The organism is Streptomyces sp. Edi4 (genome assembly GCF_040253615.1).
Lineage (GTDB): Bacteria > Actinomycetota > Actinomycetes > Streptomycetales > Streptomycetaceae > Streptomyces.
In genome coordinates this window covers 1-57,671 of record NZ_JBEJGY010000004.1, presented here as the reverse complement: position 1 = coordinate 57,671, position 57,671 = coordinate 1, and the positions used below count along the sequence as shown (strand labels likewise).

Here is a 57,671-nt window from a genome sequence, read left to right as displayed (position 1 = left end):
ACGCGGAACTGTCGGCCGCCGCGTTCAGCTGCGACGCCCACCACCCCACCGCGCCCGACCCCGGCGGAGTCCAGGCCGTGCGCGGCATGCGCAGGGCCCTCGCCGAGGCGGGCCTGCGACCCGACCAGGTAGGGGCAGTGGTGCCGCACGGAACGGGGACACCGCTCAACGACGTCGTGGAGAGCGAGGCGCTGCGCGAGGTGTTCGGTGCGCACTGCGACGAACTCCCCCTGTTCAGCCTCAAGGCGATGATCGGACACACGGCGGGAGTCGCGGGCGCGTTCGGTGTGCTGACGGCGGCACTGATGCTGCACCACGGGCAGGTCCCGGCCAACGCGCCCGTCCGCGCGCAGGATCCGCGCTGCGCGGTATGGCTGCCACAGGACGGGCCGGTGCCGCTGAGCGCGGCCTCGGTGCTGGTCAACGCCTACGCCTTCGGCGGCAACAACGTCTCGCTTGTCCTGTCGGCCGCGCCGGGAGCGGACGCCGGGCACCGGGGCCGGCAGGTCGGGGCCCTACGGAAGAGGCCTGCGGAAGGGATGGTCCTGTCATGAGCACCTTGAACGTGCTCGGAGTGGGCGTCTGCCTGCCGGGCACCGACAAACCCACCGAAGCCCTGTCCTCCGTCATCACTGGCGGTCCCGGCCCCGGCTGGCTCGACGTGGCCGCCACGCTGCCGGGCCGCGGTTACAAGCGGCTGCCCCCGGCTTGCCAGTACCTGCTCGCGGCCACCGCCAACGCGCAGGCGGACGCCGACGGGGCGCTGTTCGACGTGCCCGCCGACCGCCGTGGGATCGTCGTGGGCACGAACAACGCGGGCATGGCGCTGCTGGACGGGCAAGACCGGACGATCATTGACGCGGGGGCGGACGCCATCGCCCCGCTGAGCGCGCCGTACTTCGCGATGAGTCTGTTCGCGTCCCGGCTCGCCACGGAGCACCGGGTCAACGGCTTCACGCTCACCGTCAACTCGCCGCGCACCGCGGCCCTGGACGCGCTCGCCGCCGGCGCAAGGGCGCTGGCCGCCGGCCGGGCCGACGCCCTGGTCGTCGGCGCGACCGAGGAGGCGCTGCCGGACTGCGAACCGGGCGCCGACAGCAGCGACACCGGAGCCGTCGCGTTGATCTGCGCCCGCCCGGACGCGCGGTCCCCAGCACCCTCGTACGGGACCGTGCGGGTCCGCACCGCCTTCCTGGCACCCGGCGCCGCCGCGCCCCGCGCCCTGGAGAACGCGTGGCGCGACCTCATCGCGGACACGGACGGACCCCCGAGGGTCGATGCGGTCGTCGACGATTCGCCCGTGGGGGAAGCCGTCCTGGCCTGGCTCGCCAACCGGTGCGCGGACCTCGCGTCCTTCCCGGCGGGCGCCGGAGCGCTCACCCCGATGCGCCACCTCGTTGCGGCGCTCGCCGCCCGCGAGGGGCCACACAGGATCCTCGTGACGGCCGCGGCGGAGGGCAACGTGGCATTCGCCCGGCTGGACACCCCCCTGCCCACAACCCCCCTCCACCCCCAGCAGAAAGGGAACCGGACATGATCACGGATATCCAGGGATCCTGGTCCCTCGTCCTGGGCGTCTCCAGCGGCTTCGGCCGGGCCGTCGCCGCAGCGCTCGCGGAACGCGGCGGCAACGTCATAGGTGTCCACTTCGACACCGTCGACGGTGCGGAGGCCGCCGCCAAATTCGAGGCCGAACTGCGCCAAACCGGAGTGTCCGCGCACTTCTTCAACCTCAACGCGGCGAGCGCGAGTACCCGCAGGGAGGTGGTCGCGCGCGCCGTCGAACTCACCGGCGGCAACGGCATCCGCATCCTGCTGCATTCGCTGGCGTTCGGTTCGCTGCTGCCGTTCGCGACCGCTCCGGACGGTCCGCAGGACCAGGAGACGGTCAACTCGCGGCAGTTGGCGATGACCCTCGACGTCATGGCCAACAGCCTCGTCTACTGGACCCAGGACCTGCTCGCCGCGGACCTGCTCGGCCGCGGCGCGAAGATCTACGGCATGACGAGCGCGGGCAGCACCCGGGTCCTGGACAGCTACGGTCCGGTGTCCGCGGCCAAGGCGGCCCTGGAAGCCCATCTGCGTCAGCTGGCGGTGGAACTGGCGCCACGTGGCATCGCGGCCAACGCCCTGCGTGCGGGCACCACGCTCACGCCGGCCCTGGAGAAGATCCCCGGCAGCGCCGCGTACGCCGAGGTGTGCCGCACCGGCAACCCGCACCAGCGGCTGACGGAGCCCGAGGACGTCGCCGAGGCGATCGTCCTGCTCTCGATGTCCGACTCGTCGTGGCTCACCGGCAATGTCATCGGCATCGACGGCGGAGAGATCCTTACCGCCTGACCACCCGTCACCCATCCCTCAGCGACACCCCCAGCATCCAGTACATCCCTACGTGAGGAAGTCACCACATGTCCGAGAACACCGCTGTCGCCGTCGACACCGAGGAACTGCGTTCGCTCGTCGCCGACGCCCTGGAGCTCCCCGCCGAAGAGGTGACCGACGAGGCTCATTTCGTCGAGGACCTTCAGGTCGACTCGCTGATGGCCCTGGAGATCGTCGTCAACCTGGAGAAGAAGTACGGCATCAAGGTGGACGAGTCCGACTTCAAGCAGGTCTCCAACCTGCTCCAGGTGCGCGCGCTGGTCGACTCCAAGCGCAAGTAGCCGTCGCAGGCCCGTGCTCGTGGGGCCCCGCGCCTGTCCGCGGGGCCCCACGAGCACGGCCCGCACCCTTCGTCTCCGACTGCCCCGTAGAGGCACCCGGGAGACCGATCCGCAAGTCCATCGAAAGGCAGCAGCATCATGACTGACGGCGCACGACCGGTCGCTCTCGTCACCGGAGGCTCCCGCGGCATAGGACGAGCGGTGGCCACCCGGCTCGCCCGCGACGGCTTCGACGTGGCCCTGTGCTATCGCTTTGACACCGACGCGGCCGAGCAGGTCGCCAAGGAGGTCACCGAGCTCGGCGCACGGGTCCTGACAGGGGCACTTGACGTCGCCGACCCGGCCGCGGCCCGCGAGTTCGTCACCCGGGCGGAGGAGGAGATCGGCCCGTTGGACGCGGTGGTCACCAGCGCGGGCATCGTGCGCGACAACCCGCTGGTCCTCATGGAGGACGATCAGTGGCGTGACGTCATCGGCACCAACCTGGACGGCACGTACAGCATCTGCCGTGCCTCGGTCTTCTCCTTCATGAAGCGGCGCACCGGCACCATCGTGACGATGTCCTCCGTGGCGGGGGTGTACGGCAACGCCACCCAGACCAACTACGCGGCGTCCAAGGCCGGCATCATCGGCTTCTCGCGCTCGCTCGCCAAGGAGGTGGGCCGGTACGGGATCCGGGTCAACTCCGTCGCTCCCGGCCTCATTGAGACCGACATGACCGCCGGCATGTCCGACGCCGCCAAGAAGCAGATCCTGGACAGGATTCCGCTGCGTCGCTTCGGGACGGCCGGCGAGGTCGCCGACCTGGTCTCCTTCCTGGTGTCGCCGCGGGCCGCGTACATCAGCGGCCAGGTGTTCGGCATCGACGGAGGGCTGGTGGTGTGAGCGACAGCAGCGTTACCGACCCCCGCGACGCGGCCCACCGCGGGCCCTTGGCGTGCGACCGGGCGCCACGCGCCGGGACATGGAGCCCAAGGACGCCTCGATCGGCGCCGTGGCGCACAGGGACGTGGGCATGAGCGACCGGACGGGCGCGGTGCTCGCCGCCCCCCTCGACGCCCTGCGCGCCGCGTACACCGCGTTCCACCCGCCCCGAACCGAACGCCGCCGTCGTCCCGAACAGTTCGGACTGAGGGCACGGGAGGTGGCCATACCCGCGGGCAGGGGCGGCCGGACCCTCGCGGGCTGGTACTGCCCGGGAGAGCGCACGGACCGGGTGGCGCTGCTCGGCCACGGGCTCGGTCTGGACAAGTCCCGCAGCCTGCCCTACGCACGGGCCCTGCACCAGTCCGGTCATTCGGTGCTGCTGTTCGACTACCGCAACCACGGCGACAGCTTCCGGGACCGCGGATTCACCGGTTTCGACCGGAAGTTCGCCCAGGACACCGTCGCCGCCGCCCGCTGCACCGCTGCCCTGACCGGCGGCGCCCGCCCCCGGCTCATCCTGTACGGCTTCTCGCTGTCCTCGTTCGCCATGCTGCGCGCGCTGCGGACGCTGCACCGGGACGTCGACGCGGTGGTCTGCGACAGCGGCCCCGCCTGCGACCCCCCGGCGATCTCTCCCAACCTGCTGCGCGAGGGCCTGCTGACGCTGCCGGAGCGTTCCCGCGACGGAAGGGCGGCCACCGTCGCCGAACGGTGCTTCGAACTGTTCAACCACCTCACCATCGGCGGCGCCCAGTGGCCGCCCGCGCCCACCGCACCCGGGTACGCCACCACCCCGATGCTGTTCATCGGTGGCGGCGCGGACACCGTGGTACCCGCCGGCGAGATCCTGGCTCTCGCGCGCCGTTACCCGCTCGCCCGGACCCTCGTGCTCCCCGAGGCCCGTCATCTGCGCGGCCTGTGGACCGACAAGGAGCGCTACACCTCGACCGTCCTGGAATTCCTGGACAGCGCACACGCCCGGACCGGGAGCTCCCCCCAGGCGGTCACCGAACCCACCAGGACGGTGCACCGATGAGACTCGGACTGAACCTGCGCTACCTCGGCCCCCTCGGCGCGGGCGCCGACCCCAGGACCTCCGCCCGCTACGTACAGGAGGCGGAGCGACTCGACTACGCGGTGGCCTGGACGGCCGAGGCCTTCAGCTCGGACGCCGTGTCCCTGCTCGGCTACCTCGCCGCGCGGACCAGCCGCATCGGCCTCGGCACGGCCGCCATGCAGATTCCGGCACGCAGCCCCGCCATGACCGCGATGACCGCGACCACCCTCGACATCCTCTCCGAGGGCCGCTTCCGGCTCGGCCTCGGCGTTTCGGGACCCCAGGTCGCCGAGGGCTGGCACGGCGCCCGCTTCGACAGGCCGCTGGCGCGCACCCGCGAGTACCTGGACATCGTCCGCATGGCGCTGCGCAGGGAGGACGTCGTGTACGACGGCGCCCATTACCAGCTCCCGCTGCCCGACGGACCGGGCAAACCGCTGCGCCTGGGCACCCGGCCGCGCCGCAAGGACGTGCCGGTCTACCTGGCGGCCGTCGGCCCGCGCAACGTAGAACTGGCAGGAGAGATCGCCGACGGCTGGCTCTCGGTCTTCTTCCAGCCCGAGACCATCGCCGAGCATCTGCCGCTGCTCCGGTCGGGGGGTGCGCGGGCGGGCCGGGACCTGAGCGGGTTCGACGTCGTCTCCTCGATGCCCGCCGTGGTCGGCGACGACGTCGCCGGCTGCGCCGACCGGGTCCGCATGTACACCGCGCACTATCTGGGCGGTATGGGCTCCCGCAAGGAGAACTTCTACAACCGTCTTGCCGCCCGCATGGGATACCCGGATGCCGCGCGCCGCGTCCAGGAGCTGTACCTGGAGGGCCGTCCGCGCGAGGCTGCCGCGGCAATACCCCAGGAGTTCCTGGAACGTACGTGTCTGCTGGGCCCCGTCGAGCGCATAGCCGATCTCCTGCGGGAGCACGCGGAGGCGGGAGTCACCACGCTCTCCGCGATGATCTTCCCCACCGACCCGGAGGACGGCCTGCGGACCCTGCGCTCACTCGCCGACGCCCTGAGCAAGGCAGGCGTCGGCTGACCCCGTACGGCCGGCGCCCCGTGCCGCCGCGCACCGTACGCCGCGCTTCCACGCGGACTCCCGACTTCCGACCCGGGCCTCCGCCGGGCCCCGGCCCCCGTACCTTTGACCCTCAGGAAAGGCATGGTCGTCCCGTGTACGACGTCATAGTGGTGGGAGCGCGGGCCGCGGGCTCCCCGACCGCGATGCTCTTCGCCCGTGCCGGATACCGCGTGCTGCTGCTGGACCGCATCCGCCATCCCCGCGACACCCTCTCGACCCTCTACATCCATCAGCCCGGCGTCGCCCATCTCAAGCGCTGGGGGCTGCTGGAGCCCGTCGCGGCCACCGGCTGCCCGCCGATCGAACGCATCCGACACCAGGTCAAGGACGTGGCCCTCGAAGGCTGTTCGTGGCCTGCCGACGGTGTCACCGCCGCGTACGCCCCGCGCCGCTACCTCCTGGACCGCATCCTCACCGAAGGGGCGGTCGCCGCGGGAGCGGAGTTCCGTGAGCAGTCGGCGGTCGACGAGCTGGTGTTCGAGAAAGGCCGGGTGGTCGGCGTCCGCTACCGCTCGGGCGGGAGGCAGTTCGAGGAGCGGGCTCATCTGGTGGTGGGCGCGGACGGCATGCGCTCGAAGGTCGCCGGCCTCGCGGGCGCCCGCACCGAGCTGGAGGACCCCATGCTGACCTGCGTGTACTACTCGTTCTGGTCGGGCATCGACACCGGCTTCGAAGTGTACGAGAGCTCCCGCAGATGGGCGGGGTTCGTTCCGACCAACGACGGCCTGACCCTGGTCGCCACCTACTTCCCGATGGCGCAGTACGAGCGGGTGCGCGCCGACGCCCGTACCGCCTACCTGGAGAACATCTCCGCCATCACACCCGCGCTCGCCGACCGGATGGCGGGTGCGACGCAGGAGGACCGGCTCTTCGGCACCGGGGACCAGCGCAACTTCTTCCGCCAGGCCGCCGGCCCCGGCTGGGCGCTGGTGGGTGACGCGGGCCACCACAAGGACTCGCTCACCGGAAAGGGCATCACCGACGCCTTCCGGCAGGCCGTCGCGCTCGTCGAGTCCGTCGACGACGGGCTGCGAGACGATTCGAGGCTGGACAAGTCGATGCGCCAGTACGCTGAGCGACGCGACGGCCTGGTCATGGACGGCTACCGGGACACCCTGGCGGCGGCGGAGCTGCGGCCGGGCCGTCGACTGCCGCTGATGCGCGCCATCGTGGGCGATCCGCAGCTGACCGCGCGGTTCTTCTCCACGATCTCCGGCGTACTGCCCTCCGACGAACTGATGACGCCGGAGCTGCGGGAACGTGTCGGCGCGTGACGCGCGTCGGCCCTCCCCAGCCGACGAGGAGCGGGGGAGGGCCGACGTCGTCCGTCTCCGTACGGTGCGGTCAGAGGCCGGCCACCTCGGGATTGGCCGCCACCGAGCGGAAGTACTCGCGGGGATCGGAGACGAGTTTGCGCGCGTCCAGGTCGAGGATGCCGCCCACGTTGAAGACCTCCGCCACGAGGGTGCCGTCGGCCTTGGTCATGGTCTGCTCCACCCGGAAGCTCTTGCCCTCGCCGAAGACGAAGGCGCAGCTGATGTCCACCTCGTCACCGGCGACCACCTCGCGGTGGTACCGGATGGTCGTCTCCAGGTTGACCGGACTGACCCGCTTCTTCAGCAGATCCCCCTGATTGATCCCAGCCGCGTTCAACAGTTCCCAGCGAGCGTGCTCGGCGTGCTGGAGGTAGACGTTTCCGTTGAGGTGTCCTTGCGCGTCGGTCTCGTAGACGCGGACGGTGACCCGGACGCTGAAGGGCTCGGCCATGGCTGACTCTTCCTTTCGACGGTGCGCGTTTCAAGCGCCGTGCGTGATGTGGCGGGCGACTTCCACCCGGGAACTGATGTCAAGCTTCCGGAAGATCGCTCTGAGGTGGTAATTGACGGTGTGCGGGGACAGACTGACCCGTCGCGCCACCTGGCGGTTGGTCAGCCCGTCGCTGACCAGCAGGGCGATGGACCGCTCGGTCTCCGAAAGCGCCTCCCAGCCCGTGGTGGCGGCCTCGGCCCGGCGAGGAGCGTTCGTGAGGGGAGCCTGTCGTTCCTCGGTGAAGGCGCGGATGCGCGCGATGTCGCCCTGCGAGCCGATCTGCGCGAAGCGCCCCTCCGCGGACCGCAGTGCCGCGGCGCCAAGAGCGCCGGTCTCCTCCTGCGCGCTCAGGAGCATCCCCAGGTCCTCCTCGGCGAGCGCGCCCGCGCAGGGGCTGACGTGCTCGCGGGCGGCTTGGCGCAGTGCTTCGGAGTTCCGTTCCAGCAATCCCCTGGCATGCAGCGCGCCGACCGCCAGGGTGGGGTGCCCGGCGTTGGCCGCCGCGAACCTCTCGGCGGCCGTCACCACGGTCGAGGCGAGCGGGATGTCGTCCGCGGCCAGGGCGAGCCTGACGAGCCAGGCAGCCGCTGCCGCCTCCTCCACGAACAGCTGGGGGGAGGTGAGGAGATGGGCGTACGTCGTCGTCAGGACTTCAGCCGTGCGCTGCGGGCCGAGTTGCACGGTGGCCACCAGGCACTCGCCCCAGTCGAAGTGGATGGAGGGGAAGACCGTGCAGTCGGCGCCCACGGCCGCCCGGCACCGCCATACGTAGTCGGAGGCCGACGCCAGGTCGCCGCGGCGCAGGGCGACCAGGATCAGTACCGCCTGTCCCACCGGCACGACCCAGCCGCCGCCGGTCCGCGCCGCGATCTCGAGCCCGGACTGGGCGCAGGCCTGCGCCTCCTGGAGCCGACTGGACTGGAGCAGCACCCTGGCCCGGGCGATCAACGGAGTGGCCGTGTGTGGGTGCCCAAGTGCCTCGGCCTCCGCCCGCGCCGTGTCGATCAGTTCCTCGGCCTCCTCGAAGCGGCCGGTGTCGGAGAGTTTGGTGGCCAGCGCCATTTTGACGTAGGGGGACCACATGGGCGGGGTGGCCGGACCCAGGCTCTCGACGGCGCGCTGTGCCCACTTGAGCCCTTCGGCCAGGTTTCCCTGCGCCCACTCCAGGTTGGACACGACCACGGTGGCCGTCACCACGTCCGCCTCGTCCGGGCGCCCCTGGTGTCCGGCGAGCACGGCACGCGCACGAGCGGCGGTGCGCTCCGTGCCGTTGGAGAAGAGCGAGACCGTGTTCCGGGTGATCCGGTCGGTGCGCTCCGCGAGCGGGGGGTGGGCCGTGGTGGGTTCCACGAGGGCGTAATGAGCCTCCAGTACGGCGGTCAGGCCGCTGCGCAGCGCCTCGGTGAGCCCCAGCGGCAGAGGCTCCGTGCGGGTGCTGCGGGCCATCAGCAGGGCGGGCAGCAGCCGGTGGACCACTCCGGGCCCGTCGGACGGTGGCGGGGGAGGGGCCGATACCGGCGGCGGGGAGGGCGCGTCCGTGGACGCGGGCAGGTGGGCGGGGGGAGAGGCGGCAACCGGGCCGCCGGTGACCAGGAACTCCGGCGGTATCGGCACTTGGAGGCAGCGCTGGCTGCTCAAGGCGGCGATGTCCTGGCGCAGCGCCTGGCGGACCGCGGCCGGGAGCGCGTCGGCGATGGCGCGCCGTATCAACTCGTGCTGGAAGAGGGTCTGTTCGCCGGGGCAGATCAACAGGCCCGAATCGAGGGCCTCGTTCAGAGCGGGAAGCATCGACGCGGTGGTCTCCCGCAGCATCGATGCGACTTCGACGACCATGAAGGATCCACCGACGGCCGCGGCCACCTGGACGAGTTGGCGGGCCTTGTCCGACAGGGAGCCGAGCCAGTGCTGTGCGAGGTCGCGCACGCGTCGCGGAACGCGCTCGTCCAGCAGTCGGGCTCGGTCGCGGGAGATCTCCACCAAGCCCTCTTCGCGTAATCCGTGGATCAGTTCCACGGTCAGTAGAGGGTTGCCTCCCGCGCCCGAGATCGCGGCGGCGAGCCGCGGGTCGGGCGCCGCGCCCAGGAGGCCGGCGGCAAGTTCCGTGGAGGTGGCGTCGGAGAGTCTGCCGAGTTCTATCCGGTTGTCTCCGGTGAACTCATGGGAAAGGCGGCGCATCGAGGGGTCTTGCAATCCGGTGCGGATTCCGATAATCCGCACCAGCGGGGCTTCGCGGGAATGCTCCGGGAGCCTGTAACGGGCAAGTGACGCTACGGCCTCCGTCAATTCCTTGGGCGCGTCGTGCAGGTGGTCCACGATGACAAGACGCGGTTTGGCGCTCGGAGCCGCGGGCGCGAGCATGGCCCGCAGGGATGCGGTCTCCTCGCGTCCCGCCGTCCTCCCCGCGGCAGGCGTCAGGAAGGAGGAGACGGTGTAGCCGCCCTGCTCGGCCGCCTGTTGGGCTTCCAGGAGCAGCCTCGTCGTGCCGATCCCAGGAGGTCCCTGGACGGTGAGGGTGCCGCTGTACCCGGCTCTCCCGTCGGCAAGTAACTGCTCTATTCGCTCGATTTCTGCCGTCCGGCCTAAAGGCGGAAGTAATCCAGTGCGATCCGTCATGTCGTCTTAGGGGTTGCGGTTCCTGTCAGGGCCCGGGCGTCAGGTCGGACAAACGCCGGATATGCCGGACATGTGGACAGGCCGACGTGTTCTGCCCAAGTCCGTCGTAGGTTCGCCATGGTGTCCTCATTCCCTTCGCGGCGGGTCAAGTGCCGGCCCGCCCCCTCATTCAGACTGTCATAATCGCAATCTGTTCAAGATGTGACCTTCGTCTCGGTTTCGAGATTTTTTGACGCAAAATTGGCACGCCGGACAGGTGGCCCCCGTGACCGTCACGGCAGTTGCTGTTCTTGATCGTTGGATATCTTCACCGGTCAAGTCGTTGCGGCGGCGATCACGTTCTTCCAGAGGCGCTGGGCTTCGGCGGCTTGGTGCCGATGGCGGCGGCGCGGCGGCGCCAGGCGGACCAGCGCCGAAGGTGCTCGATTACGGGCGGCGCGGCTGACATTCAAAAGGGGAGTCGGATGATCCGGATCCGCGACGAGCCGGGGCCCGTTGTTCGCGGACGAGGAATTCGCGAATTTGTTCCCGTCGTGGGGCAAGGCTGCCTAATTGCCGGGCGGCTCGCGATGGTGGTGGTCTCACGGTCCGTCGATGCCTGACCGACCGGCAGGCCACGGGGGCGGAGCGGGCCAGGATCGACTGGTAGTTCGCACTGGGGCTGGAGCTGACCGTTCCGGGCTTCGATTTGTCGGTGCTGTCGGTGCTGTCGGTGCTGTCGGTGCTGTCGGTGCCGTCGGAGATCCGGGACCGCCTGATGGCCAATGACCTCGCCGTGGGTGCCGTGCACCTTCGCCCGGCGCAGAGGCCGCCCCAGGCGTTGAAAGCGGAGTCGACTTCCTCGACGGAAACGAAGGACCGTCCGGCCAGGACGTTGTCGCGAACGATCAGGACCTGCCGCCGGCCCGGCACCACCCGTTGGGGCGGTGGGCGGCCAGGACGGCGCGGGGACCGAGCGGGGCAAGTTCACATGCCGGACCCGCACCGGCCAGGGCTTCAACGACGGCGGTCCGTGGATTGTCATGTATTCCCCCGCGAGTTGGCGCGAAGGGAGTTCGCTGGGTGTGGGATTGGAACGTTACGGGATCCAGGGTATGGGGATTCCTGGTCTTCAGATCCAGGGCGCCGCAACGGCTCGCCACCCAGCCCCGCCGGCGCCATGGCCCCTGGCACCGCGCGGCGGAACGCGCACCCCCTTACCGAGCAGGTGCCCAGGGTCGCGGCAGAGGTTCCGGGCCCTTGAGTGAGCTGCGAAACTTCTCCTTCATGCTCTTGGGCGGCGCTTCCGTCTCCGTTCGCGCGTGTACGAGCCGAGCGGCGGTCACCCGGAAATGGCACTCACGCAGACGCTGCCTCACCAGGACGACCCATGTACCGTCCGGCGCGAGAAACGCCTCGCGGCCCGGCTCGTCCCCCGGCCGGGCGTGCCGGGCCAGTACGGACGGTATGTGATGCAGGGCCGCGTCCTCGGCCGCGGCGACAACCTGCTCACGGTCCTGGCCGATGCGGTGCTTACCCACCAGCATCCACCGGTGCAGCCTCAGCTCCACACCGTCGGCGCGCTCGGTCGTCCGGGTGTCCTCCTCGATGAGGACATACCAATCGTCGGTCACAGCCACTGCCTTCCTTGTTTGTCCTCCCGCACGCCCATACTCGACCACGCCCCCGCGCCGACGTGGCACCCGGGCACCGTACGTCCGTTCCCCCTCGACCCGGCTGAGGGGCGGGACGTCGGCGACAAGTTGTGGGCGGTGATCGAACTTCTACGGCCGGAGATCGTGCGTCGTGTCCGGCATCCGGGACGGAAGCGGCAGCCGGAGCGGTTGGCGTTCCGGGGCATTCTGTTCGTCCTGCACGCCGGGATCGCGTGGGAACATCTGCCGCAAGAGCTGGGCTTCGGCTCAGGCATGACCTGCCGGCGCCGCCTGGCCGAGTGGACAAAGGCCGGCGTGTGGCCTCGGCTGCACCAGGAGCTCCTGGCGAAGTTGCGCGGCGCGAACGTCCTGGACTTCTCCCGGACGGCAGTCGACGGCTCCCACATACGCGCGCCAAAGGGGGGACTCAAGACGGGGCGAAGCCATGTAGACCGGGGCTGGGCGGGCAGCAAGCATCATCTGATCACCGACGTCACCAGCATCCCGCTCGCCCTCACCCTGACCGGCGGCAACCGCAACGACGTCACCCAGCTCATTCCGTTACTCGAAGCCGTTCCACCGGTACGCGGCAAGCGCGACCGGCCCCGGCGCCGCCCGGACATCGTGCTTGGTGACCGCGGCTACGCCGATGATCCAGGACCTCCTGCACGACCGGTGCGACAAGCAGCCGGACATCCAACGCACCCCCGTGTGCCGAGAGGGCCGCGCCGATGAGGTCGCATCCGCGATCCTCTTCCTGGCCTGCGGCGACCAGGACCAGTACCGATCATTGGCACGATGTCGCCCATCGAGCTCCCGCGCCGGGTGGCGTCGTGGCGGGAAGCCGGGCCCACGGGGGGCTCAAGAGCGGCTTTCGCAGAGTGCTGTCTGGACGGCGGATGCCATGTCGTTGTTCTGGGCGTCGGTGCCGCCGAGGTAGAGGTTCACCATGGCCGTGGCCTGGCTGCCGTCGTCCGTGGCGGCGCCCGTGGTCTGGTAGCCGGGGATGCCTCCGTCGTGTCCCCAGGCGAGGCCGCCACAGGGCAGCGGGTGGCTCTCCAGGCCGAGGCCGTAGGCTCCGCCGTCACGGTTGCCCGTCGGACGGGTCTTCATCATCTGTTGGAGCTGGACGGGAGCGAGCAGTTCACCGCCGAGGAGTGCGTCCAGGAAGCGGTTGAAGTCGGCGCCGCTGGAGATCATGGAGCCACTCGCGCCCGCGACCGTGGGGTTGAGCGCGGTGATGTCCTGGAGCTGGGCGTCCTTGCCCGGCCGGGCATATCCGCGCGGATGCGGCCCGTGGATCTGCGAGGCGTCGTCGGGGACGGACGTCTGGCGCAGGGCGAGCGGCTCGATGATGCGCCGGCGGATCTCCTCGCCGTAAGGGTGGCCGGTCACCCGCTCGATGAGCATGCCGGCCAGCAGATAACCCGTGTTGGAGTATTGCCAGCCGGCGCCGGGATCGAAGACCCGGGGCCGGGCGAGCGCTAGCTTCACGAGGTCGCGGGCGTCGTAGTGCGCCAGCGGATTGTCGAGCACGTCCTGCGGCTTGAGGAAGTCCAGATAGTCGGGGATCCCGCTGGTGTGCTGGAGGAGCTGACGCACCGTGATCCTGCGCCCGTCGTTGCCGCCACCGCGGACGACGCCGGGAAGGTAGCGCTCCACTGGCGCATCCAGGAGTACCCGGCGCTCGCCCACCAGTTGGAGCACGACAGTGGCCACGAAGGGTTTGGTCATGCTGCCGATCCGGAACCGGCTGTCCGCGCGCATCGGTGCGTGGCTCTTCACGTCCGCGACGCCGCTGGTCAGCACCGCGCCGCCGGCCCGGCCCCGGAGCGCGACGAGCGCTCCGGGGCCCCCGTCCTTCGTCGTCAGCTGGTGCAGGAGTACGCGTACCCCGGAGTGGTCGGAGGTGCCGGCGTTCGCGCTGGTCTGCCACGCCGAAGGGGCGTCGCCCGGGGCACACGCCGTGCCACCGGCCACAGCGACCAGAGCGAGGAGACCGCCCAAAGCGCGGTGATATCGGATCATGTGTGCATCCTCGGAGATGAGAGCCGTCAGGCCGCTGTGGTCGGGGCCACGCACCCAACCCGGGTGTACGCGTCACCCTGTGCCACTCCACCATGTCCGGGCCTGTCGGACAGCACCATGGGGCAACCGCCCGGCTCGGGGTGGGGACAACCTCAGGGCCGGGCACCCACGTGCGCGGTGTGCAGGGCGGTGTATGTCTTCCCGCCTTCGAAGGCTGGGACGACCCGAAGCCCGCGTCGACGCCGACGGTCCCGTACCCGATCCGGTTCGCGACCTTTGAACACAGCGGACCCCGGGGCGGGCGGGGCCCTCCTGCCGGGGCCGACGGGGGCTTTCACATTGCGATCACGAGCCTGGGGGATGGGCGAGCGATGGCGGCACGACGACGGCGCTGGCGGATGAGGAAGCGGACGCGTCAGCAGTTACAGGGCTGGGGCGCGGTGGTGGCCCTGGTCGCTGGAGTGTGGGCGGCGGGGAACTGGGCGGTGGTGTGGCCCGTCCTGGGGGCGGCGCTCGCCGTCGCCGCAGTGGGCGGGGCCGGGTGGGGGCTGTGGCGGGCGCACCGGTCCGCGGTCGACCGGGACCAGGAGTGGCGTGTGCGGGAGGAGGCGATGGCACGGGAGCTGTCGATGGCCGAGGTCGACGCGATGTCGTGGCAGGACTTCGAGAAGTACGTGGCCGACTTGTGCCGCCGGGACGGCTGCCGAGACGTCATGGGCAGCGGCAGGAGCGGTGACCTGGGCGCGGACGTCGTCGGCTACCTCGCGGACGGCCGCAAGCTCGTGGTCCAAGTGAAGAAGTACGCGCCCGAGCGCAGCGTGTCCTCGCAGGACATGCAGAAGTTCGTCGGCACCGCACGCCTCGAACACGGAGCGGACGTCGCCCTGTTCGTCACCACCTGCCGCACCTTCACCAAGGCCGCGGTGGTTCTCGCACTGCGCCAGGACATCGTGGCGCTCCATCGCGACCGGACCGTCAACGTGGGCGGCATGTTCCTCAACGGGCTGCTCGTCCTGGTACATCGTGACCGTTTCCTACCGGCAACCATGCGCAGAGTCCGGCCTCACGAACACGTTCGCACCCGACTCGGGCCAGGGATGGGCGCGCGTCGGCTTCGAGACGTACAGCGACGGGGCCTGGATCCTGGTTCCGGCGTCGCGGAAGAGGGCGGCCATCTGGAAGGGTGACGCGAAGGGTTGCCCCGTCAGGTACTGCTCAGCGAGGCCGAGTTCGGCTTCGCCGGCCCGGGGGGGGTAAAGGCGGTGACGAGGGCCAGTTGTGCCTGGGCCGTGGCGCGTTCACCGCTGATGCCATGCTGGTCGGAGTGGTTGCGGGCGACCGTGTAGGCGGCGGCTGCCCCGGTCCAGAGCGCCCTGGGGCCAGTGGAGGGCGACCAGGACGCGGTTTAGCCGGCCGTCCCGGCCGATCTTCGGCAGTTGCCGGGGCGGTTGGGAAGTCGGCGGCGAGACGGGCGAGGCCGCGAGGCCGCGCCGGGCGGCGTGGGCCGCGCGGTCGCCGCCGTGGACCTGCTGTATGCCGGCCCGGGACGCGGCGGAGCGGCCGAGGTCGCGGTCCGGCCTCAGCCCCGTAGTACAGGGCCACGTCGGGTGGTTCGGCGGGCAGCAGGGTGTTATCGAGGACGGTGGCCCGGCGCCCGGAACGTGCTGGATGCACGAGCTGTGTCTGCCACCGCGGCCGCCCTGCTGGCCTCCCAGAGGTGATCGTGAAGCGGTGGCTGAGCGATGCGGGGTCGGGCCGCAAGCGGTGGTTGACGGCTCCGCGACGGCGTTTGTTGCGCACGGGTGGCCGGTCAGGAGCGAGGAAGGCCAGATCTGCGAATGCGGCCCGAAGACAATTCTTCGGGCCGCAGTTCGGAATGTGGGTAGGCTTTCGTAGCCAGCCCGTGTGCTGGCCTTCGGCCGGGCCTGTCCCGGGATCAACCAGGGGGACGAGATGACCACCACGAAGACCTCGAGCTCAGCAGCATCAGCGACCGGACGAATGCGGGGCGCCCTCTTCAGCGACGCGGCGTCCGCGATGACGATGGCCGTACCGGGCGCGGACCGGAACCTGCCGCGGCCGCTGGACACCTTGACCTGGCAGGAGCCGCCAGCGCTGGAGGACGCGGACGACGACGCGCGGTGATCACCAGGCAAGATGGCAGCGCGGGCACGGCTGCCCTTCGGGGTCGCCGAACGTAGAGAAATCCAGGGTCACGTTGGGCCGTGCCCGTTGCTGCCCGCCCCCAGCCCTCCGGCGTCCATCGTCAGTGGGGCTTGTTCCGGAGGGGGCGCAGGTGCGCTGCGAGCAAGGCTGCAGAGACCGCTGGTTGGATCGGCAGGTCGAGTCAGGTCAGGTCAGTTCAGAGGTCGGCCACCTACTATCCGCGCGGGCAGGCCCCTGTCACGGCTGCTGGCTGAAGGATGAGGTTGTCCACGTGGGTCGCGAGGCCAGGGGCCGGGCAACCGTCATAACGGCGTTTGTGCCGAGTGCTGACGTCGTTGAACCTGGAATCGGCCCATCGGTCAATCGGCCGCGTCAAGCTTGCGGGTGGCTCTCGTCCCAAACTGGGCCGCCCAGCCCGCAATGTTCCGATGTGGTGGGAACGGTCGACCAGGTGTGCGATGTCAGCGCAGGGGTCGGCATCGAGCAGCAGGGCGTCGGCAGGGGCACCGACGGCTATCGTCCCGGGTGTCGTCGCTTCTTGACCGGTCTTCTCGGCTGCGTATCGGGTGCCGGCAGCCAGGACGCGGGCAGCGGCAGACCTGCTTTTGCCGGCAAGTGCAGCTCTCGCAGCAGGGCGACGGGGGGCGCGGGCATCAGCAGGGCCACGCCGCTGCCAGCGGTGATCTTCACTCCCGCGTCGTGCATCAGCGCCAGCGTGCGCATCGCGTAGTTGAACGGGACGACATCCCGCGGATCACCAGCCGCCCGGTCTACGGCCGCGAGTTCCCCCGGCATTCCCCGCAGGACTCCCACATCCGTTTCGACCAATGTCGCAGCCTGTGCCACCACTTCACTGTTCCAGGAGTTTCTTGCGCCTGCGCGGAACGCCTGTTTGGGACGCGCCAGGTTCCGGCGATGCGATGCCCGTCCGGTGACACTGAGTGCGGGCATCCGTCCAGGACGCCGGGGAGATACAGGCGGCGGTCGATCACCGGCTTGCCGCGGTCGGTGACAGAGTCAGCCGTCGGCGAGGAGCTGGATCACCCTACTCAGCCAGGCTTCGAGTTCAGCGGGGTTGCCGAGTTCGGACCGCAGCACGCGACGGCGGGTCGAGACACCGAGCACGAAGGCGTCGATCGCGGCGGCGCGGCGGCGGGCCTCCGCGTCGTCGAGGCCGCTCTCGCGCAGGTAACGGTGCAGCGGCTCCAGCGAGTTCGTGTCGAGGAAGGCGGCGAGGGCTTCCGCCGCCTCCGGGCGCTCACCCGACGCGCGTTGCAGCACCAGCAGCGGGTCCTCCCCCAGGTCGCCGGACCATCGCCGGACGATACTCGCCGCGAGCCGCGCACCCAGCTCGGACCGGTCGCCGCCGAAGGAGTCCTCGACCGGGATTTCCACCCGGGTCGCGGCGACGAACAAGCCTTCCTTGCCACCGAAGTAACGGGTGATGAGGTTGGGTGACACGCCGGCCGCGTCGGCCACGCCCCTGACCGTGATCGCCGTGTAGCCGTGACGGGCGAACTGGCGCCGGGCCTGCTCAAGGATCCGCTGCCGGGTGGCGGCGGCGTTGCGCGAAGTCATGTGTACGACGATACACGTCATGTGTATCGTCGTACACATGATGGACGAATTGAGGGAACGACTGCGGCGCACCCGGCGGGTCGCGACCCCCTGGAGCGCCGACGGAACGCGCGGGATCACCGGCGCCCGGCTCGACGAGCTGCTGGCGCACTGGGACGGTGGCTATGACTGGGACGTGCACGAGCGCCGTATCCGCGCGCTTCCGTGGGTCACGGTGGGCACCGGCCTGCGGGTGATCCACCAGCGGTCCGCGGCCCCTGGGGCTCCGGTCGTCGTGCTGCTGCACGGCTGGCCGGATTCGGTGCTGCGGTACGAACGCGTCCTGCCGCTGCTCACGGACGTGCACGTGGTGGTCCCGGCGCTGCCGGGCTTCCCGTTCGCGGCCCCGCTCGCCGAGTCCGGGATGTCGGCCGGCCGGATCGCGGAGATCGTCGCGTCCGGCCTCGCCGAACTCGGCTACTCGCGCTACACGCTGTCGGGCGGCGACGTGGGGGGCACGGTCGCGGAAGTCCTCGCGGGCCGCCATCCGGACCGGGTGGCGGCCCTGCACCTCACGAACGTCGCCCCACAGCGGGCGCAGACGGCGGACCCGGCGACGCTGGCCCCGGACGCCGTCGCGTATCTGAGCCGGGCGGCGCAGTGGTTCCGGAGCGAGGGTGGTTACATCGTCGAGCAGACAACGCGGCCGAACACCCTCGCCATGGCGCTCGGCGACTCGCCGGCCGGCCTTGCGGCGTGGCTCGGTGAGAAGCTGGATTCCTGGTCCGGTGCGCGGGCGTTCACCCTGGACGAGTTGCTGACCTGGATCACGGCGTACTGGGTCACGGGGACGATCGGCACCTCGTTCACGACGTACACCGAACCGGTCACCCTCCCGGACCGGATCGAGACGCCGACGGTGCTGTCGATTTTTTCGGACGATACCAAGCCGGAGCCACGAAGCTACGCGGAGGCGTTCTTGAACGTGCGCGAGTACGTGGAACATCCGGTCGGAGGCCACTTCGCGGCGTGGCAGCAGCCGGAAGCCTATGCCCGCGACCTGCACCGCGCGGTCGAGTTGGGCAGCTGGTGCTGTGACCGGGAAGGTTCAACGGGGTCAGTACGCTGAGCCAGGATGCGGCGGGTGAGGAGGTCGGTCTTGACGCGGAGACTGTCGACGGACGAGGCCGTGGGATTGCTTGAGGGCGAACTGGGGTCGGGGCCAGTGCGGCGAGCGCTTGACGATCTGGTCACGGAAGACTTCTGGCCGGCCTTCCTCCGGTTCGGCCGACGACTGTTCGACGTCCTGGACACACCCGACGCTGATGGTCTTCTGTTCCAGTACGGGACCCACGCGTTCGGCGGTCCCCGAGAGTTCACGCTGGATCTCATCCGGCAGTTCGAGATCTCCGACAGCGACGGTGATCAGGACCATTACGTGCAGGTCCACTGCGAGCTCAGATACGGCCTCGCGCCCGCGCTGGAAGCCCTGGGAAGCTTCGAGTCGTGGTTTTTCCACAAGGGCGACCAGCTTCCCTTCGCGTACGAAGGCGTCCGCGGCCGGAGGCGATCTCGAAGAGTGGGCGCAAGGACTGATCGAGCGAGCGGCCTGGGAAACGATCCGCAGACTCAGGCCGAGCGAGATCAGGGTGTACCAAGAGCAGGTGTAGTCGTTCAGGCTGCCACCGTGGTGCGACGCCCTCCCCAGCGAACACCCTGCTCACTGCGGATGCGGGGTCGTTCGCGTCGTTGGGCTGCGAGGACGTCGGGGTGGCGGGCGTTCTGGTTGCGCCGGCGCAGGTAGGCGTGCAGAGCCCGGGTCTGGACCGTGTGGTTGGGATGGTGCGAAGTTGGCCGGCGTGAACTGCCGCAGGGTCCGGAGCGGGCTTCGATGGGGTTGGCAGGACGCGTAAGTCGGGGTGAGGCACAGCTCGACCTTGTTCCGGGTCGCCCACCTGCGGATTCGCCGGTTCAGGCAGGCGAACAGGTTGTCGAGGGTCACGTAGAGCGGGGCGCCGTCCGGGCGGGCGGCGCGGATCGACCGCAGCGCGGCCAGGTGTGGTCGATGCCCTTGCGCCGCCGATTGATTCGCCACACTTGGCCGTTGCCGACGGAATGGCAGCCGTGGAAGTAGGTGATGCCGTGGGTGCGGCGGTAGGGCGCCGGCAGCCGGTCTGGCCTGCCTTGTTCTGCCCAGCAGGGGCGGCGGTGGAAGCGGATGCGGATGCCCAGTGGGCCGAACTCGTCGAAGGCGAACGTGCGGTCGGGCCGCTGGTTGATCGCGCACTCGACGCGGGCGGGCTTGGCGTCGAAGTCCGCGTCAGGTGACTCCTTCTAAGCTCTTCGTGGGCTGGAAGGGGATCCCGCAGCGGGCCAGTAAGCACCGCAGAGCCTCCGGCCGATTCTGACGGGCCGGGCGATGTCTTGCGCAGGTGATCGGCGAGCTTGCGGATGGACCAGCAGGTGAGGGTTTGCCCAGCACGGTCGGGTGGGTGGTGGCCCTCTGGGGCGCGGGCCCGGGTTGCCGGCGACGCGCGTACCGGTGAGGTTGTTGTGGTCGGCGCGCGGGCACAGGAGGACCGCGACGTCGGGCGGGGATGGAAGCCGTTCTCGGCATGGAAGGACAGCGGAACGGATCCGGCCTTGCCGTGGAAGGTTTCGCGCCCCGGCGCGGGAACGCCGTCCTGCACGAGGGCGCCCGACTTCCTGGCCCCGTAAGGGCGGGGTTCGCCGAGTCCGCAGGCGACCATCCTGGGCCCCGCGGCCGGGAAGCCTGTCCGGAGCTGGACCGAGCCGGGCCCGGCCGGTGTGGGGGCAGTGGCGCCCGGCCGAAGGTCAGGCCGCCGATCGCCAAGGTGCCGTCCGGGTCGGAGTGCTTGCGGAACCGTCGAATCTCAATATGCCGTGCGGAGCCGCCTGTTGATCGGGCAGCTCTCCCGCACAGGGTCGTCTACGGAACTTGAACTTACCCTCAACTTACCCGTAAAGTTGAGGGTGGATTCAAGTTATCTGCTGCGACCGTCCCCCCGCCTGCGGCGGAACGGTGCGCCCACCCCGTCCCCTTTTCGGAGTTGCACATGGCGACACTGCTGCACATCGACTCGTCCGCGTTTGCGGGCCAGGCGTCCACCTCTCGGGCTGTCACCGAGGTCTTCCGTCGTACGTGGCTGGAGGAGCACCCGGGTGGCGAGGTGATCTACCGGGACCTGGCCGCCGAGCCGGTCCCGCACATCACCGCGGACGCCCACACCGCCGGGTTGCTCGATCCGGCGGAGCACACCGAGGAGCAGGCCCGGGCCTTCGCCGAGCGCCTGGTCCTGATAGCGGAGCTGGAGGCGGCCGACGCGGTGGTCATCGGCGCGCCGATGTACAACTTCTCGGTGCCCTCCAGCCTCAAGGCGTGGCTGGACCAGGTGATCCTCATGGGCCGCACCGCCGGTGCGCCGGAGTCGAAGGTGAAGGGCACGCCGGTGACGGTGGTGACCAGCCGCGGCGGCTCCTACGCCCCCGGAACGCCCCGGGCGCCGCACGAGCACGTGCTGAACTACCTGGAGTCGGTACTGTCGGTGATCTTCGAGATGGAGGCGACCTTCATCGTCGCGGACCTGACGCTGGCCGCTCACATCCCGGCCATGGAGCACTTGGTCCCACTCGGCGAGCGGTCGCTGGCCGACGCGTTCGAGGCCGCGGAGAAGGCGGCTCGCGCCGCGTAGTCGCGCGCGACGGCGGTGTCGGTCCCGCGGCGGGGCCGACACCCCCGTCGTTCCTGGCCGTACTCAGCGGGGCAACGGGCGACTGCCGGTGCGGGCGCGCAGACCTTCGAAGAGCAGGGCGAGGACGCGGCGGCGGCCGACGTCGTCGCCGGCCCGGACGAGGTCACCGTTGACCTGGAAGAAGCGGGTGATGTCGTCCACCTGGGCATCCTCGCGCAGGGCCCCTTCGGCGCGGGCGGCGGCGGCCAGGTCGGTGGCGAAGGCCAGGGACCTGTCGCAGACCGCCTTGAGAGCTGGGGCGTTGGGGTAGCGGCGGGAGAACGCGTCGTTGAATGCCGGGTCGTCGGCCTGCGCCTGGCAGATGGCCTCGACGTAGGCCGTCAGCCTGTCCCACGCGTTGCCCACCACGCCGTCCGCGATGGCCATCGCCGCGCGCACCTGCCGGTCGGCGAGTTCGTTGACGACCTGGTCCAGCAGCGCGTCACGGCTCCCGAAGCGGTTGTAGATCGTGCCGACGCTCACCCCCGCCAGCTTCGCGATCGTCTCCAGCGGCGTGTCGAGCCCGTACTCGGAGAAGGCGTCCGCCGCGGCCTGGCGCAGCTTCTCGACGTTGCGGCGGGCGTCGGCGCGCAGCGGCGGCCGCTGGGGTGCCTCGGGCACGGTGCTCGCTCCTCCCTGAATTGAGAAATCCATCATGTTGTGGGCACCGTGGGGACGGTGAAAGTTGAGACTACCTTCATCTTGCGGCCACCGCCCCACTGCCGTGTCTGCCCGGCCCACACCAGGAAGAGCGCCCCATGCCCCCGGTTTGCGCCGGTTGTGAACCGCTTCGGGCCCGGCGGGAGCGGTGACGGGAGGGCGGGAAGCCCGGGCCATCCGGTGGGCGGGCGGGGACTGGAGCCTGGCCCCATAACTCCCGGACAGCTGTCTGCGGATGGCCGCTCGGGACACCAGGAACTCGAGGGCGGCCCGGGATGAACTCGGGGCGGTGTCAGGGCAGAGAGCGCCGACCGCTGTCGAACCGAACGGCGCTGGTCAGAAATCGCGTTGTGCACCTTTTGAAGTGGTAGTTAGGGTCGTGCGCATGCGACGTGTAGCTCAGCAGCCAGAGCGCCGGGCTCAGGACCCGGAGGGCGCAGGGGCGGAACCTGCCACGTCGGCTTATGAACCACGACGCTGAACAGCAGCTTCCGACCGCGTCTTCTTCCTACGCGCGGGCCCAGTTGGCCGGGGCCTTCGTCACAGCGCTGACCCATGCCGACGCCGGGACCAGGCAACGCGCCCAGGACCGCGCTTCCGGCTGGCGCGCCGTACTGTCCGGCATGGCTGACGGCAGCCTGAACGTGGGATCCCGCACCCCGGTGAGGGATCTGCCCGTCTGGGTGACTCCCGAGGTGCTGCGCGGCGGCTTCGCCACCGGGGCTGCCGGCGCCGAAGGACCACTCCAGGCGTACGAGATCGAAGCGGCGCGCACCGCGGGTGTGCCCGCGGAACGACGCGCGTTGTTCGAGTACTTCCTCACCGAGCCGGGCCTGGCTCGGCTGGGTGCGCTCCTGGACACCGGCCGCTACGACGTATCCCTTCCCGAGGAGGCGGCGCTGCTCACTGTGGCCTGGCTGGTAGCGGCGGGCGAAGTGGCCGCAGCGGTCGAACTCGTGGCCACCATCGAGCCGTTCGCGGGCCGGCTGCGCTTCACCCCGCGTCCCTCCGACGCGCCCGCGCCCGATCCCGCGGCTCTGTTCCGGCGCACCGTCGCCGAGGCGGGCGCGAGCCTGGCGCGGCGACGGCCCAACACCGCGGTGGAGACCCAGCGCGAGGCCTTGGCCATCTGGCAGCCGTTCGGCGACGAGCTGCTTGCCCACTGGCTGGAGACCGCCGATTCCGGCCGGGTCCTCGACCGCGCACCGGACGCGTCCTGGCACCGACGCGGCGCCGAACTCCTGCACAAATACCGCGAGTTGGCCGCACAGCACACTCTGTGTACCAAGCACCGCAAGCCCAAGGAGAACATCGCCATCCTGCGCGGCGCGCTGGAGGAGACCGTCGTCGGGCGCCCTTTGAGCGCGCGACGACTGGGCTTGCTGCGGCTCGCCGTCGACTCCATGGTCCGCCGCCGCGGACTGCCCGGCTCAAACCGGCACAGCGCGCTGCGTGAGCGGCAGGCGGCCCACGCCGCACTGCCCTCGCACCACGCGCTCGCCCAGCTCGTCCTGCGTCGGCTCTCCGAACTGCCTCAGGACTTGGGCGCGGCAGACGTCGCACCGCTGGTCGCGCCCGTCACCGAACAGGAGCACCGGGAGACAGGGATCCCCACGGGCACGTCCGTTCCTGCGCCCCTGTGCCATGTCGTGGAGGCTTCCGCCAGCGCCCCGCTCGGCGTGCTCGTGGAGCGGGGCATCGTGCCCTCGGCGGAGGTTCTGGCCGAGCTCGTTCCGCAGCTGGTCGCCGTCACCACCGCACAGGCGTACACCGACGAGACGCTGCGCACCCTGGCCGCCGCGCACTACCGCGCCTTCCGCAACCGCCGCTCCCTGCTCCTCCTCAACCTTGAACGACAGGTTCGCCTGGAAGAGCTGCCCTGGATCAGGGCGGTGGCCGCGCAGCGCCATGAAGAGGCGGCCGAGGAGATCGCGCACGCCGCGTTGCGCCAGCTCGGCGAACTGGCCGTGCGGGGTTTTCCCGGCACGATTATGCCCAACCCGCTGATCCGCGAACTCTCCGCGCTCGCCAAGCAGGCGGAGCTGGGCGCCCCCCTGGTCGAGGAACTGGCGGCCGACATCTTCATGGGCACCTTCACCCCCAAGTTCCTCGTCGCGGCACGGGTCGCGGCCGAACTGCTCGCCGGAAGCCTGTACGAACGCTATTACGGCATCGACTACACGGCCGTCCGCAACCTCGCGGTCCTGGAGGCGGGGGAGGGGCTGCTGCGCACGGGCGGCGCCCGGACGTCCCCCGGTTTCGCGAAGCTGTGCGTGGCGCGGGCAGGGGCGACGGGCGGGGGCTGGTCGGTGGCGGGCAACGGCAAAGTGATCGAACAGGCCCAGATCCTCACCACGCACAACCTGGCCACCCTGGTCCATCGCGTGGGCGTCATACCCGCGTCCGGCTGGGACGATCTGGCGCGCCGTGCGTTCAGTATGGTGTGCCGCCTGGCGACCCGGGTGCACGGCAACCCCAGGCCGCTGAGCACCATCAAGGACGCCGCCTACGCGTGGCGCCAGATGCTCTTCCACCTCTCGCTGTGCCCGCCCGAGACTCAACGTGTCTTCCTGGCCTGCCTGGAAGAGGAGACGGTACGCCACCCCGCTCACGTGGGCGCACGGCTGGCACCGGCTCTGGCAGGCCTCCGTCTCGTCGCCGAGGGCGGTTCGCTCGCGGAGGACTCCAGCGGGAGCGCGAGCACGAACGGCAGGGCCGGCGCGTCCCCGCCCCGCCTATTCCTGGGCTGGACCACGGGGCGGCACTGGATGCGCGACGAGACGAGGTGAGGGCTCGGCGAAAGGTACGGGTCGACTGCGGCCGACCGCGCGCGGCGGAGTTGCACATGGCTCGGGGCGTTCCGGCAGAGGCCGGTGCTGCCGTCGGGGTTTGCCTCAAGGCCGTCTGGGCCGCGGGCTGGTGACCGCCTCCAGGAGGCGGGTCACCGAGGGGTCGGCGTCGGGTCGGTGGATGGCCTGCACGGCGGCGTCCAGGAGTCCGGCGTCGCCGCGCAGGGCAAGGAGGCTCACACCGCCGGCGGAGAAGTGCTGGACGCCCTCGGGCAGCAGGCTCACGCACAGACCGGCGGCGACGTAGCTGAACAGGCCGCTCAGGTCGTCGGCCAGGACGAAGCCTCGGGGTGTGAAGCCCGCGCGGTGACAGGCGAGGTGCACCTGCTCGGCCAGGACCGGCAGAACCGTCGGGTCCGGCATCGCGAAGTCCTCGTCGCGCAACTGCGCGAGGTCGATCTCGCCGGCGCCCGCGAGGCGGTGGGCCTCGGGAACGGCCGCCTGGATGCGCTCGGTCGCCACGACCGTACTGACGAGACCGGCGGGCAACCGGGCCGGATCGCGCACGAAGGCGAGGTCGAGCGCCCCTGTGCGCACCATGTCGGCGACGGCGGCTCCGGACCCTTGGTGCAACCGCACTCGCAGCCCCGGGAGTTCATCGGCAACCGTGCGCAGCATCGCGGGAAGGTGGAGGTGGCTGAAGAGGCTGACGTAGCCGATCCGGATGTCGCCTTCGATCCCGCCGGCCACCCGACGCACCCGTGCGACCGCAGCCCTCTGAAGGTCGAGCAGCCGCTGCGCGTCGGCGGCGAAGACTTCGCCGGCGGCGGTCGGCTTCGCGCCGCCGGGGCCGCGGTCCAGCAGGCGCACGCCAAGCATCCTCTCCAGGCGCTGGATGGACTGGCTGAGCGGCGGCTGGCTCATGCCGAGCTGTTCGGCGGCCCGCCCGAAATGCCCTTCCCGGACCACGGCGAGGAACTGCTCGAGGAGACGCCGCGAGAGGGTCATATCGTCATTCATATCGACCATGCCTGAATCATATATTGGACAGACCTTGGTTGGTGGGTGTGGACTGCGTCGTACACAGCCCGGAGACACGAGTGCCCGCCTGACCCGTTCGGTAGCGGTCGGTTCGCGCTTTCCCCGCGTCCGTTCGGCCGGCAGCGACTCCCGTCAGGAACAGCGGTTCCCGTCGACGGTCGGGCCGGCGGGCTCTTCGGTTCTCCTGATTCCCCTGAGGTGATTTTCATGGCGGTCGTGACGATCGTCGGTGCCGGCGTCATCGGCATTTCGTGGGCGCGCCTGTTCGGCGAGGCCGGCTGGGAGGTTCGGGTCAGCGACCCGCGGCCGGACCTGAGCGAGGTGGTGGAGGGCGAGCTGGCGAGCCTGGCGGTGACGGCGACCGGGGACCTGGCCGCAGCGGCGTACGGCGCGGACTTCGTACAGGAGGCCGGGCCGGAACGGATCGACATCAAGGAGCAGATGTTCGCCACCCTGGCCGCCCACACGCGCGAGGACGTGGTGCTGGCCTCGTCCTCCTCGTCCCTGCTGCCCTCGGTGATCGCGCGAGGCAACGCGGCGGCCGACCGGATGGTGATCGGCCACCCGTTCAACCCGCCGGAGCTGATGCCGCTGGTCGAGGTGGTTCCGGGACCGCAGACCTCCGCCCGCACCGTCGACCGGGCGATGGAGGTGTACCGCGGGCTCGGCAGACTGCCGATCAGGCTGAAGAAGGAGATTCCCGGCTTCGTCGGCAACCGCCTTCAGAAGGTCTTCAACGACCAGGCGATCCACTTGGTGCAGCAGGGTGTCATCGACGTGCGGGACCTCGACGACCTGGTGCGCGCCTCGCTCGGGCTGCGCTGGGCGACGATCGGTCCGTTCCAGAGCGGCGCCCTGGGCGGCGGGCCCGCCGGGATGCGCCATCTGGTGGAGCATGTCGGCTCGCAGATGACTTTCGAGACCGGCAGCCCCGACCCGGAGCGGATGGGCGAGGTCATGGACGCCGTCGAGCGGGCCTACGGCACCGGCGAGCAGGCCTACGCGCGCCTGGCCGCTCTGCGCGACAGGCGGACCCGCGCCGCCCTGGCGCAGCTGGACCTGCCCGGAGCCAAGCCTGAGCCCGGTGCCGTGGACGCAGGGCTCACAGCGGACGTGACCGGACTCGGCCCTGCGGACGCGGGGACGGAGCCCGGACATCTGTTGGCGTTGCAGCTGTTCCCGGGGCGTGTGCTGAAGGTGAGCATCCAGGATGGCGCGGTGCAGACCTTGGTCGAGGACGCCGGCGCCGCTCCGGACGGTGTCGTCGTGGAGTCCGGCACCGTGTACTGGACCACGATGGGCGCCCCCGAGGTCGTTCCCGGCACGCCGGGCGAGGCCGGCTACGACTTCTCCCGGCGCAACGGCGGCGTCCACGCCTGGAGCCAGGACCGCGGCGTTCGGCGCGACGTCGTGGCGCCCGGAACGATGACGACCGGCAAGCAACTCGTCTCGGACGGCGCCGGCACGCTGTACTGGAGCGACCGGGAGGGCCACCGGGTCAGCCGGGTCCGCACGGACGGCAGCGGCCTGAGCGACCTCGTGGTGACGCCCGCGTCGGAGGGAATCCGGGGCGAGTGCGTCGGCGTCGCCGTCGACCCGGCCGGCGGATACCTGTACTGGACGCAGAAAGGCCCGGCCAAGGGCGGCCAGGGCCGCATCCTGCGCGCCGGACTTGACCTGCCCGCCGGCCAGAGCGCCGAGCACCGCACCGACATCGAGGTCCTGTGGAGCGGCCTGCCCGAGCCCATCGACCTGCACGTGGAGGGCGGCTGGCTCTACTGGACCGACCGCGGAGCCGCACCGCGCGGCAACAGCCTCAATTGGGCGCCCGTGCCCGCTCCGGGCACCTCGGGCCGCGCTCCCGAGATCCTGGCCGACGGTTTCGCCGAGGCGATCGGCCTGGCCATCGACAGCGCGGCGGGCCTGGCCTACGTCGCCGACCTGGGCGGACACATCCGTGAGGTCCCGCTGCCCGACGGCCCGGCCGCCGGCCGCTCACAGCGCGAGGTCGCCGCGCTCGGCACACCACTGACCGGGTTGTGCCTGCTGCCCGGTGCCTGACCCGGCCCGTGCCTTATCGAGAACCAGTTGGCACCCGTACGAACCACCACCGACGCGTGGTGCACCAGAGGAGATGAGTAACAGATGGCTTTCACCCTTCCCGACGATGTGGAGCAGCGGCCGGTGGCCGTCATCGGCGCGGGCACGCTGGGGCGCCGGATCGCGCTGATGTTCGCCACCCGTGGCGGAGTGGTGCGCGTCTACGACAAGTCGCAGCCTGCGGGCGAGGCGGCCAAGGCGTACGTGGAGGAGAACCTTGCCGAGGTGGCCGGCCGTGTCGAGGGCGGCACTCCCGGGCGGGTCGAGGTGACCGACGACCTCGCCGAGGGGCTGTCCAGGGCCTGGCTGATCGTCGAGGCGGTCCCGGAGCGGCTTGAGCTGAAGAAGAGCGTCTTCGCCGACCTGGACGCCACCGCCGAGCCCGACGCGATCCTCGCCAGCAATTCCTCCTCGTATCCGACCAGCCAGTTCATCGACCGGGTCGGCCACCCCGAGCGGGTGGTGAACATGCACTTCTACATGCCGCCGGTGCAGAACGCGGTCGACCTGATGTCAGACGGGCAGACCGACCCGGCGGTGCTCGCCTTCCTCAAGGAGGAGCTGCCCAAGTACGGCGTCTTCCCATTCGAGGCACGCAGGGAGTCGACGGGCTTCATCTTCAACCGCATCTGGGCCGCCATCAAGCGCGAATCCCTGGCAGTGGTCGCGGAGGGGGTCTCCACACCGCAGGATGTGGACCGGATGTGGCAGATCAACACGGGCACCCCGGCCGGCCCCTTCCGCATGATGGACCTGGTCGGCCTGGATGTTGTCCTGGACATCGAGGAGCACTACGCCGCCGAGCGCCCCGGCCTGCCCACGGGCCCCCGCGAACTGCTGAACACGTACGTCGACGCAGGCCACCTCGGTGTCAAGACCGGGCAGGGCTTCTATGACGACTACGCCGGCGGCCAGGCCTGAGCCTCCCGGAAGCAGCGTGCGCCCGCACAGCGCGTGCATGGAAGCCGGTCCTGACGGCGGCGGCGTTCCTGCGGCCGGGCAGGCAGCCGTTCCGCCGCAGGGCATCCGGTCCTGGGGCGCGTTCGCAGAGCGCCGTGCCCCGTGTGGACGCGCAGAGCGGCCACCCCCAGGAACGAGACGTCCAGCGCCAGGAGTTTCACCTACGTCTGCTGCCCGGACTGGGCTTTGTGCCTCTACCAGAACGGGGCGGAACGGGCTCGAAGATGATCGTCACGCCGCCTCCGGCCAGGAAGAACAGGAAGACGGATCAGCCGCGCACGGCGACACCCAGCCGGTCCGCGATGGCGGTGAGGGCCGCGCCCAGCGGTAGGGCGACGCGCGTGACGGCGTGCTGGTCGCCCCGGGTCGGGTCCCGGTTGATGATCAGCACCGGCCGGCCGGCCTCGGCCGCCTGGCGGACGAAGCGCAGGCCGGACATCACTGTCAGGGAGGAGCCCAGGACCAGCAGCGCGGATGCCTCGCGGACCATCGTGCGGCAGCGCTCGACCCGCTGGGGCGGAACGGACTCGCCGAAGAACACCACGTCCGGCTTGAGGATGCCGTCGCACACCGCGCAGGACACCACGCGGAAGTCCCGGACCTGTTCGTCGGTGAGATCGGCGTCACCGTCCGGATTGATGGCCGCCGCCACCGGCTCGAAGCCCGGGTTGGCCTCCTCAAGCCTCGTAGCCAGTGCGTGGCGCGGGCTGAAGGCGCCACAGGAGAGGCAGACGACCCGGTCGAGGCTGCCGTGGAGCTCCACCACGTCCTCGCTGCCTGCCGCCTGGTGCAGACCGTCGACGTTCTGGGTGATCACACCCGAGAGCAGGCCGTGTCGTGCGAAGGCCGCCACGGCCCGGTGCCCGGTGTTGGGGCGGGCTCGGCCGAAGGTGCGCCAGCCGAGGTGGCTGCGGGCCCAGTACCGGCGCCGGGCCTGAGCGCTCGCGGTGAAGTCCTGATAGGTCATCGGGGTGTGCCGGCTCAGGCTCCCGCCCTCGCCCCGGTAGTCCGGGATGCCCGACTCCGTCGAGAGGCCCGCCCCGCTGAGCACCAGCACGCCGCCGCTGCTCAGCACATCGGTGACCGGCCCCATGTCGGTGGTACCCGGCGAGAGCTCCCCGGTGAGGGTCCAGCTCAGAGTGGGACGCATGCGCATGGCCCCCAGGGTACGTAACGGGGCCGCCCCGCGCCGGAGGCGACGGCCTGCGGGCTGGTCCCGGGCCCGAGGAGTCACATGGCCCCCAACGGCGGGACCGGCGTGACGTCTTCGAAGCAGGTGCCACCGTGGGGTCGCCCACCACCTTGGCCTGGACCGACGCGATGGCCAACGGCCGATTGTGCGCACCACCGCTTCGATGTTCTCCCGGCGTACGGGGAGTACATGGGCTGCCCGTCCAGGGGCCTCGCGTCCTGGAAAAAGGCTCGGTGCGGCGCGCAGGGTGGCCAGGGTGGGGGGACGGTCCCTCGTATGGCCGAGATGGGCCCGGTAGGCATCGAGGTCGAGGGCGTCGCCGTTCCACACACGGCGCGGTCTCTTTGTGTTCCCACACCGCGCAGCGGCGAGGGCCGATCTCTTCAGTGACTGCGGCTCGAGAGCTGTTTCGCCCGGGCGGGCCCGCGTAGGGCCGCCGCGGGAACGCGCTGAGGCCGACGGCACACGACCACGGCGTCAAGCCGCCCCACCCCATGCACGACCTGCACTGAAACACGCCACGGACCACCGGACGGTCCCGCCGATGACCGCGGAGTCCCTGCGCACCATCCGCCGGCCACCCGTCGGCCGCCGGCCACACCTTCCCCCCTCAATGACCGGTTGCAGTCTTGGCCATCCCGGTGGCCCGACCACCTACGGGTCCCCGGCGTAGCCTGACCACGCCATCGCGACGACGCGGTGGGAACTTGGGGGAGGAAGTATGAAGTCCCTTGAATTCAGAGCTCGTTGGGCGGCGGCGTTGTTGTGCGCCGGGCTCCTGATGCTCGCGGGGGCAGGTGTGGCAGCGGCGCGTCCGCACCCCGGCACAGAAGGCGTCACACGTCTGCCGTCGTCGCAGTACGCGGTGACACCACTCATCAGCGCGGACGGCACCAGGGCGTACGTCCCGTCGATCGACGATGTGGGTACCTCGCTGGACGTCGTCAACACCGGGACCGGCAAGGTCATCGCGCATGTGCCCACGAGCGGCGACCGGTGGGCCGGACCCCTGCTGTTCGGTGCAGGGGGCAAACAGATCTACCTGCTCACCATAGGAACGCTCAACGTGTTCGACACGGCCACCAACACGCTGCGCTCCAGCTTCCCCGTGCCCGACCAGCCGCGGCCCGCGGGCTCGAACCCCGGAGCACTGTCGCGCATGGCCATCAGCCCCGACGGTGCCTCGATCTACCTGGCCCAGACCGGACCGGACAACGGGGCCCGGAGCACGGGGCCGTCCCGGATGCTGGTGTTCTCGACGGTGCGGCAGGCGTTCATCACGACGGTGCCGCTGCCCAGTGAGAGCCCGCGCGCCGTTGTGGTCCGGCCGAACGGCAAGGACGTCTATGTCAGCGGCGATCTCGGCCTGATCCACATGGATGTCTCGACCGGCGTCCCCACAGTGGTGCGGGTCCTCACGGAAACCGGATTCGTCGACGAGCTGGCGCTCACTCCCGACGGCCACCGCCTGTACGCACTGAGCAAGCCGGACGGTCACGCGGTCCTGGTCGGCCTCGACGACGACCAGGTACTGACCACCATCGACTTCCAGTCGAACTACCAACCGATACTGAGCCCGGCCGTGAGCAGTGACGGCACCCGGTTCCATGTGGTCGAGGACGACCAGCGCAGCGAACCGAAGGTGCTGTCGTACAAGACGGCGACCAACACCCGCGTACCCCATGAGACAGTCACCGGTCTCGACATGGAGCACGGAACGGGACTGGCCCTGGGACCCGACGGTGACACGATGTACATCACTGGTGTCAACTACACCAACGACGTGGGGGCGTTCCTTCAGATCGTCAACTTCTGACGGTGCGGTCCTGGGTCCAGTCGGGCTCGGGCCGCCGCCGCGTATGGTCACTGCCGGGCCCGGGCCGCCGCCGGACCCGGTAGTGATCGAGGCCAGATCCCATACCGTCCTGGCTCGCGCCCGGCACGACACGCTCTGAGATCCTTGCGAGACGTTCGAGAACAGCAACAGACTCTGCTCCCTGGGGCGGGAACGGCAGCTCGGTGCGGCGCTGCTGCGCCTTGGCGGACGGCGGCGGTGCGGCGCCACTTCCGCAACGTCCACCGATGAGTTTCCGGCGGCCGTACGGTCTACCCGCCAAAGAGGAAGAAGGAGCACATCATGCGCAAGGTCATCGTCTGTACGTTCCTGTCGCTCGACGGCGTCATGCAGGCCCCCGGCGGCCCCGACGAGGACACGGGCAGCGGCTTCGAGCACGGGGGCTGGCAGAAGAACGCGTCCGACGACGAGGTCGGCGCAGCGATCGCGGGCTGGTACGAACACTCCGACGCCATGCTGCTAGGCCGCAAGACGTACGAGATCTTCGCGTCCTACTGGCCGACGGCAGACCCCGGCAACCCCTTCACGCGGCGGATGAACAGCACGCGCAAGTACGTGGCGTCCCGGACCCTGGCATCCGTCGCCTGGGAGAACTCCACCCTGTTGGAAGGCGACGTCACCGACGCCGTACGCGCGCTCAAGTCGTCCGAGGGCGGCAATATCAACGTCGTGGGCAGCGGCGACCTCGCTCAGACCCTCATGCGTCATGACCTCGTGGACGAATACCGGCTGACCATCCACCCGGTGATCATCGGCAGCGGCAAGCGATTGTTCGCCGACGGAGCCATCCCCACCGCCCTGGAGCCGGTCAGCGTCTCGACGACGAAGGGCGGCACCCTCCTCGGCGTCTACCGGCCGAAGGGCGCACCCACCTACGACAGCTACTAGACCCCGGCGAGACCCGCGCGGTGGAATCCGTTGCTGAGGCGACGCCGCGCTCGGGTGCCTCGGGTGGATGGGGAGGCAGCCCGCATGGACAGTCGGCCGCTCTCCGGATTCTGACGTCGCTTCAGGTACGCGCCACAGACGAGAGCTCCCAGGACTGCGGGCCGCGGGTGACGGCCCGGCGAGCGATCTTGGCGAGGACCGCGGGCTCGCCCCGGACCACCGTCTGCGCACCACTCCATCGTGGCGGCCGAGGCAGAGCCGCACGAGTCGGGCACCGCCGTCAACGGCCACACGCTGCTCCACCTCTTGTCTTCATCGCTTCGGCAACGGTCTCGCCACACTCTCCTATGGTGTAACCCGGTTGAAGAACAAGGGTGCTTGAAGGTCTGGCCCTCAATGGCCACGCTGTCCCCTCCTGATGAGCGTGTGTGCACAGGTGAGGGATGGCCGTGGTGGACATGAGCAGGATCGGCGCGCGGGTCCGGGAGGAAGGTGACCGGCGCTAGTGCTGCTCCGCGAAAGTTCGCGGAGGGGTGTTGAGCTGGTCAGGCCGGGGTGTCGAGATAGAGGCCCCCGGCGCGGGTGAGGCAGTCCTCGGGGCTGCCAGCGGGCAGGCCCGAGGGAAGGAAGTTGTCCTCGTACTTCCCGGTGCGGACAGCAGCACTAGGCTGCGTTCATATGACAGGAAAGACGCTTCACGTTCAGACCTTCGGCGATAACACGGGACCTCCGGTGGTCGCTGTGCACGGTGTGTACGGGTATGGAGGCCGCTGGCGGGAACTGACTGCAGGGCATCTGGCCGGCCTCTGTGTGCATGCGCCTGATCTCCGTGGGCAGGGCCGGTCACCGTGGTCTCCGCCATGGACGCTGGAGCAGCATGTCGCCGACGTTGTGGCTACGATGGACGACCTTGGCCTGCAGCAGGTTGACGTGCTCGGGTTCTCCTTCGGCGCTGCGGTGTCGTTGCACCTGGCTCGTCAGGCACCCGAACGGGTATGCCGACTGGTGTTGTTGGACCCTGCGGTCGGGCTCGGCGCTGATGGCGTGGCCAAGAGCGCCGCGAAAGCGTTGGCGGCGCCGTCGTTCCCCGATCCGGTCGAGGCCCGGACGACGTACCTGGACTCCTGGCCGAGCGCCTCGCAGGACGCTGTCGACCAGGAGATCGCCGACTATCTCGTACAGAGCGAGGACAACCGGTGGCGGTGGCGCTTCAAGCCGGAGTCGATCGCGGCGGCGTACGCCGAGATGGCCCGCCCACCGGTTCTTCCGCCCTCCGGTGTTCCCACTCTGCTCGTGCGCGCCACTCGATCCAACGTCGTGCACCCGGAGTACCTGGCGGCCTGCCGCGCGGCAGGTGTCGAGGTGGCCGATGTCGACTCCGGTCACCAACTCCTGTTGGAACGACCCGCCGAGACCGGCGTCCTCGTGCGCAAGTTCCTCGACGCCAAGTTCTAGCTAGTGCTGCTGTCCGCGAAAGTTCGTGGAGGGGTGCTCAGGCTGCCTGGAGTGGGCTGGCGGCATAGGTCCACTTGAAGGGTCGGGCGGTCTCGTTGGGCTTGATCATGTAGGTGTCCATTTTGTCGATGAGGTCGTCGCGGCTGGAGAAGTCGCCGTGGCGTAGGACGCGGCGGGTCAGGGCGGAGAAGACGAGTTCGATCTGGTTGAGCCAGGAGGCGTGGGGAGGGGTCCAGTGCACGTGCCAGCGCGGGTGGTCGGCCAGCCACGCCTTGGTGTGCACGGGCGGTGTGCGAGGAACCGTTGTCCAGGACGACGTGGATGTCCTTGCCCGGTTCGATCGCGGCGTCGAGTCGGTCAAGGAAGGTGGTGAAGGCAGCGGCGTTGTTGCGGGTGATGACCTCGGTGAGGACTTCGCCGTTGGTCACGTCCAGGGCGGCGACCAGTGAGGCGGTGCCGTGGCGGATGTATTCGAACTCCTGGCGTGCCGGGCGCCCGGGGGAGCCGGGGCGGGTGGGGTGCTTGCGTGAGCGGGCGGCGATGGCGGTCTTCTCGTCGACGGACAGCACGACCGCGCCAGCCGGCGGGTTGCGGTACAACTCGCAGATCGCGGGCGCGTTCCCAGAATTCGGGGGTGTCGCGGCGGGTGAGCCAGCCGGTGACCTTGTGCGGCTTGAGGTCCAGGCCGGCAAGGACGCGTCCGGCCCAGGCCGGTGAGACCGGGGCGAAGACGGTGGCCGCGACCCGCTCGGCGATCGCGGCGTGCGTCCAGGCCGCCGCACCGTCGGGAACACGGCTGGTGACCGCCGCCACGACGGCGACCCGTACGAGGTCGCCGTACTGGCGCGGACGCCCGGCGCGGTCGGCGTCGGCCAGCCCGGTCGGCCCCAGCGCGGCGAAGCGGCCCCGCCACTTGCGGACCGTGTTGATCGCGACGGGCAGTCGGCGGGCGATCTCCGCGTTGGACAAGCCCTCCGCGGCGGCCAGCACGATCCTTGCCCGCATCGCGTCACGGACGGCCGCTTTCGCGGCGGTGGCCGCCCGCTCCAGCAGGGTCCGCGCCTCCGCGGTCAGTTCCACCGCCGCGGCCGCGACCACACCGTTGACCTGCTGGTTCCCGCCCACGGTCGAAGATCATGGCGGCTGGTCGGCCGAGACGGCACGATGGGGGCGTGCCCAAGAACCCGCCCGAGTCCATGCAGCGTCACCTGCGTAATCGGCTGAACGTCCATGTCGGGACCCGCTGGCCGCAGGCCGAGTCCGTCGAGGTCCGCTTCCGTGCCGGATTCGCCTATGTGGCGGCACAGTTGAAGGACGAGGACGAACCCGTCCCACTGTGCCGCCTGCGCTTCACCGGCGCGCTCCACACCTGGGGCTTCGCCCTCTACCTCGCCAGCACCGGCAAGTACGAGGACAACTTCCTCCCCTCGGGCCTGCCCATCGGCAGCCCCGAGGACTGCCTCACCTCCGCCGGGGACCTCTACCTCGACACCCCGGCCTGACCAGCCCAACACCCCTCCATGAACTTACGCGGGGCAGCACTAGGTGTTCTGTCCCGGGAGGTTGTGGACGGGTGAGCTGGATCTCGGCTGAGGGATCTTGAAATGGGTGAGGGCCTTCCGGTTCGGTGTGGATTGCGACGTCTACACCAACAGAAAGGCCCTCGTGTCCCACCGTAATGCACCCCTGACCGAGACCGGGCGCCTGCGTCTGGCCCGCTGCGTGGTCGAGGACGGCTGGCCCCTGCGCCGGGCCGCCGAACGCTTCCAGGTCTCGCCCACCACCGCCCGACGCTGGGCCGACCGCTACCGGCAACACGGTGAGGCGGGCATGGCCGACCACTCCAGCCGCCCGCGCACCAGCCCGCGCAGGACACCGACCCGCACCGAGCGCCGGATCATCAAAGTCCGTGTCCTGCGCCGCTGGGGACCGGCCCGCATCGCACACCTGCTGCGGCTGGTGCCCTCAACCGTGCACCGTGTGCTGACCCGCTACGGCCTGGCCCGCCTCACGTACCTGGACCGGGCCACAGGCCGCGTCGTACGCCGCTACGAACGCGAACGTCCCGGCGAGCTGGTGCACGTCGACATCAAGAAGCTCGGCAACATCCCCGACGGCGGCGGACACAAGGTCCTGGGCCGGGCCGCAGGCCGCAAAACCCGCTCGAACGCCGGCTACAGCTATCTGCACACCGCCGTCGACGACTACTCCCGCTTGGCCTACAGCGAGATCCACGCAGACGAGAAGAAGGAAACCGCCACCGGCTTCTGGCAGCGGGCCCACGCCTTCTTCATCCAGGCTGGCGTCACCGTCGAACGTGTCCTGACCGACAACGGCTCCTGCTACCGCTCACACGCCTGGCGCGACCTGCTCACCGCGGCCGGGATCGCCCACAAGCGAACCCGGCCCTACCGGCCGCAGACCAACGGGAAGGTCGAACGCTTCAACCGCACCCTGCTGGACGAATGGGCCTACGCCCGCCCCTACCGCTCGGAGACCGAACGCCGCATGGCGTTCCCCGGCTGGCTGCACACCTACAATCACCACCGCGGACACACCGCGCTGAAAGGCCAACCACCCGCCAGCCGCGTCCCCAACCTCTCAGGGCAATACAACTAGGTGTACTTCGTGTCGCCTCATCCGAACGGCACGCCGGACATGCGTTTGTCCGTGTGTACTGACGCGGGCCCCGGCTTTGGGCGCCGCAGTGGCGTGGGCAAGGACGTCGGCGGGCCGGGTAACTGATGGCGCGGGGGCCCGACGGCCCCCATGGGCGCCGTCGACGGCGCGGGACGACACGCTTGACGAGATCAGCGCCTTACTCTGCCGACCGACAGCCGGATCTCCGTACGTCGTGCCGGCGAGCCGCGCCGCTCCCCGCCCTGAACCACCCGTGAGGCCCACGGTCCACGGACTTGAGGCTTGAACGTGCACTTCGTAGAGGAGGTCGTGTCTTCGCCGGCATCAAGCGCATGCGAGAACCCCGTCGCGAGCAGCCGCGTCCGCGCAGGGGCCGCCTCCACAGCCGTGCTGTGGCGTGTCACCCCGGCCCGAAGTGCAGACCTCCGGGTGCCGGACACAGAGGGTTGACTACCGTGGCGCGCATGACACACACGCCCACCGCCCAGGATGTCCGGCGCATCGCCATCTCCCTTCCCGAGACCGTGGAGAAGGAGGCTTGGAGCATGCCCACCTTCCGGGTTGCCGGGAGGATGTTCGTCACCGTGCCGGATGACCAGACCTCGTTCGCTGTCCGCTGTCCCCGCCATGAGCGGGCCGAACTGATCGCGGCCGAACCGGAGAAGTTCTGGGTGCCAGCGCACGAGGCCGGGTCGGCCTGGGTGAGAGTACGGCTGGGAGCGCTGGAGGGCATGGACGAGCTTCGCGACGTCTTGGAGGACTCCTGGCGCCAGGCGGCCCCCGACCGGCTGCTCGAAGCCCATCCGGAACTCGGCCCCGGCCGACATTCCGCATCTGCCTGAACCGCAAGGCCGGCATGACTCAATTCCGGGCATCTCCCTCAAGGTCCGCTTGCCCGACAACCCTCACGCGGAGTGTGCGCACCAGGGAAAGCGAGCCAGAACGATTCGGGGAACTGCTTTCCTACGGGGACACGCCCGAAACTGGGGCGCCGATGGGTTCGTTATCAGGCTCGGCTCAAGGGAGTTGCATGACCGGAGCACGGGCCCGTCCGGCCACAGCCGGCTCGCCCGGGTCAGCCCTCCGCCTTCAGGGCGTACAGGAGCGGGATGCGCGGAGCGGTGTCGGGCAGCCGCCACCAGCCTTGCGGGGTGGGCACCATGTGGGGCCAGCGGGGCCAGGGAAGCTCGTGGCTCTCGCGCAGCCCGGTGATCCTGAGCCCGGCGCCGAGGAGGGCATCGACCACCTCGGCGAGACCGTGTGCCCACTCGAAGCATTCGGTGGCGTCCTGCACGGGCGGGCCGTCGGTGTAGGTGTACGTGGCGTCGCGGCGCACGGGACCGCGGCCCCCCAAGTAATCGTGCCGCAGCAGCAGTTCGTGGCCTTCGCCCGGGCCCGGCGAGGGCCCCAGGGAGGTGAGCAGTGGGTGGAACTCGGCGAGGTAGAGGCGGCCGCCGGGGCGCAGCAGAGCGGCGATCGTCGAGGCCCAGGGGGCGAGGTCCGGAAGATAGCACAGCGCGCCCTTGCCGGTGTAGACGACGTCAAATCGCCGGCCGCCCAGCGCCCGGGCCGCGTCGTAGACGTTGGCCTGGACGTATTCGACGTCCAGGCCCGCCTCGGCGGCCAGCTCCCGCGCCGCGGAGACCGAGGCTCCGGAGAGGTCGAGCCCGACCGTACGGGCTCCGCGCACCGCGAACGCCATCGTCTCGGTACCCAGATGGCACTGGAGGTGCAGGACGTCCCGGCCGTCGAGGTCCCCGAGGTCCTGCCACTCGTACGCCGCGAACCACCGGGCGGGATCGGCACTCTTGTCCGCCACCGCGTAGAAACGGCTGGCGAGATGGACCGGGGTACGGGCATCCCAGTTCGCTTCGTTGGACGCCATCATCCGCCGTACCGCCGGATCGAAGTCGTCGGTCATGTCGGTCAACCGGCCTCTCCTCACGGACACCACTTGTCCCGACCCTACCCAGCACGCCCGGAGACAAGTGCTGGCCGCGCCCGCCGGTCCGCTGGGCCACGCCGACTTTGAGAGGCGATACAGCAGACAGGTGATCTGCGTGCGGTATCCGGACAAGCCTGGCTGGCTTTATGCCAATTGCCAGTGAACGGCCCTCGCGCACCGACAGCTTGACGCTACACACAGGAGCGCGGGGTGGCGCTGCGCTGCTCTCACAGGATTGACCGGCGGCCGGTCGGTGGAGGGGCAGGACGGTTTGCTGACTATCAACGTGGCGTTCCTGCTCGTCATCGTCGTGGTGTGGCGACTGCGTCGCCGTACGGAGGCTCGCAGCCGTTTCGACGAGAAGATGACCGCCGTCATCGTGCTGGCGCTGGGCGTCCTCATTGCGCCCACCCGGGTCGGCCAGGGAATCCTGAACGTCCTGGGACAGCTCGCGAGTGGCGTCACTCACGCCGGCCGATGAGACCCCGCGCCATCAAGGCCGCCAGCAGCAGTCTCGTCGAAATGGCACCGACAGCAGCCGGACGGGGAGTGGGGGAGTGGTGGCGCTACAGAGACGGCGGCGCCGGATGCGGAAACGGACGCGCAGGCAGCTGCGGACCTGGGGCGCGGTCTTGGGCGCGGGCGCGGCGGTGTGGCTGGGCGCGCACTGGGCTTCGGTGTGGCCCGTACTGGTCGCGGTGTTTGCCGCGGTGCTGGTGGGCGGAGCCGGCTGGGGACTGTGGCGTGCTCATCGCGCGGCGGTCGGCCAGGACCGGCAGTGGCGTGCCCAGGAGGAGGCAAAGGCGCGGGAACTGTCGATGGCGGAAGTCGATGTCCTGTCGTGGCAGGAGTTCGAGACCTATGTCGCCGCGCTGTGCCGCAGGGACGGCTGCACGAGGGTCGTCGTCAGCGGCCGCAGCGGCGACCTGGGCGCTGACGTCATCGGCTACCTCGCAGACGGCCGCAAGCTCGTCATTCAGTGCAAGAAATACGCCCCGCACCGCAGCGTGTCCTCGCACGACATGCAGAAGTTCGTCGGCACCGCGCGCCCAGAACACGGCGCGGACGTTGCCCTGTTCGTCACCACCGGCCAGGGCTTCACCAAGGACGCCCTTGGCCTGGCGGTGCGGCAGGACGTTGTGGCCCTCCATCGCGACCTCCTGGGCGCCTGGGTCAAAGGCGCCCACCTCGACACCCTGATTCCCCTCAGCGGCAGTGGCGGCGGCACCAAACGACGTTCCCCGGTCCGGCCTGACCACTGACCGACGCTGAGTCGACCGATGAGTGCACTCAGGCCGGCTGTGGGGTCCATCCCCGCATGCGCGGGGAGCAGCCGTGATCGGCGGTGCGCTCCTGATCGTGGCCCGAGGGTCCACCCTGCGTGTGCGGGAAGCGAACTCGCCGGCCTGGGACTCTACCGCGCGGTAGACGCGAATCTCAGCCCTTCCTCGAAACCAACAAACGCGACAAATGCAGCAACTTTCTCTTCTGGTACGGATCTCCAGGCAAGCCTGGCTCCCAGACAATCCGTGCCGCGGGGAGCAGTACCAGGCGGTGTGCGCCCAAGGGGGGCGGGCATGAGGCGACGGAGGGTGCTGGCGGCGGCAGTTGCCCTGGAGCCGGCGCAGTGAGGGTCCCGGTGCGGGGCGACCTCCGAGGGGGGCTGTCCGCCGGCGACGTCGCCGTGGCCCGCCGGCTGTCCGCCGCCGGCGCCTACACGCTGCTGGACGAGGTGCTGCCGCTGTTCCTGGCCTTCGCTGACGGCAGTGCCGTGCAGGGCCCGGCGGGCGCCGCCCGCGCGCTTGTCAGGAGTGTGTAACAGACATCTAGTTTCCCTTGAGGCAGTGAGTTCCCTTGTGATCGACTGCGGATGCTTTGGGGATTCCCTTGGCGCACAAGTGCACAGTGCGGTCGCGGAGTTCAGCTTCTGCGGCGCATGTGCCTACGGACAGAGACGGAGCGAAGAATGCGCAAGACTTTGAAGAAGGCCATAGTCGTCGGTGCCGGCGTCCTGGCGCTTTCCGGCATCGCTGCCGGCGTGGCTCAGGCGACGCCGCGACAGGGCGCGGACATCCCCGGCAAGGGCCCTCTCCAGGAGTGCACCAATTGGGGTAACGCTCTGCAGTCCCATGGAACGATCGTGGGTTTCGCCTGCATGGAGGATGAAGGCGGTAACTCGTGGGAGCTCACCCCCTACTACGCCAACTGACTTCGGGTCGTGTGCGGGCGAGACCCACGGCACCTGTTGTTCGGGTCGGTGCCTGCCGGGACGTCCACGCCGCGCCGACGGTGACAGGTCGAGTGCGACCAGCTGGAGGCCGGTGGGGCTCGCCGCATTGCTGACGAGCGGGGCGGCAAGTCCCGGCCGTCAGCAGCCGCGCCGATAGCGGGGACTTTTAAAGGCTGCCGCGGGCCACGCCCGCATGTGCGGTAAGCAGCTCACGTCCCTGCCGGTGGTTGCAACCTGCTTGGGTCCATCCCCGCGTGTGCGGGGGTGGACCCTGCGTCTGGGCGTCGCCGTCTGGCGGCGGCCATCCAGGATGTCGCGCTGTGCTGGGCCGGTGAGGAGCGGGCCGGTCGCCCGCTGCGGTGGTAGTCGGATCGGACCGCCTGATGTAGGAAACCTGTGGCCGGTGCAGGTCGACCCCTCCCGGTCACTTCGAAGGATTCCTGTTCGGAGGTTCGGACGTGAAGTTCGGGAACCGGTCGGATGGGTGCCGGTATCGGAGTCTCAACCTGGTGTCCCGGCCCGACGGGCGTGGTGAGGCAGCACACGGCGACCATTCGGCGCGGAAAGCCGAATTGCTCTCCCCTCACCAGCGATCGGATCGAGGAAGGGCACCACCAGCTCACCGTCCACTTCGCCGACCAGTTGTGCCCCGTCATGGACACGTAGCTTGACCAAAGCGGCAGAGGCGGGGCCGGCGGGGCCTGTGATTTGCGAGCATCCGGGCGGGCGGGCTTGGGGCCGGACGGAGGAGATCAGTTGTTACGTTTGCAATCAGTGAGCAAGCGAGTCATGTCCGCGAGTCTGCCCAGCATGACACCGACGCGCACCGCGATTTCCTCACCGGCGAGCCGTCGATGGGCATCACGGGCTGGACTCTGAACATCCGTACGTGGGGAGGCAGTTGTGGCCGTGCCGCTGGGCGCTGAGGGCGGGCACCGTCCGGACTGCCCATCGAAGACGCCTCCGCCGCCGAAGAAGCCTGCCGGGCCGCCCCGCCCTGAGAGCACGACGCCCAGCTTGGTAGGGGTGCGGCCACGGCTGGCGGTGCGGATCGCGAACCGCAGAACGGCGAACTGGGCGCTGGAGAACGCCCCTGGACACCCGCGAAAGCAGCCAGGCACGTCACGGGGAAACTGGGGGAGTGGGGATACCCCCTCACCACGGCCAGGAACGACGACATCGCCGCCATGACCGAGCTTCTGGCCCACGCGGCCCTGAAGGACGGCGGCCGCCGTATCAGCCTCCACCTCGCCGACCAGGACCACCAAGCCCTCGTCCTGCTCCTGTCACACCAGCGCGCGGTCAGGCCCCCGACGGCGAAGACCTGCTCCGCCAAGTTAGCGCCCTGGGGGTGGTGTCTCCTGCGGGACGGACACCGGCCAGAGCGTCGGCGGCTGCCGGCGGTGGGCCATCACGGACCTCTAGGACTCGCGTTGCCGAGGTCAGTGCCCGCCACGGGTCCAGGCAATGGGCCAGAACGGGGCCGCCAGCCCAGGAGCCAGAACGCGGCAAGCCTGTCTGGTCTGCGCGAGGATGGTTGTGGTTACGGCCCAACCATCGGCCAGGCATCAGCTGAGTGCCACAGTCCAGCGCCCCGGCCCAGCCCCCTCGTGCCTGATGGGGGAGCACCGCGTCGGCGAGTTCCTCCGCAGGGTGTCGATCAATGCCTGCGAGAAGGTTGCCGGGTGGGCGCAGGCGGGGGCCCGGCCGGCTCCGGCGCCGGGGTGAAGACAAGGAGGCCGACGCTCCGGCCGCCGATGCACTGCGCGACGTCGCCGGCGTTGCGGGGCGCCGCGTCCACCACGGTGGACATCCCGGCGATGCGCCAGCTCCGAGAGGTGTTGTCCCTACCTCTCCCCGGCGCCAGGGACGAGCGGGGAGCGCGTGTCTCCACGGAGCCGCGCGGGGCAAGTCGACTATCGCGACCCAGGGAAGAAGTCGAACGGTTCCGGGAAGAAGTCGGGCGGTTCTGCGGATCAGGCGGGACACCTGCGCCGTGGCGGTGGTGACCCGCAGCAGCAGAACCCGAGGCTGTCCCAGCGGTAGGACGAGGCCCGGCCCGCAGACGCCGCGGCCCGGGCCCTGATGCTGCCGGTCAGCGCCTGGGCTTAAAGGGCCGTCCCAGCGGCCGTCCCCCGTGCTGCTGGGGCGGCTCAACGCGTTCGGCGTACGCAGGACGACAGATGAGGCAGGGGCTGTTGCCCCCGGGCGTCCTTGGCGGGCGTCGCCGCGCGGAGACGCGAGATGCGTGGCGGGGCGGCGGCGTTGGGCAGCGCACCTTGTGCCCACGGCGGTATCACCTGCGAGGTCAGGTCGGCCGGGCGAGAAGGGTTTGGAGGATTTCCGCGAGCGCGGCGGCCGGCTCGGCGGCGGAGGAGTGGTGGCGCCACGCGACGAAGCCGTCCGGGCGGATCAGTACGGCGCCGTGGGTGTCGATGCCGTGCGCCTTTTCACCCTCGGTGACGTCGATGTCGACACCGAGGGCGTAGGACCGGATCTCGATGCCCATCGCCATGCCGAGATCCTTCGCGGCTGCGATCCAGTGGGAACCGTCGCGGCCCGTGAGCAGGACGAGGGTTTCGCCGTACAGATCGAGGGTGGAGCCGCCTTGTGAGGTTGTGAGGTGCGGTGCGCGGGTACCGGGTTGGGCACGCAGATCGACGGCAGGGATGGGGTCGCTGTCGTGGTTGCCGGGTACGGCCGCCGAGGCGTACCGGAATCCCGTTGTGACCGCTGAGTAGTCGAGCAGTTCCAGTTGCGCGCCGCTGGCCATCCTGTCCCCGAAGCGCGCGAAGGCCTGCTGCATGGCGAGCATTCCGTACGGGCGGCGCTCGGCGTCGTAGGTGTCGAGCAGTCCGGGCCCGGCCCGCCCCTTGAGGACGGCGGCGAGTTTCCAGGCCAGGTTGTGGCTGTCCTGGATTGCGGTGCTTCCGCCGAACCCGCCCGTGGGAGGCTGGGTACGTGCGGCGTCCCCAGCCAGGAAGATCCGGCCGGACCGGTAGGTGCGCGCGACGTGGGCGCTGATCGGGAATCCGAGCACGGTGACGTCGCTGCCGGGGATCTGGGGCGCCAAGGAGACATCGATCTCCTCCAGCCCGGAGGCGTCCCGCACCATCGCCGCCACGCGTTCGCTGGTGAAGTCCGCCACCGACTCGTTCACGGGGTCGTAGCCGGTGCCGAAAAGCCAGCGCGAGCCCGAGTCGTCGTACGGCATCATCGTGCTGAACGGGCGCGGTCTCTGGAGATAGACGATGCCGACGTCCCGGCCGCGGACGGCTGCCGAGAGGTCTGCGTGCACGAGCGCGGAGACCGTGTTCAACAGCACCCCTGGCCCGTCGGTCTCGATCCCCAGCGACTCCCGGATCCCGCTGTTCGATCCGTCGGCAGCGATGGCGTAGTCCGCGCGGATCACCGTCTCGTGGCCGTTCGCGCGGTCCCGGACGATCGCGGTGACGCTGTGCGCGTCCTGGTCGAGGGAGCGGACTTCGGTGAAGTAGCGGATGTCGGCGCCGAGTTCGCGGGCCCGGCTGCGCAGCAGGGCTTCGAGCCGGTCCTGGTCTATCGCCGCGTAGGTGCAGGGGCCATAGGCACGCGGATCGACAACCGACTCAGGGCGGGCTTCCTGCACCGGCTGGTACTCGTCGGCGAGCGTGTGTGCCCGCAGCATGACGAAGGTGTGCCCCTCGCCGCGGAAGCTTTCTTTCCGGATCGCCGGGCCGAGTCCGAACTGACGGAACACCTCGACGGTCCGTGGTGTGATCCCGCGCAGCCTCGGATGGGTGAGCAGGTCCGGATGACGTTCCAGCACCGTGACCCGCACGCCCTGGTGGGCGAGGAAGACAGCAGCGCTCAGCCCGGTGAGCGCGCCTCCAACGACGACTACGTGAGTCTCCTGGCAGTCCATGACACCAGAGTCATACGTCCGTATGACTTTGTCAAACAGATAGATGATTGAGTTGTCCGGCTGGATGGCACAATCCCTGCTGTGACCCCTGAGAAGAACTCCACGAGCACACGCCGGTCGGCGCGGCGAGCGCCGACCGGGCACGAGCGGCAGCGCGATCCCGAGCGAACCAAGGCCCTGATCCTCGATGCCGCGACCGAGGAGTTCTCCGCCAAGGGCTTCGCTGGGGCCCGGGTGTCCGCGATCGCCGCGCGCGCCGGCGTGAACCAGCAGCTCATCACGTACTACTTCGACGGCAAGGAAGGCCTGTACCGGGAGATCGGCCGCCGGTGGCGGGCGTATGAGGCCGAGGCGTTCCCCGACGACATGGACAGCGCCGAGATGATCAAGCACTACGTGCGGGTGAGTGTCGACCCCCGCCTCGGCGGCCGCCTCCTCGCCTGGGAGGGCCTTGCCGACACGGGCGTCGACGACGAGAACGCGGCCGAACGCAACGCCCGGCTGCACGAGGAGGTCGAGGCGATCCGTGCGCGCCAGCGGGCCGGTGAACTCGACGACCGGCTCGACCCGGCCGCGCTGCTGCTCATGGAGATGAGTGCGGCCAATGCACTGGCGGTCTACCCACAGCTGGCCCGCGCCCTGTTCGGCGCCGACGCGAGCTCGCCCGAGGTCGTCGAGTGTTACGCCGAGCAACTCGCCCAGCTGATCGGCCGCCTCGGCGACGGCGGCTCCGGAAGGACTGAGTGACCTCCAAAGGTGAGGGCTCGGCATGGCGGCGGCCCGGAAGACTCCGGTGACGACTCCGTCGGCCCACGAACTCAGATCGCGCGCCGATGAGTTTCGCGCGCCGCGCCGGCCTGTACACGTGAGATCGACTCACCTATTGATCGAACGTGCCGGGATGCCTGGTGAGCCATCCAGTGACCTGCCGGATGGATGGAGGAGCGGGTGCTGGCGGAACGCTGTCGGAGCGTGGTCCGCGCGAGTTCACGGCTCCTACCTGCGGTTTCCCGCTGATGTTCCCAGTTCCGGACGAAGCGTCGTACTCCAGGCGCAAGTTTGCCGGTTCACCTGCTGGAACGCCGAGTGCGGACGCCGCACGTTCGTCGAGCAGATACCCGGCCTGACCCGAAGGCACAGCCGGCGGCCCGAGGGCCTGCGCTCGACCCTGGCCGCGATCGGTCCGGCTCTCGCGGGCCGGGCCGGCGCCCGCTTGGCCCATGTCGGCGGGGTGTCGGTCAGCCGCAGCACCGTCCTGCGGCTGACCCACGCACTTCCCGAGCCGGAAGTGGCCGCTCCGCGAGTGGTCGGCGTCGACGAGTACGCCACCCGAGAACTGGGTGCCGCCACCGCCCGGCAGAGTCACGGGCGGCGCCGACAGTGACCTCCATCAAGGCCCTTGTCAGGGCTTCAAGTTCCTGGTTGACCTGACGGTGTTCTCTGAGGAGAGATCTGCTTAGGCGTCGGCGAGGAGGGGGTCGTAGGGAGTGCTTGAGCGGCGGCCGGACATGAAGGAAAGGAAGTCGCGGACGAAAGCGCCCCGGCTGTAGGTGCCGTTGGTGGTGGCGAGGTTGCGATGGAAAGCGGTGTGGAAGAGAGTGTGGTACTCGTCGGCGTCGATGGTTCCGTCGCCGTTCTTGTCGGTGGCGTCGAAGAGGACCTCGGCGACGCGGATGAGCGCGGGCCCGGCGAGGGAGGGGACGGCGGCGGCGTATTCGTCGGCGCTGACGCGGCCGTCGCCATCGGTGTCGAGGGCGGCCTGGAGTTCTCGCCACCAGGCGGCGAAGGCGTCGTAGAGTCGAGTCTCTTCGGGTTCGTCCAGGTCGAGGCGGGTGGCCAGTTCGCGGGCCATCGCGGCGAGATCGGGCCAGTCGAGGTGGCCGTCGCCGGTCTGGTCCAGCACCTTGCGGAAGAACTCCTCCGCCGAGCGTCGGCCTTCTCCTGTGCCCGCGGAAGGTGCCCGGTCGGGGGCGGGGTTGCCGCTGAGCGGTGTGAGGAGGCGGAGCAGGGCCGATGCCTGCTTCATGCGGGCCCCCAGGGCGGCCATGGTCCGGGCGCGGGGGTCGTCGCTGTCGGGTGAGAGCGAGAGGAGTTCGATGATGCTCTCGGCGTTGATCCAGCCCTGGGGCAGGAAGCGGGCGAGCCCGGCGGCGCAGTAGGCGCCCTGCATCAGGGTCGGTGCGCCGGGCATCTCTGGCAGGCCGGCTCGGCGCCGGTAGGGCTCGGGGAGTGAGGCGACCGTGATGGCGCCCAGGAGCGGACCGGCGACGGCACGGCCGGCCGCCCACAGTGTCGGTGCGCCGTCGAGCAGCGCGGGGGCGGGCAGGTGGTCGAAGAGGCGGTAGAGGATGACGCGGGCGGCCTCGGTGTTCTCCAGATCGTTTTCGACGACCCGGTCGAAGTAGCCCCAGAAGTCGTGCAGGGCCTCGGGGAGTTCTTCGGCGTCGCCGTCGAGCGCGGCGAGGAAGGCGCGGTACTCGGCGTACATCCGCTCCATGGTGTCCTGGTCGAGCGGCTGGCCGCTCAGGCGGCACATGGTGACGGCGCTCTCGAAGAGGGTGGCGACCACCCAGGCGCGGGCCGCGCGGTCCATCGCGTCGTAAGGGCGTCCGTGGTAGTCGGTGCCGCTCATGCGGGCGTGCAGCCGGTTGAGGCGGGCGGCCTCACGTTCGCGTTCCGCCGGATCCCCGCCGAACATGCGCCGCATGCTGAGGAAGGTGTTGCGCAGCCGGCGCCAGGGGTGGGCGACGAAGGTGGAGTTGTCGGCGAGGGCTGCGCCGATCTGCGGGTGAGCGGCCTCCAGCACGGTGGCGCGGATCATGGCCAGTGCCCAGCGCGGGTCGTCGAAGAAACTGCTGAACTGCGACTGTGGCCCGAACAGGGGCGTCTCGTCGGCCGTTCCCGTGGTTTCGGTGGTCATGATGGGTCTCCGTTCGTGCGGGGCGGCACGCCGCCGAAGCGGCGGTCGCGGCGCCGATAGGCGTGCAGGCAGGCGAGGAAGTCGGGGGCCCGGAAGTCCGGCCAGAGCACTTCGGGAAAGACCCACTCGGCGTAAGCGACCTGCCAGAGCATGAAGTTGGAGATGCGCTGCTCGCCGGAGGTGCGGATGACCAGGTCCACGTCGGGGGTGTCGGGGAACGGCAGGTGGTCCGCGAAGAGCCGCTCCGTCACCTCGTCGGCCGGTGTCTTGCTACGGATCAGCGACCTTGCGGCCTCCACGATGTCCCGGCGCCCCCCGTGGTCGAAGGCGACGGACAGCGTCATCCCCCGGTTCGCGGCGGTCAGGGTGGCCAGATCCTCAAAATCCTGGGCCAGCTCACGGGGAATGCGCGGGTCGGCGACCCCGAGGAAACGGCAGCGGATGCCACGGGCCAGCAGCAGCGGCGCGTGCTTGCGCACGACCCGGCGCACCAGGCACATCAGGTAGTCGACTTCGGGACCAGGACGGTTCCAGTTCTCGGTGGAGAAGGCGTACAGACTGAGCCACTCCACACCCGCCACCCGGGCCGCCTCGATGATGTCGATGACGGTGGTCTCAGCAGCCCGATGCCCTGCTGTTCGGGGAAGTGAACGCCGCTGCGCCCAGCGCCCGTTGCCGTCCATCACGCAGGCCACGTGCCGCGGCACCGCCCGCACCCGCCCCTCGCTCCGCTGCTGTCGGTCTCCGCGCTGTGACCCGCCCGGCCGGTCGTCCGTCGCCACACGGGTGCGTGGGACACCGTGGTCCGTCGCGCTCGGTCCCAACCCGTCCGGAGCGGAACGACCAGCCGTGCCGCGCTCGGTCGCGTCCATCCCGTCTCACCACCCCCGGCCCGCCCGCGCCCGACCGGCGCGTTGTCTCCCGGAAGTCTGACAGCGCGAAAGGACCCCGACCGGCCAAAAGGGGGGCCCGTCACCCCTGGCACGTACGTCCAAGCCCCCTAGCGGAACGACAGTCATCACTTTGGGGTGGGACATGGCGGTCGGGCTCCCGCATGTCGGCCCGTCAGGCCGAGCGCCGGACCTGATGATCCCCGATTCGTGCCGTCTGGGCTCCAACGGGCCGCGCAGCGCTCTGGCTTGGCGCGCGTCCTGCAACTTGCCGACGCCAATGACGACGGGGTCCGCTCCTGTTGTTGGGAGTACGCTGCCGACGCCGGGCAGGCCGCGCGGCCCCCTACTGCCTCTGCCTCCACCACCTCGCGCTCGTGCACGCGTTTTCCTCCCGTTCCGTGAAAATCTGGAAGAGGAGCTTCGCACTGGTCTTGTCCAGGTCCAGATATACCGAATTCTCCTAATTGGCCATGCGTGCGGCGGAGTTCGGGACTGAGGGACCGTGGCGTCGCGGAGGTGTGCGGGACGGTTCTCGGCCTGAGGTTTGGAAGGCCGATGGGCAGCCCGGATGGCGAGGAGAACGTTCGTCGTGGTCGATGTCACCGAGATCTATGTCCACTGGTACGCGGACCGTTCGAAGCGTGAACTGGCCGCGTCGCTGAGGGTGGACCGCAAGACCATCAGGAAGTGTTTGGCACCGGCGGAGGGGCCGGGATGACTCCGGGCGGGCCTCCGATGTGCGAGTCGGACTGGGCCAAGCTGATCGGGATACGGTTCCCCGAGATCTCCAACTCACGTCTTCGACAAGTTACTTGGCCGGAGCTCGACCGGCACCGCGACTATGAGGTCGTCTCAACTGGCTTGATCACTAGGCTGGTGGCCGTGATGGCGATGGTGGAGCGTCTGGTGCCGGACGGGCTGTGGGAGTTGTTCCAACGGGCGGTCCCGGCTGCTCCGGTACGGCCTCAAGGCGGTGGTCGGCGCAGATGCGGGGATCGACAGGTGCTGGCGGCCAGCGTGTTCGTGGCCACGACGGGTTGCACGTGGCGCCAACTACCGCAGGGTTTCAGCCTGTCCGGGCCGACCGCACACCGGCGGTTCACCGAGTGGAGCCGGGCCCGGGTCTGGGGCAAGCTCCACCGCCTGATCCTTGAGGAACTTGGAGCCCGGGGCGGCCTGGACTGGTCGCGGTGCGCGATCGACTCGGTGAACATGCGGGCACTGAAAGGGGGGACCTGACAGGTCCGAATCCCGTAGATCCCGGCAAGAAGGGATCAAAGATCCACTTGATCACTGAGCGGACCGGTCTGTCCATCTCCATCGGCATCTCCGCCGCGAACACCCACGACAGTCAGGGCCTGGAACCTCTGGTGCGCGGCATCCCACCGATCCGCTCCCGGCGCGGACCCCGTTGGCGGCGGCCCGCCAAGCGCAGAGCGTGCACCGTTCCTAACGTCTCTACAGGCACGCAGACGCTCAATGCGCTGCCCACCGCGCTTCTGCTGCTTGCAGGCAGCCCGCAGTGCTCATTCCTCCCGAGGCTGCTAAGGGCTGTGTGAGGTTGTGATCAGTCAGGTGCCTTGAGGAGATCGGTGATAGATCCGCGAAGCGCGGAGGTGGAGGCCGACGAGGTAGCTTTCGGGTGTCCTGTCGTAGCGAGTCGCGATGCCTCGCCAGGCCTTCAGCTTGTTGATCAAACGCTCGACGGTGTTGCGCTCTTTGTAGAGATCGGCGTCGCGGGCCGGCCGCCCCGGCTGCCCTTCTTCTTGCGGTTGGCGGCCTGGTCCCTCTTCTCCGGGATGACGGCCTAAATCTGGCGTTTGCGCAGGTAGGCGCGATTGGTGCGGGAGGAGTAGGCCTTGTCCGCGGCGACAGCGCCGGGTCGGGTGCGGGGACGTCCGACGGGCGGACGGACCCTGACCTTCGTGAGCACGGGGACGAACTGCGGGCTGTCGGCGGCCTGTCCCACGGTCAGCACGAGCGCCAGCGGCCGGCGCTTGCGGTCCCCGGCGACGTGAACCTTGCTGGCCAGCCCGCCCCGGGACCTGTTCGAGCAGAGCGTGCTTCAAACGGATCCCACGGCGTCGCGGGACGCGCCGCCGTGGGATCCGTCCCGGGTCGTTTCCGTCGTCCTGCCCGTACTGTTCCCCCCGGGCCGCCCCCTTTTGCCGGGCCCGCTCCTGCTCGGCAGCGGCTTCCTCCAGGGCCTCCAGAACCTCCCCGCCGATGCGCATCCCAGCGGCGTCGTGGTGAGCACGGACAATCGTGGAATCCCCACTCACCAGGGACAAGCCCGTCTCGCCCCGACAGGCAGCCTGGGCAATCAGACCCTCCAGCAACGCGCTGAAGACGCCAGCATCCCTCCACATCCGGAAGCGGCCATAGACAGTGGGCCAGGGACCGAACCCACCGGGCATCTCCCGCCACTGAGCACTGGGCACCGGACCGGAACCGCCAGATCACCCCTCGAACTGGTCCCGCAGCCGCTGCGGGTACGGACCGTACTCGCCTATCGGCAGGAACGGACAGATGAACTCCCATTGCTCGTCAGTAAGTTGCCTGCGCGTCACACCCAGCGTCCTACCAGGTCCGCCTCCTCACGAGCACGGAACCCAAGGGCGATCACAACCTCACACAGGCCCTGGTGGCTACCGCCGCCATCCCGGACCCCGACACGGGCGCACCCGCACCCTGGGCGCCCCTGACACCCGCTCCACCATGAAGCCCCGATCCCCGGCCGCATGCCGGGGATCGGGGCTTTTTGCGTTGCTGGGAGGGGCGCGGCCGGCGCGGCTGCCCAGCTGAGGGTGACCGGATGCGCACATCTGTGAACGTGTAGAGTTTCGGGCTCAGTTGGGGAAGCAGCGGTGGCCGCGTTGGATCTGACACACAAACCGGAGAACTTCGTCAACGCGTCCTGGTCGATGGTTGGTCTGCGGGACCTCATCTTCGACATGCTCAGCCTGCTGTTCACGGAACTGAGCGCGCACGGGGGCATGGCGGGAGACGATGACGCCGGCAGGGCCTTCGCCGCGGTGTACCGGCCCGCCGTCGCAGCCGTCTTCGAGCAGTCGGGATTTGCCCACCAGGTGATGGCGAACGGTGCCGGCGCTCTCCTGCAGGCAGCCGAAGACCTTCTGAAGCAGGACGCTACGGCGGGGGCACTACTGGGACAGAGCCCCTCTCCCGGCATTCCGGCACAGCCGACAGGGCCGGACTGCACCCCGAGGGCCAGCCACAACGCTGAGGACTTGCCGGAAGTCGTCGGCGAGACCAGTTGGAGCGACCAGTACCTGTTCGACCGGCGGTTCCACGGGCAACGCGACAAGCTGCGCCTCGTCGCAAAGACCTGGCGCAGCGCGTCCAAGATTCTGCAAGACGCCTACTGGGAATCGGATACCGCCTGGCAGAGTGCCAGGCTCGGCCAGGTCGGCGAGACCGCGGACGCCGTGGAGGCCTTCTTCATGACCTTCGTCGGCAAGAATCCGCCCCCCAGCGAGGTGAGCGACACTGAGACGTTGATGGCGAACCTGCCCGCTGCCTGCACGATGCTCGCCAACGCCTGTGACGTCTATGCCGACCACATCGACACCGCTCTGCGGAAAATCCCTCAGCAGGACGACCCGCTGTTCGGCGAACCCCAACCGATCTGGGACCGGCCGCTGTTCGGGGGCGAGGGACACGATGGTGGACTGAGCGAACTCGTCTCCGGCGACCTGCGCATCGCGGGTCTGGGTAACATTCCACACGCCCTGGACAACGCCAAGGCACGTATCCCGATGCCAAAAGCCAAGGGCGACGGTCCGGGATTCCTGCCGCCCTTCCTCCTTCCACTGGTCCGGCTGCCCGTGCTCGTCCCGGCCGGTTACCGGCCCGCCAACGGGCCACGGATGCAGCCACCTCCCGCGCCGCCGGACCCCCGCTTTCCACCACTGACTGGGCCGGAACAGCACACCTACCAGCTCTGGCTGAACTCGCTGCGGACCGGCGATGTTTCGGGTGGCAAGCCGGCCGAGGTCGCCTACCAAAAGCGCGTAGCGGGCTACCCCGAGTACGAAGTGCCCATCCCCCCGGGTATCAGCGCCAACAGCACCCTCATGGTGGACGGCTTCCGCGACCTGGACGGCATGGCCGTTGAAGCGAAATACGTCAACAAGCCCAACGGCTGCTACCGCACCCTCGATGAACTCCGGCAAAGCCATCAGAACGGCAAGCGCGACTTCCTGTATGCCAAGGACCGCAAGGAACTCGAGAAGTACCACGCCGCCCTGAACGACCCCCGTAACACCCAGATACGAGGCGTGGATACGGTCACCAACAACCAGGACTCCGTGCCCTACTGGCGCGTCATGATGGCGGCCTACGGCGTCAAGGGGAACGCCCGTTACGTCCCCTGACCAGCACCCGACTGACGGAGCAACCACCGTGGACGCCTCTGAGATCGCTCAACTGCGCACCATGTACATCTTCACACCGGCCGACGGGGAGACCTGGGGCCTGTCCTACGCCGCGATGGAAACCGCCGTGCGCGAACGGGATCCCGACGGGTTCCTCCGCCTGGACGAAGGTACCCGTCTTGTACCAGGGACTGTCCTGCACTTCGGGATCACGCTGGGCGATGAGACGCTTGAGGGAATGGCGAGGCTCCGCCCCGAAGGCGTCTCGCTCGAAGACTGCACCGCATCCCAGGCGGCTGAATTCGCTGCATGGCTGCAGGGACGCATCGTCCCGGCCGGTGTCCCGGCCACGTTCAATACGGAGTGGGGCCTGGAAGCCGGCTTGCCCGATCAACTGGCTCCCCACGTTTCGGTCCCGGGGCTTAAGGAGGTCTTCCTGGCTCATCTCCAGGCCACTGTCGACCAGAGCTGAAATCGGCGGCCTTCAGCCGCGCGCGGCGCCGACGGCGAACCCGGCGCCGCTCGGCACGCGCAGGGTCGGCCGCCTCAGCTTCTTGCGCACCCTCTTGATCCTTTTGTCCCTTCCCGCAGCCCCCTTTGACTGCTGGACGGCTCCCTCCAACGCAGCCAGGACCTCTTCACTCACCCGTGCCCCCGCCGCGTCGTGATGCGCACGAGCAGTCGTGGAGTCCACGCTGACCAGCGACAGGTCCACCTGCCCGCGCCGCGCGGCCTCGGCGATCAGCGCGTTCGCCCCCGCACGCCTACCGCCAGTACAAACCCGGCCGGGCGGGACCGTCACAGCTCACGAGTTCCAAGCGCGGGCTGCGGTCAGTGTCCCGGTTCGGGCTCGGGAGCAAGCGGTCGTTCTGGTAGAGGCACATGTTCCCGGCGCCGACGAGCTTCCAGGCCGCCCGCTTCCATGTCGGACTTTTCCAGGGCACCCATTGCCACATCTGCGCGGACTCGAAGATTCGGCATGCCTGGAGCCGTGGGAGGTTTCCTGCCGCGGTGAGACAGTACGCCGGGTCCAGTCGGCTTCTGAGCGTGCGGTCGGGTCCCGCGTCCCACTTCTGCCCCGCGGACCCGTCGCAGCTCAGGATGCGCACTTCTCCCGTACGTCGGGGATCGTTAGGCGCGGCAAGGCACTGTTCGGGCGAGTCGGCCGAGTAGCGCGTCGTGCGGCCCACGTCCCCCATGATCTCGCCCGGACCCGGATTCCTATGCGTGCGTCGGTAGCGCCTCTCGACCCAGTGTCGGTAAGTCTTCGAGAGCGTGGCCTCGTAGATCTTCCGAGCAGGACATACGCGTTCCCGGGGGCACTGGCTCTGCGCCATGTACCACCGGGTGAGTCGTTCCTTCTCCGCGGTCTCGGCCTGTGTCAGGTTCCTGTGCAGTCGTGCCATCGGATAGCCGAGGTAGGAAATAACCGGGGTCCCCGTACGGTAGGCGGCTTCTCGGGCATAGCGTGCGGTGATGCCGTGATCGCTGTGATCCACGCGGCTGTCCGTCCCTGTTCCGAACGATGCGACGTCGGGGTCCAGGGTCAGGACGTTTCCCGCCCGGCTCTGCCGGATGAGGGAGACCAGGACGGACACCAGCTGTTCCTCGGTGTAGCTCTCGGTGCCCCGCAGCGAGGTAATCGTCTTCCTGCGCCTGTCGAACAAGTGCAGGAGGCTGTCCGGCTCGCCGCCTTGGGGTCGGCCGTCGTGCAGACCCAGAAACGTCAGCCTCACGTCCCCTCTCCGTTCCTGGTGCGCGAGCCGGAACGACCGGACGGTGCGGCCGCCCGCGTGTACGTCGTCCTGCCTCCAGGCAGGAGCCCCGCCCGCCATTTCCGCATATGCCCTGCGAACGCCGTTCTCCCTGTTCATGACGTAGTTTCTCGCTTCCGCCGGCACCTCTTCGTCACCGTCGCCGGCGGTGAGGTACACCGTCGAGACGAAGCACCCCGCCCGGATGGTCGACATGACGTCCGGATTGACGAAGAAGAGGTCGTCATCAGGGTGCGCCACTACAACGAGGGTCCGACGACAGCCCGACTGCGCCCCAGCAGTGGCGGACACGGCATGGCCGGCGGGTGAAAAGGGCGCGAGCAGCGCCGCGCACAGGGCCAGGGACGCCACAGTCATGCCGACACGGAAAGCAATTGCCACGAACCACGTCCTTCCGACCGGCTTCAGGCGTCCAAAACCAGTACTACGCGAGCCGTACCCGGCTCGCACCCTCCCCAGCTCACGCGTACTCGGGCAGGTCCGAACGCGTCGTCCACACGGTGGATGTCCCAGCGATCCGCTGACCTCATGGTTCGCCGATGCATCTCGGCTGCCAGCTGCCCGTCCGCATCGGCCAGCACTGACATCAACTGGAGTCGGGCCCCAGGTTCAGCGTGCGCCTCGGGCGTAGAGCACCTTCCGATGCCCCTCCCAGGCCATCCGCAGGCGTCACGTCAGACCCCGGGAGCGCACAGATTGCTCTCACGCAGATCTCATCAACAGCGTCGACGGTCCTGGATCACAAGAACCTGACCTGCGCGTATGCCTCTGAACTGGACTGCCTGGACCGCACAAGACGCTTTCGCCCACCTTCAGCAAGTGGTCCCCGAAGGCTGGGGGCGCTACCCAGCCGTGCGGCACGGATCCTGGCGCGCCAAAGCCTTCTTCTTCGGCAGGGTGGGGGCGGTGCAGGGCCGGCTTCGGCAGCGCTGATCTGGCAGTTGTGGGCCCTCTCGCGGTCGGCTGCGTGCCGTTGTCCGAGCAGGGCTTTGTCCTTGGAGCTCCTTCGTGGTTCAGGCGTGACGCCGGCGGCCCCCCGCCTGCGGTTTGTGGTGCAGGAAGCGTGGTGGGTGAGGCGAACCGCAACACCTTGGACCGGGGCACGGCCGCGGCACATGCTGTGCACGTTTCCGCGATGCCCCAGAGCCGGCCTACGCGGTCGGGGATCACGAGCGCGATGGCCTGTGTACAGACGATCGCGGCTGTGTCGTGCCAGGAGCAGCCCTCATGGCGGCAGCGGCAGCGAGCCTGCGCGTTGGGCTGGCCCGCTTGGGCAATGTGGTGCCGGACGTGTTCCATCGCTTTCGTGCGGGCCAGCACAGGGTCGCGGTAGCGGATGTCGGAAGGGGGGCGGAGGCCGCCCCGGCATTTGATCACCGCGACACCTGCCGCCGGCGGCCCGTGGGGGGGCAGCCGGATCAGCCAGCGCCGCCCGAGCAGGCTGGGGGCTGTGCTCACCATGTCTCCTGGTTTCGTCGGGGCAGGGACGCCGCTCGGCATCCTGACCTACGCGTAAGTCACCAGGGTCGGGGCACGCCGTCCAACCGAGGTCGATCGCTCCATGAAGTGAATGCTTGCGGCTGGTTGACCGCCGGGGAGCAGACTCCTTCCAGCGCTGCTCCGTCGCTGGATAACTCCGTGCCCGGCCGACAGCGCCCGACACCCGCGCGGAGCGCCGCCGCCGGCCGCGGTGACCGAGGCCGCCGCGCTGTGCCTGGCCCGTGCAGAGCGCGCGGCGCGGGAGGCTGGACGGCGGCCGCCGTGCCGCAACGTGAGCTGCGGACTTCCGGAACGGCCTGACAGCGTCTTCACGACAGCTGCGCCCGTCGCGCCGGCCCACGGAAGACTGGGTGGGCAGCCATAGGCACCAGGATGGGAGTACGCACGTGGCGAGGAAGAAGACCACGAAGTCCAGCAAGCGCCGTCAGTAGGTTCTCGCCCGCCGCGATCATGTTCTCTACCCTGGCTACGTCTTCTGCCCACTGAGTGAAGCCGAGCAGGCCCTGGGCGCGGCTCGGGTAGGTGAGCTCCTTGCCCTGTACGGCGGAGAGCTGCGGAGGGCCGATGTGCAGCTCGAACTGGTTCTGCGCGAGGGGCAGTTCCGGGTCGTCGACACCAACCACCCAGACGGTCGGGCGTGGACCCTGCGCGAGTACATGGACGACTGGAACAGGGACCTCTCGGCGGATGCGGACCAGACCGGAGAGGAGTACGGCCTCCTGCCTGACGAGCAGGCAGTGATCGAGATGCTTCACGACGGGCACCGATCCGGCAGCATCTGCGTCACCCGTGACGGTGTCATCGAGTGTCAGCCGCTCTGAGGAGCCTCTGATGGATTCCCTTAACCCGAGGCTATGCGGGCCGCTCGGCGGCCGCGAGGGACAGACGGCGGCCAGGGCGGTGATGAGCTTGGTGGCCGCCGCTCTCGTCAGCCGCCTCACAGCGGTCATGCTCCGTTCCCGCGGACGGCGCGGTTCAATGCCGGTCCGCTGGACCGCCGCGGCGTATTCGGCGTCGAACCACGCCTGGCCGACCTTTTCCGCCAAGCTCGCGAGGTACCGCAGCTGGGCGGGCGGGCGTGAGCGGATCGATCTGCGCCGCAGCCTTCCGCTTCGCGCTCTCCTCGCGGATGCGCCCGTAGTGCTCGTCATCGGCCGCTTTGCGGGCATGCTTCGGCCTCTGGACTGCAGCAGGTGATACGCACGCTCTCGTACCAGGTGGGCCTTGAGCTCGAATCCTGGACAC

The 57,671-nt window shown here is 69.6% G+C and carries 44 protein-coding genes, 1 tRNA gene and 5 pseudogenes (1 of these 50 running past the window's edge); 33 read left to right on the top strand and 17 right to left on the bottom strand.

Features of this window, described 5'->3' with window-relative positions:
* From ABR738_RS02450 to ABR738_RS02415, 8 genes are all read left to right on the top strand, one after another.
* Positions 1-554, top strand: partial view of a beta-ketoacyl-[acyl-carrier-protein] synthase family protein gene (locus tag ABR738_RS02450; RefSeq protein WP_350228284.1) — the end only. It extends 739 nt beyond the left edge of the window; 554 of the gene's 1,293 nt are visible here — the last part of the coding sequence; the start codon falls outside the window, past its left edge; its stop codon occupies positions 552-554.
* Positions 551-1,537, top strand: a complete 987-nt coding sequence (locus ABR738_RS02445) for a beta-ketoacyl synthase N-terminal-like domain-containing protein (protein ID WP_350228283.1) — start codon at positions 551-553, stop codon at positions 1,535-1,537. The genes ABR738_RS02450 and ABR738_RS02445 overlap by 4 nt, the downstream gene beginning before the upstream one ends.
* A complete protein-coding gene (locus ABR738_RS02440) occupies positions 1,534-2,340 on the top strand; it encodes an SDR family oxidoreductase (protein ID WP_350228282.1) in 807 nt (268 codons plus the stop codon). The genes ABR738_RS02445 and ABR738_RS02440 overlap by 4 nt, the downstream gene beginning before the upstream one ends.
* Before the next feature lie 68 nt (positions 2,341-2,408).
* The gene (locus tag ABR738_RS02435) at positions 2,409-2,663 is read left to right on the top strand and encodes an acyl carrier protein (protein ID WP_350228281.1); all 255 of its coding nucleotides are present in this window, start codon (positions 2,409-2,411) and stop codon (positions 2,661-2,663) included.
* A gap of 138 nt (positions 2,664-2,801) precedes the next feature.
* The gene (gene fabG / locus ABR738_RS02430) at positions 2,802-3,548 is read left to right on the top strand and encodes a 3-oxoacyl-[acyl-carrier-protein] reductase (protein WP_350228280.1); all 747 of its coding nucleotides are present in this window, start codon (positions 2,802-2,804) and stop codon (positions 3,546-3,548) included.
* Positions 3,549-3,627: 79 nt separating this feature from the next.
* Positions 3,628-4,626 carry an alpha/beta hydrolase gene (locus ABR738_RS02425; protein ID WP_350228279.1) on the top strand — a complete coding sequence of 333 codons (999 nt, stop codon included), beginning with the start codon at positions 3,628-3,630 and terminating at the stop codon, positions 4,624-4,626.
* The gene (locus ABR738_RS02420) at positions 4,623-5,681 is read left to right on the top strand and encodes an LLM class F420-dependent oxidoreductase (RefSeq protein WP_350228278.1); all 1,059 of its coding nucleotides are present in this window, start codon (positions 4,623-4,625) and stop codon (positions 5,679-5,681) included. The genes ABR738_RS02425 and ABR738_RS02420 overlap by 4 nt, the downstream gene beginning before the upstream one ends.
* 134 nt (positions 5,682-5,815) lie before the next feature.
* Positions 5,816-6,997: an NAD(P)/FAD-dependent oxidoreductase gene (locus tag ABR738_RS02415; protein ID WP_350228277.1), complete on the top strand. Its 1,182-nt coding sequence runs from the start codon at positions 5,816-5,818 to the stop codon at positions 6,995-6,997.
* Between the two features lie 70 nt (positions 6,998-7,067).
* Here the strand turns inward: ABR738_RS02415 and ABR738_RS02410 are convergent, their stop codons facing one another.
* Both ABR738_RS02410 and ABR738_RS02405 read right to left on the bottom strand, forming a co-directional pair.
* Positions 7,068-7,490: an acyl-CoA thioesterase gene (locus ABR738_RS02410; protein WP_350228276.1), complete on the bottom strand. Its 423-nt coding sequence runs from the start codon at positions 7,488-7,490 to the stop codon at positions 7,068-7,070.
* A gap of 30 nt (positions 7,491-7,520) precedes the next feature.
* Positions 7,521-10,145 carry a helix-turn-helix transcriptional regulator gene (locus ABR738_RS02405; RefSeq protein WP_350228275.1) on the bottom strand — a complete coding sequence of 875 codons (2,625 nt, stop codon included), beginning with the start codon at positions 10,143-10,145 and terminating at the stop codon, positions 7,521-7,523.
* A gap of 1,742 nt (positions 10,146-11,887) precedes the next feature.
* Here ABR738_RS02405 and ABR738_RS02395 point away from each other — a divergent pair.
* Positions 11,888-12,433 (top strand): annotated as a pseudogene (locus tag ABR738_RS02395) (IS5 family transposase); the annotation flags it as partial.
* Positions 12,434-12,640: 207 nt separating this feature from the next.
* Here the strand turns inward: ABR738_RS02395 and ABR738_RS02385 are convergent.
* Positions 12,641-13,807 (bottom strand): serine hydrolase domain-containing protein, encoded by a 1,167-nt coding sequence (locus ABR738_RS02385; protein WP_350228274.1) that lies wholly within the window; start codon positions 13,805-13,807, stop codon positions 12,641-12,643.
* Between the two features lie 398 nt (positions 13,808-14,205).
* Between ABR738_RS02385 and ABR738_RS02380 the strand changes: the two genes are divergently transcribed.
* Together ABR738_RS02380 and ABR738_RS02375 are read left to right on the top strand one after the other, a co-directional pair.
* The gene (locus tag ABR738_RS02380; protein WP_350228273.1) at positions 14,206-14,994 is read left to right on the top strand and encodes a restriction endonuclease; all 789 of its coding nucleotides are present in this window, start codon (positions 14,206-14,208) and stop codon (positions 14,992-14,994) included.
* Between the two features lie 766 nt (positions 14,995-15,760).
* Positions 15,761-15,952, top strand: coding sequence for a hypothetical protein (locus tag ABR738_RS02375; protein WP_350228272.1), 192 nt, complete (start codon positions 15,761-15,763; stop codon positions 15,950-15,952).
* A 534-nt stretch (positions 15,953-16,486) separates the two neighbouring features.
* Here the strand turns inward: ABR738_RS02375 and ABR738_RS02370 are convergent.
* Both ABR738_RS02370 and ABR738_RS02365 read right to left on the bottom strand, forming a co-directional pair.
* Entirely contained in the window at positions 16,487-16,819 is a 333-nt protein-coding gene (locus ABR738_RS02370) for a hypothetical protein (protein WP_350228271.1), read from the bottom strand.
* 171 nt (positions 16,820-16,990) lie between these two features.
* Positions 16,991-17,551 carry a TetR/AcrR family transcriptional regulator gene (locus ABR738_RS02365; protein ID WP_350228270.1) on the bottom strand — a complete coding sequence of 187 codons (561 nt, stop codon included), beginning with the start codon at positions 17,549-17,551 and terminating at the stop codon, positions 16,991-16,993.
* A gap of 19 nt (positions 17,552-17,570) precedes the next feature.
* Between ABR738_RS02365 and ABR738_RS02360 the strand changes: the two genes are divergently transcribed.
* Together ABR738_RS02360 and ABR738_RS02355 are read left to right on the top strand one after the other, a co-directional pair.
* Positions 17,571-18,659 (top strand): alpha/beta fold hydrolase, encoded by a 1,089-nt coding sequence (locus ABR738_RS02360; RefSeq protein ID WP_350228269.1) that lies wholly within the window; start codon positions 17,571-17,573, stop codon positions 18,657-18,659.
* Between the two features lie 1,948 nt (positions 18,660-20,607).
* The gene (locus tag ABR738_RS02355; RefSeq protein ID WP_350228268.1) at positions 20,608-21,243 is read left to right on the top strand and encodes an FMN-dependent NADH-azoreductase; all 636 of its coding nucleotides are present in this window, start codon (positions 20,608-20,610) and stop codon (positions 21,241-21,243) included.
* A 63-nt stretch (positions 21,244-21,306) separates the two neighbouring features.
* Here ABR738_RS02355 and ABR738_RS02350 read toward each other — a convergent pair whose 3' ends face one another.
* The gene (locus ABR738_RS02350; RefSeq protein WP_350228267.1) at positions 21,307-21,903 is read right to left on the bottom strand and encodes a TetR/AcrR family transcriptional regulator; all 597 of its coding nucleotides are present in this window, start codon (positions 21,901-21,903) and stop codon (positions 21,307-21,309) included.
* Between the two features lie 427 nt (positions 21,904-22,330).
* On the opposite strand from ABR738_RS02350, the gene ABR738_RS02345 reads away from it, so the two are divergent.
* Together ABR738_RS02345 and ABR738_RS02340 are read left to right on the top strand one after the other, a co-directional pair.
* A tRNA-Leu gene (locus tag ABR738_RS02345) sits at positions 22,331-22,403 on the top strand.
* A 3-nt stretch (positions 22,404-22,406) separates the two neighbouring features.
* Complete coding sequence (locus ABR738_RS02340; protein WP_350228266.1) at positions 22,407-24,731, top strand: coiled-coil domain-containing protein; 2,325 nt, start codon at positions 22,407-22,409, stop codon at positions 24,729-24,731.
* 105 nt (positions 24,732-24,836) lie between these two features.
* Here ABR738_RS02340 and ABR738_RS02335 read toward each other — a convergent pair whose 3' ends face one another.
* On the bottom strand, positions 24,837-25,760 hold the full coding sequence (locus ABR738_RS02335) for a LysR family transcriptional regulator (RefSeq protein WP_350228265.1): 924 nt from the start codon (positions 25,758-25,760) through the stop codon (positions 24,837-24,839).
* A gap of 219 nt (positions 25,761-25,979) precedes the next feature.
* On the opposite strand from ABR738_RS02335, the gene ABR738_RS02330 reads away from it, so the two are divergent.
* Complete coding sequence (locus tag ABR738_RS02330) at positions 25,980-27,833, top strand: 3-hydroxyacyl-CoA dehydrogenase NAD-binding domain-containing protein (protein ID WP_350228264.1); 1,854 nt, start codon at positions 25,980-25,982, stop codon at positions 27,831-27,833.
* Between the two features lie 84 nt (positions 27,834-27,917).
* The gene (locus tag ABR738_RS02325) at positions 27,918-28,793 is read left to right on the top strand and encodes a 3-hydroxyacyl-CoA dehydrogenase family protein (protein WP_350228263.1); all 876 of its coding nucleotides are present in this window, start codon (positions 27,918-27,920) and stop codon (positions 28,791-28,793) included.
* A gap of 307 nt (positions 28,794-29,100) precedes the next feature.
* Here ABR738_RS02325 and ABR738_RS02320 read toward each other — a convergent pair whose 3' ends face one another.
* A complete protein-coding gene (locus ABR738_RS02320) occupies positions 29,101-29,988 on the bottom strand; it encodes an NAD-dependent protein deacetylase (protein ID WP_350228262.1) in 888 nt (295 codons plus the stop codon).
* A 757-nt stretch (positions 29,989-30,745) separates the two neighbouring features.
* Between ABR738_RS02320 and ABR738_RS02315 the strand changes: the two genes are divergently transcribed.
* The 3 genes from ABR738_RS02315 (at position 30,746) to ABR738_RS02305 (ending at position 34,222) form a co-directional block, all read left to right on the top strand.
* Positions 30,746-31,840 (top strand): WD40 repeat domain-containing protein, encoded by a 1,095-nt coding sequence (locus tag ABR738_RS02315; RefSeq protein ID WP_350228261.1) that lies wholly within the window; start codon positions 30,746-30,748, stop codon positions 31,838-31,840.
* A gap of 321 nt (positions 31,841-32,161) precedes the next feature.
* Positions 32,162-32,767, top strand: a complete 606-nt coding sequence (locus tag ABR738_RS02310) for a dihydrofolate reductase family protein (protein WP_350228260.1) — start codon at positions 32,162-32,164, stop codon at positions 32,765-32,767.
* A 678-nt stretch (positions 32,768-33,445) separates the two neighbouring features.
* Complete coding sequence (locus ABR738_RS02305; RefSeq protein WP_350228259.1) at positions 33,446-34,222, top strand: alpha/beta fold hydrolase; 777 nt, start codon at positions 33,446-33,448, stop codon at positions 34,220-34,222.
* 37 nt (positions 34,223-34,259) lie between these two features.
* On the opposite strand, the gene ABR738_RS02300 is transcribed toward ABR738_RS02305, so the two are convergent.
* The 3 genes and pseudogenes from ABR738_RS02300 to ABR738_RS02290 form a co-directional block, all read right to left on the bottom strand.
* Positions 34,260-34,505, bottom strand: a complete 246-nt coding sequence (locus ABR738_RS02300; protein WP_350228258.1) for a transposase — start codon at positions 34,503-34,505, stop codon at positions 34,260-34,262.
* Between the two features lie 52 nt (positions 34,506-34,557).
* Positions 34,558-34,791: pseudogene (locus ABR738_RS02295) on the bottom strand (IS630 family transposase); the annotation flags it as partial.
* A gap of 133 nt (positions 34,792-34,924) precedes the next feature.
* Positions 34,925-35,227 (bottom strand): annotated as a pseudogene (locus ABR738_RS02290) (helix-turn-helix domain-containing protein); the annotation flags it as partial.
* 167 nt (positions 35,228-35,394) lie between these two features.
* Here ABR738_RS02290 and ABR738_RS02285 point away from each other — a divergent pair.
* From ABR738_RS02285 to ABR738_RS02275, 3 genes are all read left to right on the top strand, one after another.
* Positions 35,395-35,724, top strand: a complete 330-nt coding sequence (locus ABR738_RS02285; RefSeq protein ID WP_350228257.1) for a hypothetical protein — start codon at positions 35,395-35,397, stop codon at positions 35,722-35,724.
* A 163-nt stretch (positions 35,725-35,887) separates the two neighbouring features.
* On the top strand, positions 35,888-36,841 hold the full coding sequence (locus ABR738_RS02280; RefSeq protein ID WP_350228256.1) for an IS481 family transposase: 954 nt from the start codon (positions 35,888-35,890) through the stop codon (positions 36,839-36,841).
* A 485-nt stretch (positions 36,842-37,326) separates the two neighbouring features.
* A complete protein-coding gene (locus ABR738_RS02275; RefSeq protein WP_350228255.1) occupies positions 37,327-37,704 on the top strand; it encodes an MmcQ/YjbR family DNA-binding protein in 378 nt (125 codons plus the stop codon).
* A 233-nt stretch (positions 37,705-37,937) separates the two neighbouring features.
* On the opposite strand, the gene ABR738_RS02270 is transcribed toward ABR738_RS02275, so the two are convergent.
* A complete protein-coding gene (locus ABR738_RS02270; protein ID WP_350234400.1) occupies positions 37,938-38,783 on the bottom strand; it encodes a class I SAM-dependent methyltransferase in 846 nt (281 codons plus the stop codon).
* Positions 38,784-39,078: 295 nt separating this feature from the next.
* Between ABR738_RS02270 and ABR738_RS02265 the strand changes: the two genes are divergently transcribed.
* The 4 genes from ABR738_RS02265 to ABR738_RS02250 all read left to right on the top strand — a co-directional run bounded on the left by ABR738_RS02265 (position 39,079) and on the right by ABR738_RS02250 (position 41,016).
* Positions 39,079-39,288 carry a hypothetical protein gene (locus ABR738_RS02265; RefSeq protein ID WP_350228254.1) on the top strand — a complete coding sequence of 70 codons (210 nt, stop codon included), beginning with the start codon at positions 39,079-39,081 and terminating at the stop codon, positions 39,286-39,288.
* Positions 39,289-39,394: 106 nt separating this feature from the next.
* Positions 39,395-40,069, top strand: coding sequence for a restriction endonuclease (locus ABR738_RS02260; protein ID WP_350228253.1), 675 nt, complete (start codon positions 39,395-39,397; stop codon positions 40,067-40,069).
* A 365-nt stretch (positions 40,070-40,434) separates the two neighbouring features.
* Entirely contained in the window at positions 40,435-40,626 is a 192-nt protein-coding gene (locus ABR738_RS02255; protein ID WP_350228252.1) for a hypothetical protein, read from the top strand.
* A gap of 147 nt (positions 40,627-40,773) precedes the next feature.
* Positions 40,774-41,016 (top strand): hypothetical protein, encoded by a 243-nt coding sequence (locus ABR738_RS02250; protein WP_350228251.1) that lies wholly within the window; start codon positions 40,774-40,776, stop codon positions 41,014-41,016.
* Positions 41,017-43,345: 2,329 nt separating this feature from the next.
* Here ABR738_RS02250 and ABR738_RS02245 read toward each other — a convergent pair.
* Positions 43,346-44,941 (bottom strand): FAD-dependent monooxygenase, encoded by a 1,596-nt coding sequence (locus ABR738_RS02245; RefSeq protein WP_350228250.1) that lies wholly within the window; start codon positions 44,939-44,941, stop codon positions 43,346-43,348.
* Positions 44,942-45,022: 81 nt separating this feature from the next.
* Here ABR738_RS02245 and ABR738_RS02240 point away from each other — a divergent pair, with 81 nt between their 5' ends.
* A complete protein-coding gene (locus ABR738_RS02240) occupies positions 45,023-45,688 on the top strand; it encodes a TetR/AcrR family transcriptional regulator (protein WP_350228249.1) in 666 nt (221 codons plus the stop codon).
* Between the two features lie 709 nt (positions 45,689-46,397).
* On the opposite strand, the gene ABR738_RS02235 is transcribed toward ABR738_RS02240, so the two are convergent.
* Both ABR738_RS02235 and uppS read right to left on the bottom strand, forming a co-directional pair.
* Entirely contained in the window at positions 46,398-47,861 is a 1,464-nt protein-coding gene (locus ABR738_RS02235) for an oxygenase MpaB family protein (protein ID WP_350228248.1), read from the bottom strand.
* Positions 47,858-48,577 (bottom strand): polyprenyl diphosphate synthase, encoded by a 720-nt coding sequence (gene uppS, locus ABR738_RS02230; protein WP_350228247.1) that lies wholly within the window; start codon positions 48,575-48,577, stop codon positions 47,858-47,860. Before uppS ends, ABR738_RS02235 begins: the two co-directional genes overlap by 4 nt.
* A 745-nt stretch (positions 48,578-49,322) precedes the next feature.
* On the opposite strand from uppS, the gene ABR738_RS02225 reads away from it, so the two are divergent.
* Both ABR738_RS02225 and ABR738_RS02220 read left to right on the top strand, forming a co-directional pair.
* A complete protein-coding gene (locus ABR738_RS02225; RefSeq protein ID WP_350228246.1) occupies positions 49,323-49,472 on the top strand; it encodes a hypothetical protein in 150 nt (49 codons plus the stop codon).
* 167 nt (positions 49,473-49,639) lie between these two features.
* Positions 49,640-50,184, top strand: a pseudogene (locus ABR738_RS02220) (IS5 family transposase); the annotation flags it as partial.
* 137 nt (positions 50,185-50,321) lie between these two features.
* Here ABR738_RS02220 and ABR738_RS02215 read toward each other — a convergent pair.
* Positions 50,322-51,324 (bottom strand): annotated as a pseudogene (locus tag ABR738_RS02215) (IS5 family transposase).
* A 297-nt stretch (positions 51,325-51,621) separates the two neighbouring features.
* On the opposite strand from ABR738_RS02215, the gene ABR738_RS02210 reads away from it, so the two are divergent.
* The gene (locus ABR738_RS02210) at positions 51,622-53,151 is read left to right on the top strand and encodes a restriction endonuclease fold toxin-2 domain-containing protein (protein WP_350228245.1); all 1,530 of its coding nucleotides are present in this window, start codon (positions 51,622-51,624) and stop codon (positions 53,149-53,151) included.
* A gap of 28 nt (positions 53,152-53,179) precedes the next feature.
* Positions 53,180-53,623: a hypothetical protein gene (locus ABR738_RS02205; RefSeq protein WP_350228244.1), complete on the top strand. Its 444-nt coding sequence runs from the start codon at positions 53,180-53,182 to the stop codon at positions 53,621-53,623.
* A 292-nt stretch (positions 53,624-53,915) separates the two neighbouring features.
* Here ABR738_RS02205 and ABR738_RS02200 read toward each other — a convergent pair whose 3' ends face one another.
* Positions 53,916-55,166: a PIG-L family deacetylase gene (locus tag ABR738_RS02200; protein WP_350228243.1), complete on the bottom strand. Its 1,251-nt coding sequence runs from the start codon at positions 55,164-55,166 to the stop codon at positions 53,916-53,918.
* A gap of 1,826 nt (positions 55,167-56,992) precedes the next feature.
* Here ABR738_RS02200 and ABR738_RS02195 point away from each other — a divergent pair.
* A complete protein-coding gene (locus ABR738_RS02195) occupies positions 56,993-57,247 on the top strand; it encodes a hypothetical protein (RefSeq protein WP_350228242.1) in 255 nt (84 codons plus the stop codon).
* The last annotated feature ends 424 nt before the right edge of the window (positions 57,248-57,671 follow it).

Excerpts from the sequence above, each read along its gene's own strand:
- ABR738_RS02305 (WP_350228259.1), top strand. The coding sequence starts at position 33,446 with ATGACAGGAAAGACGCTTCACGTTCAGACCTTCGGCGATAACACGGGA.
- ABR738_RS02420 (WP_350228278.1), top strand. The coding sequence starts at position 4,623 with ATGAGACTCGGACTGAACCTGCGCTACCTCGGCCCCCTCGGCGCGGGC.
- ABR738_RS02275 (WP_350228255.1), top strand. The coding sequence starts at position 37,327 with ATGACACACACGCCCACCGCCCAGGATGTCCGGCGCATCGCCATCTCC.
- ABR738_RS02380 (WP_350228273.1), top strand. The coding sequence starts at position 14,206 with ATGAGGAAGCGGACGCGTCAGCAGTTACAGGGCTGGGGCGCGGTGGTG.
- ABR738_RS02405 (WP_350228275.1), bottom strand. The coding sequence starts at position 10,145 with ATGACGGATCGCACTGGATTACTTCCGCCTTTAGGCCGGACGGCAGAA.
- ABR738_RS02360 (WP_350228269.1), top strand. The coding sequence starts at position 17,571 with ATGTGTATCGTCGTACACATGATGGACGAATTGAGGGAACGACTGCGG.
- ABR738_RS02340 (WP_350228266.1), top strand. The coding sequence starts at position 22,407 with ATGAACCACGACGCTGAACAGCAGCTTCCGACCGCGTCTTCTTCCTAC.
- ABR738_RS02435 (WP_350228281.1), top strand. The coding sequence starts at position 2,409 with ATGTCCGAGAACACCGCTGTCGCCGTCGACACCGAGGAACTGCGTTCG.
- ABR738_RS02355 (WP_350228268.1), top strand. The coding sequence starts at position 20,608 with ATGGCGACACTGCTGCACATCGACTCGTCCGCGTTTGCGGGCCAGGCG.
- ABR738_RS02330 (WP_350228264.1), top strand. The coding sequence starts at position 25,980 with ATGGCGGTCGTGACGATCGTCGGTGCCGGCGTCATCGGCATTTCGTGG.
- ABR738_RS02410 (WP_350228276.1), bottom strand. The coding sequence starts at position 7,490 with ATGGCCGAGCCCTTCAGCGTCCGGGTCACCGTCCGCGTCTACGAGACC.
- ABR738_RS02335 (WP_350228265.1), bottom strand. The coding sequence starts at position 25,760 with ATGGTCGATATGAATGACGATATGACCCTCTCGCGGCGTCTCCTCGAG.
- ABR738_RS02235 (WP_350228248.1), bottom strand. The coding sequence starts at position 47,861 with ATGACCACCGAAACCACGGGAACGGCCGACGAGACGCCCCTGTTCGGG.
- ABR738_RS02225 (WP_350228246.1), top strand. The coding sequence starts at position 49,323 with ATGGCGAGGAGAACGTTCGTCGTGGTCGATGTCACCGAGATCTATGTC.
- ABR738_RS02310 (WP_350228260.1), top strand. The coding sequence starts at position 32,162 with ATGCGCAAGGTCATCGTCTGTACGTTCCTGTCGCTCGACGGCGTCATG.
- ABR738_RS02250 (WP_350228251.1), top strand. The coding sequence starts at position 40,774 with ATGCGCAAGACTTTGAAGAAGGCCATAGTCGTCGGTGCCGGCGTCCTG.
- fabG (WP_350228280.1), top strand. The coding sequence starts at position 2,802 with ATGACTGACGGCGCACGACCGGTCGCTCTCGTCACCGGAGGCTCCCGC.
- ABR738_RS02320 (WP_350228262.1), bottom strand. The coding sequence starts at position 29,988 with ATGCGCATGCGTCCCACTCTGAGCTGGACCCTCACCGGGGAGCTCTCG.
- ABR738_RS02325 (WP_350228263.1), top strand. The coding sequence starts at position 27,918 with ATGGCTTTCACCCTTCCCGACGATGTGGAGCAGCGGCCGGTGGCCGTC.
- ABR738_RS02375 (WP_350228272.1), top strand. The coding sequence starts at position 15,761 with ATGACCACCACGAAGACCTCGAGCTCAGCAGCATCAGCGACCGGACGA.
- ABR738_RS02270 (WP_350234400.1), bottom strand. The coding sequence starts at position 38,783 with ATGACCGACGACTTCGATCCGGCGGTACGGCGGATGATGGCGTCCAAC.
- ABR738_RS02245 (WP_350228250.1), bottom strand. The coding sequence starts at position 44,941 with ATGGACTGCCAGGAGACTCACGTAGTCGTCGTTGGAGGCGCGCTCACC.
- ABR738_RS02445 (WP_350228283.1), top strand. The coding sequence starts at position 551 with ATGAGCACCTTGAACGTGCTCGGAGTGGGCGTCTGCCTGCCGGGCACC.
- ABR738_RS02260 (WP_350228253.1), top strand. The coding sequence starts at position 39,395 with ATGCGGAAACGGACGCGCAGGCAGCTGCGGACCTGGGGCGCGGTCTTG.
- ABR738_RS02315 (WP_350228261.1), top strand. The coding sequence starts at position 30,746 with ATGAAGTCCCTTGAATTCAGAGCTCGTTGGGCGGCGGCGTTGTTGTGC.
- ABR738_RS02385 (WP_350228274.1), bottom strand. The coding sequence starts at position 13,807 with ATGATCCGATATCACCGCGCTTTGGGCGGTCTCCTCGCTCTGGTCGCT.
- ABR738_RS02365 (WP_350228270.1), bottom strand. The coding sequence starts at position 17,551 with ATGACTTCGCGCAACGCCGCCGCCACCCGGCAGCGGATCCTTGAGCAG.
- ABR738_RS02440 (WP_350228282.1), top strand. The coding sequence starts at position 1,534 with ATGATCACGGATATCCAGGGATCCTGGTCCCTCGTCCTGGGCGTCTCC.
- ABR738_RS02425 (WP_350228279.1), top strand. The coding sequence starts at position 3,628 with ATGGAGCCCAAGGACGCCTCGATCGGCGCCGTGGCGCACAGGGACGTG.